We start from the raw sequence: 56,613 nt of genomic DNA on the forward strand, positions 1-56,613 counted from the left end.
CACGGCGGTGTTTTCCATCATCGAGGGGCGGCTGAACGTCGCCCTGATCGAACGGGCCGGCGAACCCTACAAGGGGCACTGGGCCTTGCCCGGCGGCTTTGTCCAGATGGACGAAGACCTTGAAACCGGCGCCCGGCGCGAGCTGGCCGAGGAGGCCGGGGTCACGCCCGCGCAGCTGGAAGGGCTGCCCTTCCTGCAGATCGGCGCCTATGGCCGGCCCGACCGTGACCCGCGCGAGCGGGTGATCACGGTGGTCTACCTGACGCTGGTGCCGATGGACCGGCTGAAGCTGGTGGCCTCGACCGACGCCGCCAAGGCCGAGTGGTTTTCCTTCGACAACCTGCCCGAGCTGGCGTTCGACCATGCGAAGATTCTCGACGATGCGCGGAACGCGCTGGCCAAGCTCGTGTCGACCGACCTGGGGGATGACGCCTCGGTGGTGTTTTCCTTCCTGCCCGAGGAATTCACCCTCTCACAGGCGCAGGTGGCCTTCGAGACGATCAAGGGCGAGCCCTTGGAGAAGCGGAATTTCCGCAAGTGGATCAATGCGCACTGGGATCTCGAAGACCTCGAGAAGAAGACCACCGGCGGGCGGCACCGGCCGGCGAGCCTGTACAAGCTGAAGGGGCCGAAGAAGGCGGCTTGAGAGGGGGCGGCGCCTCAGACCCCCAGCCAGCGGGCATGCGCTTGGTCGTCGGCCTTCAGCGCAGCCGCATCGCCGCGCCAGACGATCTGGCCGCGGCCCATCAGGCTGATATCGTCGGCCAGGCCAAGGGCGAAGTTCAGGTTCTGCTCGACCAGCAGGATGGTCAGACCCGATGCCTTCAGCTCCTTCAGCTTGCCGAAGATCTGCTGGATGATGATCGGGGCCAGCCCTTCTGTCGGCTCGTCGAGCATCAGGATGCGCGGCGAGGCCATCAGGGCGCGGCCCACCGCCAGCATCTGCTGCTCGCCGCCCGACAGCTCGTGCCCGCCATTGTTCAGCCGCTCGGCCAGGTTGGGGAAGAACGCCACGATCCTGTCGACCGTCCAGTCGGCCCCGGGCCCCGCCAGCCGGCCGGCGAGTTCGAGGTTCTCGCGCACCGTCAGGGCGCCGAAGATATCCCGCGTCTCGGGCACATAGGCCACGCCCAGCCGGGCGATGTCATGGGGCAACCGGCCGGAAATCTGCTGACCGGCCAGCCGCACGGTGCCGACCGTCACCGGCAACTGCCCGATTACCGATTTCAGCGTGGTCGACTTGCCCACCCCGTTGCGGCCCAGAAGCGCGTGCACCGTGCCCTCGCGCACCGTCAGGTCGAGCCCGTGCACCACGCGGGTCTCGCCATAGCCGGTCTCGATGCCTTCCAGCTCAAGCATTCTCTTGCCAGTCCCCCAGGTAAATGTCGCGCACGACCTTGTTGCCGCGGGTTTCCTCCGGCGTGCCCTCGAACACGACCTCGCCGAAATTCAGCACGGTGATCCGGTCGGCCACGTCGAAGGCAAGGTCCATGTCATGCTCGATGATCAGCACGGTCAGGTCTTCGGGCAGCGATTTGAGCAGGCGGTGAAAGCCCTCGATCATCGACGGGCCGACGCCCGAGGTGGGCTCGTCCATCAAGAGAAGCTTGGGCCGGGTCGCCAGGGCGATGCCGACCTCGAGCTGCCGCCGGTTGCCGTAGGAGGCGGCTTTCACGGGCGTATCCAGCAGGTCGGTGAGGGAGACCAGTTCGGCGGCTTCTTCGACCGCTTCCTTGACCCCTCGGTCGCGGAAGCTGTCCTTCACCAGCCAGGCGATCTTGCCCTGTGCGGCGGCGGCGGCCAGCGTCAGGTTTTCCCGCACGGTGAGGTCCTCGAAGAGGTTGTTCTTCTGGTAGCTGCGTGACAGCCCCATGCGCGAGCGCTGGCTGACGCTCAGCCCCGATACCGACACGCCGTCGATCAGGATATCGCCGCCACTCGGGGTCAGCTCGCCCACCAGCAGGTTGAAGAGCGTGGTCTTGCCCGCCCCGTTGGGCCCGAGGATCACCCGGCGTTCGCCCTTTGCCAGCTTGAACGAGACGTTCCGCGTGACCTGGATGCCGCCGAAGGCCTTGGAGAGGTTGTGCACGTCAAGCATTCCGCGCCGCCCCCTCGGGCCGCCGGCGGCCCATCCAGTGCTCGATCTGCCCGTAAAGGCCGCGTCCGCCCGCCAGCACCGTGGCAATGAGGACAAGGCCCACCACGATATGCCAGTGATCGGTGTAATCGCTCAGCTCGTGTTTCAGCAGGACAAAGGCGATGGCCCCGATCATCGGCCCGATCAGCGTGCCGAGCCCGCCGAGGATGACGACGATGAGCGCCTCGCCCGAGACGGTCCAGAACAGGAGTTCGGGCGAGATATACTGGATATGCTGCGCCGCCACGATGCCCGCCACGCCCGCCAGCAGACCGGAAAAGCCCATGGCGCGGGCGCGGTGCATGACGGTGCTGACGCCGATCGCGCGCATCCTCGGTTCGTTGGAATGGATGCCGCAGAGCGTGCGCCCGAAGGCCGAGCGCATGACCCAGGCGGCGGCCACGTAACAGGCGAAGATGGCGAGCACCGCGAAAAGCGCGAAGGGCAGCGACTTGTTCATCGCGATACCGGCCCAGTCGAGGTCGAACCGGGGCAGGCCGCCCATGCCGTCGTCGCCGCCCAGCCAGCGCGACTTGAAGATCACGGTATAGGCCATCTGCCCGAAGGCGAGGGTGGCCATGATGAAATAGATGCCGGTGGTGCGGGCGGTGATCCAGCCGACGACGGTGCCGAAGACCGCTGCCGCCGCGATGGCCGCCACGGCCGAGGGCAGGGCGGGATAGCCCAGCTTGGCCGTCAGGATGCCGTAGGTATAGGCCGAGACGCCGAGAATGGCGCCGTGGCACAGCGAGACCATGCCGCCGAAGCCCGCCACCACGTCGAGGCTGATGGCGAGGATGGCGAGGATGGCGATCTCGATCACGATCTCGCGGGCGAAATAGCCGCCGTATATGGCATAGAGCGCCAGCCCCACCAGCGCGGCGACCAGGAAGACGGAACGGGTCGGGGATTGGTGAAACATCTGCTCACGAGCCTCGCGCGGGGATCAGCCCTTGCGGGCGCAGAACAAGGACGGCGGCCAGCAGCAGGTAGCTTGCCACGGCGGCAAAGCTGGGCAGGAAGGCCGCGCCGACGGTTTCGATGAAGCCGATGATGAGCGAGCCGACGATGGCGCCCTGCAGGCTGCCGAGCCCGCCGATGACGACGACGATCAGGGTGGGGATCAGGATCGAGATGCCCATGCCGGTGGTCGCCGAAAAGACCGGTGCGGCCACGACCCCCGCCAGCCCCGCCAGCGCGCAGCCGACGCAGAAGACGGCGAAGAAGAGGCGGCCGACATTGATGCCCATCGCGGCGGCCATGTCGCCGTTTTCCACGCTGGCACGGATCATCGCGCCGATCTGGGTGCGCGACAGCATCAGCCACAGCGCCGCCATGACGATGGCCCCCAGCGCGATGATGAACAGCCGGTAGGTGGGGTAGGCCACGCCCAGAAGGTTGGACGTGCCCGACAGCCCCTCGGGCGCGCTGAGCCCCAGCGCCACGTCGCCCCAGCCGATGCGGGCGAGATCGAGAAAGACGAAGATCAACCCGAAGGTCACCAGCACCTGGTTCATCGGGCCGGCCCCGCGCAGCCGGTCGATCAGGGTGAAATAGAGGATGGCGCCGATCACCGTCACGCCCAGCGGCGCCAGGATGAAGGCACCCCAGAAGCTGCCGGTCAGCGCCGCGGCCGAGATGCCCAGATAGGCGCCCATCATGTAAAGCGCCCCGTGGGCGAGGTTGACGAAATGCAGCAGCCCGAAGATCACCGTCAGCCCGATCGACAGCAGGAACAGCAGCATCGAGTATTGCAGCGCATTCAGGAACTGAAGAACCCAGAAACCCGCATCCATGACCGGCCCCTTTTCATCCCGGCGTTGGAGACAACCGCGCCCCCGGCCTTGCGGACCGGGGGCGGGCAGGAAGGTTGCGTCAGTCGAGTTCGCAGCCGTTCGGCTCGTCGCGGACGGCCTTGATCGTGCCAAGGATCTTCTGGGTCAGGCCTTCGCCCTCTTTCACCGTCTCGTAGATATAGACGTCGTGGACGATGTTGTTGGTGGCGGCGTCGATCTCGACCGGGCCGCGCGGGCTGTCGAATTTCAGGCCCCGCAGCGCCTTGGCGATCGAGGCGCGGTCGCTGGCGCCCGAGTCGATGGCGGCCATCAGCGCCTTGGCGGCGTCATAGCCCTGGATGGTGAATTCCGACGGGGCCTTGCCCTGCGCTTCCTTGTAGGTCGCCACGAAAGCGTTGTTGGTCTCGTTGTCGACGGTCGGGACATAGTGCAATGCCGCGACCACGCCCACGGCGGCGTCACCCTCTGCGGCCACGTAAAGCGGCGAGGTCACGAAGCCCGAGCCGTAAAGCGGCAGGTCCTTCGCAAGGTCGAACGAGCCGTATTGCTTGACGAAGCTGATCGCCTCGCCGCCCGCGTAGAAGACGAACAGCGCCTCGGCGCCCGACGACTTGGCATTGGTCAGGTAGGGGCCGAAATCGCTGGTCTGGCCGAAGGGCGTGAACTCGCCGCCCAGAACCTCGCCACCGCCTTCGGTGAATTTCTCGGTGAAGGCCTCGACCATCTGGTGGCCGGCGGCATAGTCGGGGGCCAGGGTGTAGGCCGTCTTGACGCCCTGCTGGGCCAGCCATTCGCCCATGGGGCCCGAAACCTGCCGGTTCGAGAACGACACGCGCGAGATATAGGGCGAGCAGTTCGCGCCGGTGGCCTCGTCATTGCCGGCGTTTGCCACGATCAGCGGCACTTCCGCCCCGTCGACGAAATCGCGCACCGCGCCGAGCACGCCGGAGGACACGAGGCCCATGATCACGTCGACCTCGTCTTCCAGCACCAGCTTGCGGGCCTTGGCAAGGCCCACGGGCGGCTTCGCCTCCGTGTCTTCCTTGACCATCTCGAATTCGCCCGTGCGCCCGGCCTCCTCCAGCGCCATGTTGAACCCGAGGGTAATCTCGTTTCCAAGCGCTGCGTAGGTGCCCGAATAGGGCAGCAGCACGCCAACCTTGGTCTGTGCGCTCGCCCCGGTCACGGCAAGCAGTGACGCCGCCGCAGCGGCCATGAACAGTTTCTTCATTGGTATCCTCCCTAGCGATAACCTTCCCAAGGGTAAGGGCAGGTATCGATTCCAGTCTATGCACAAAAGTGCAGTCAGTAAAGGTGAATGTTGCAATATTGCGCAACAAGTGCAGTATAGGGCCAAATTGCTCAAATCGATTCTGTCGTGGCCAATTCGGGAGGAGGCTCACATGTCGCAGGAACGTTTCGAGGCGTTGGTCGGGGAGGTTGCGGAGGCCATCAGGGGCAAGCCGCTCGATTCCGGGCTTGCCGGGTATCTCAACCAGACATGGCCCAAGGAGGGGCCGGCCTTCACCGAACTGCGCGATCTTTGCGCGGAAGGCGAGCGCGACGGCTGGCTGATGTCGCGCGAGGCGGGTGGCATCCGCTTTGGCCGGGCGGTCAAGCCGGGCGGGGCCGCGGGCGATTTCAGCGTCGACGTGGTGCGCATGAAGGATGTGCGCGGGCCGCATCACATTCACCCCACGGGCGAGATCGGGGCGGTCATGGGCCTCGAGGGCCAGCCGCATTTCGATGGCTTCGCCGAGGGCTGGTATGTCTACGAGCCCGGCACCGACCATCACCCCACTGTCACCGGGGGCGATGCCTACGTGCTCTACCTGCTGCCGCAGGGCGCGATCGAGTTTACCGGCAGATAAGCCGGGCACGCCGGGCCGTGCGCCCGGTGACGGGAGGAGGACCCAACATGAACGATAATGCCGCAGTCTATTTCGTGGACCGCCATATCGCGGAAGGCCGCGCCGACAAGGTGGCCTTCCGCGAGGCCGACGGCGCGAAGCGCAGCCTGACCTACGGACAGCTCGCGAGGGAGGCCGCCCGCTTTGGCGGCGCGCTCGACCGGCACGGCGTGAGGCGCGAGGAGCGCATCGCCATGATCGTGCAGGACCAGATCGAATTCCCGGTGATCTTCTGGGGCGCGCTCAAGGCCGGCGCCATCCCGGTGCCGCTCAATACCCTGCTGTCGACGCAGGTCTATGACAGCATCCTCTCCGACAGCCGCGCCTCGATCCTGGTGGTGTCGGAATGCCTGTGGGAGACGGTCGCGCCCATCGTGCAGGACAACCGCTACCTTCGCGCCGTTCTGGTGATCGGCGACGCGCCCGAGGGCACCGAAAGCTACCAGGCCTTCTGCAAGGACGCCCCCGAGATCGAGACGGTCGAGGCCAGCGCCGACGAGCTGGCCTTCTGGCTCTATTCTTCCGGTTCCACCGGCGCGCCCAAGGGCGTGCGGCACGTGCATTCCAGCCTGCAGGCCACCGCCGAATGTTTCGGCCGCGACGTGCTGGGCATCACCGAAGACGATACCATTTATTCGGTGGCCAAGATGTTCTTCGCCTACGGGCTCGGCAACGCGATGTCCTTCCCGATGGCGGTGGGTGCGACCACGGTGATCGCCGCCGGGCGGCCGACGCCGGACCTGGTCTTCCACATCATGAAGGAGGAGCGGCCGACGATCTTCTGCGGCGTGCCGACGCTTTATGCCGCGCTGGTCTTCGAGCAGGAGAAGGCGGGCACGCCGCCCGAGCATTGCATCCGCCTCTGCACCTCGGCCGGCGAGGCGCTGCCGCGCGAGGTGGGCGAGCGGTGGCACCGGCTCTGGAACGCGCATATCGTCGATGGCGTCGGCTCGACCGAGATGCTGCACATCTTCCTGTCGAACCGGCCCGACGATATCGTCTACGGCACCTCGGGCACCGCGGTGCCCGGCTACGAGGTGCGGCTGGTCGACGAGCATGACGAGGACGTGGCCGAGGGCGAGGTGGGCGAGCTTCTGGTGCGCGGCCCGTCGAGCGCCGAGGGCTACTGGAACCGCCGCAACAAATCGATGTCGACCTTCGCCGGCCACTGGACCCGCACGGGCGACAAGTACGAACGCACCCCCGAGGGTCGCTATGTCTACTGCGGGCGCACCGACGACATGTTCAAGGTCTCGGGCATCTGGGTCAGCCCCTTCGAGGTGGAGCAGACGCTGGTCGAGCATCCTTCAATCCTGGAAGCGGCGGTGATCGGCCGGGCCGACGATCAGGACCTGATCAAGCCCGCGGCCTACGTCGTGTTGAAGGACGGGGCCGAAAAGGTCGATGCCGACACGCTCAAGGGCTACGTGAAGGACAAGATCGGCATGTGGAAATACCCCCGCTGGATCGAGGTGGTCGACGAGTTGCCGAAAACCGCCACCGGAAAGATCCAACGGTTCAAACTGAGGGAGAGCGCGTGATGAGCATCGACTGGACAACTGGCAAGGGCACGCTGACGGCGGGCGGCAAATCGTTGGAATGGGCCGCGTTCGGCGACGCGCCGGGCGAAAACCCCGTCATCGTCATGCTGCACGAGGGGCTGGGCTGTCTCGCCCTCTGGCGCGACTTCCCCGAGCGGGTGGCACAGGCCACGGGTTGCCCCGTCCTTGCGTATTCCCGCGCGGGTTATGGCCAGTCGGACCCCGCCGACCTGCCCCGGCCACTGGATTACATGACGCGCGAGGCGGTGGATGTTCTGCCCGATGTGCTGGATGCGCTGGGCGAGGGGCCGGTGATCCTGTTCGGCCATTCCGACGGCGCCACTATCGCCGCCGAATATGCCGGGCGGGTGGAGGATTACCGCGTGCGCGGCCTGATCCTGATGGCGCCGCATTTCTTCACCGAGGAGATGGGCCTGGCCGAGATCGCCAAGGCGCGGGAGGCGTTTGCCGAGGGGGACATGAAAACCCGCATGGCCAAGTACCACCGCGACCCCGAGGCCACCTTCCGCGGATGGAACGACGCCTGGCTCGACCCGGGCTTCGAGGCTTGGAACGTGGCCGAGGTGATCGATTACCTGCGCATCCCCGCGCTGGTGATCCAGGGGCGGGAAGACCAGTACGGCACGCTGGCGCAGGTCGAGGAGGTCGAGACGCGCAGCTATGCGCCGGTCGACGTGGCCGTGCTCGACGATTGCAGGCATTCGCCGCACATGGACCAGCCCGAGCGGGTGCTCGAAGCGGTGGCCGAGTTCACCGCCCGCCTGACTAGGATCGAAGCGGCCGAGGTCGAAATCGCGTGATGCGCGCGCCGTGACCCGTGCCCTGACCCTGCCGCCCCGGCCCTATCTTCCCGGCAAGACCGAGCGCCCCGACGAGGCGATTTTCGAGCCGCTGAAGGAAGGGTTGGCGCCGGGGATGGCGCCGGAGGATCTGGCGCAAAGTGCGGCCTTCCTCGGCGGGATGCAGGCGTTCGAGCAGGGCTATTTCTGGGAGGCCCACGAGCTGTGGGAGGCCGTCTGGATGGTCCTGCCCCCCGCCAGCGCCGAGCGCCACCTGCTGCGGGGCGTGATCCAGCTGGCCAATGGCGGGCTGAAGGCGCGGATGGGGCGCGAGAACGCCGCCCGCCGCATCGCCGGGCTGGCCGACACGGCCCTGCGCGAGGCCTTCCTGCAGGGCCAGGACAGGTTGATGGGGTTGGGCCCGGAAGACGTGGAGAAGATGAGGAATCGGGCGCGAAATTTTGCATCCTGAAGGGATATGCAAAATAATGCCAAATATGCCATGATTGGCAAGATCACGCCATATGTCTGATAAATAAGGCGCTTTATGGTGCATAATTCCGGGGTTTTTCCGTTTACACGACACGCCCTGAGCACTATGATGCATCTTAACGCAAGACAGGATTGGCCCAAGCCGGGAGGACGCCGCGGTGACCAAACTCATAGATTTCCGAACCGACCCGTCGAAATACCGCCACTGGCGGGTCGATTATGACGGCGACGTCGCCAACCTCTACATGGATGTCGACGAAGACGGCGGCCTGTTCGACGGTTACCAGCTGAAGCTCAATTCCTACGACCTCGGCGTCGATATCGAGCTGTCGGATATCGTGCAGCGCATGCGGTTCGAGCACCCCGAGGTGAAGGTCGTTGTCATGCAGTCGGGCAAGGACAAGGTGTTCTGCGCCGGCGCCAACATCCGCATGCTGGGCGGCGCGGCGCACAGCCACAAGGTCAACTTCTGCAAGTTCACCAACGAGACCCGCAATACGTATGAGGCGGCCGAGGCGGACTCGGGCCAGAAATACATCGCCGCCGTGAAGGGCTCCTGCGCGGGCGGCGGGTACGAGCTGGCGATTGCCTGCAATCACATCATGCTGACCGATGACAGCACGTCCTCGGTCGCGCTGCCCGAGGTGCCGCTGCTGGCCGTGCTGCCCGGCACCGGCGGCCTGACCCGCGTCACCGACAAGCGCAAGGTGCGCCGCGACCTCGCCGACGTGTTCTGCTCGATCGAGGAGGGCGTGCGCGGCAAGCGGGCGAAGGATTGGGATCTCGTCGACGAGGTGATCCCCAACTCGAAATTCGACGCGACCGTGCAGGAACGCGCCAAGGAGTTCGCCGCGGCCTCGAAGAAGGCCACCGGCACCGGCATCACGCTCGGCCTTATCGACCGCACCATCGGCGAGGACGGCTCGCTCAGCTATTCGCTGGTCGAGGTGGAGCTTGACCGAGAGCGCCGCCGCGCCACGATCACGATCAAGGGCCCCGAGGGCGAGCCGCCCGCCGACGCCGCCGCGCTGGAGGGGCAGGGCGATCAATCCTACCTGCTGAAGCTCGCCCGCGAGCTGGACGACGCCATCCTGCACCTGCGCCTCAACGAGGCCGAGCTGGGCCTGCTGATCTTCCGCACCCAGGGCGACCCCGAGGCGGTGCTGGCCCATGAAAAACTGCTGCTCGACAACAAGGACAACTGGCTCGCCAACGAGATCCTGCAATACTGGAAGCGCGTCCTGAAACGGATCGACGTGACCTCGCGCAGCCTTGTCGCGCTGGTCGAGCACGGCTCCTGCTTTGCCGGGGTTCTGGCCGAGCTGCTCTGGGCCGTCGACCGCTCCTACATGATGGAGGACGAGTTCGAGGGCGACAACCGCCCCGTCGCCACCGTCACGATGAGCGACGGCAATTTCGGCCAATACCCGATGGGCAACGACCTCACCCGCCTCGAAACCCGCTTCCTCGGCCAGCCCGGCCACGTGGCGGAGCTGAAGGCAAAGACCGGCGAGCCACTCGAGGCCGAGGACGCCAAGGAGGCGGGCCTCGTGACCTTCGCCTATGACGATATCGACTGGGAGGACGAAATCCGCATCTTCATGGAAGAGCGCGCCTCGTTCAGCCCGGATGCGATGACGGGGATGGAAGCCAACCTGCGCTTTGCCGGCCCCGAAACGATGGAAACTCGTATCTTCGGGCGACTCACCGCCTGGCAGAACTGGATTTTCAACCGTCCGAACGCCGTCGGCGAGGAGGGCGCATTGCAGCGCTACGGAAGCGGCGTTCGCGGCAAGTACAACATGGAACGCGTCTGACCGGCGCAACTGGGAGACTTACATCATGCTCGATCTCATCAATGTCAGTTACGACACGCAGATTCCCAACAACGTGAATCTGTCCTCGGACAAGCGCGTTCTGAAGGCGCTGGAAAAGTGGCACCCGGGCTATATCAACTGGTGGAACGACCTGATCCCCGACAATTTCCAGCAATCGCTGGTCTACCTGCGCACCGCCGTCAGCGTCGACCCGAAAGGCTGGGCCAAGTTTGACTACGTCAAGATGCCCGAATACCGCTGGGGCGTGCTGCTGGCCCCGCAGGTCGAAGACCGCAAGATCCCCTGCGGCGAACATGCCGGTCAGCCCGCGTGGCAGGAAGTGCCCGGCGAATACCGCAACATGATGAAGCGCCTGATCGTCATCCAGGGCGATACAGAGCCGGCTTCGGTCGAGCAACAGCGCTTCCTCGCGCTCACCGCGCCGTCGCTCTACGACATGCGCAATCTTTTCCAGGTGAACGTGGAAGAAGGCCGCCACCTGTGGGCGATGGTCTACCTGCTGCACAAGTATTTCGGCGCCGATGGCCGGGAAGAGGCCGACGACCTGCTGCGCCGGTCCTCGGGGTCCGAAGAGGCGCCGCGGATGCTCGGCGCGTTCAACGAGGAAACGCCCGACTGGCTGTCGTTCTTCATGTTCACCTACTTCACCGACCGCGACGGCAAGATGCAGCTGGAAAGCCTTGCGCAGTCGGGCTTCGACCCGCTGTCGCGCACCTGCCGCTTCATGCTGACCGAGGAAGCGCATCACATGTTCGTGGGTGAAACCGGCGTCGGCCGCACGATCGAGCGCACCTGCCAGGTGATGAAGGAAAACGGCATCGACGACCCCTATGACATCGACAAGATCCGCGCGCTGGGCGTGATCGACCTGCCGACCGTGCAGAAGAAGCTGAACCTGCACTACACGCTGTCGCTCGACCTCTTCGGTCAGGAAGTGTCGACCAACGCCGCCAATGCGTTCAACGCCGGCATCAAGGGTCGCTACCACGAGCACCGTATCGACGACGACCACAAGCTCGAGGGCGACACCTATACCGTGTGGGATTTCGAGAACGGGCAGGCGGTGCAGAAAGAGGTGCCGGCGCTGACCGCCATCAACATGCGCCTGCGCGACGACTACACCCGCGACGCTTCGGGCGGGATCGGCCGGTGGAACAAGATCATCGAGAAAGCCGGCGTCGATTTCAAGCTCAAGCTGCCGCATGAAAGCTTCAACCGCCAGATCGGCGTCTTCGCCGGGCACAACTTCAACCCCGAGGGCGAGATCGTGTCGGGCGCCGAGTATGACAAGGGCATGGCCGACTGGCTGCCGACCCATGCCGACGGCGACTTCATCCAGTCGCTGATGGAGCAGGTCACCGAGCCCGGCAAATACGCCGGCTGGATCGCCCCGCCGAAGGTCGGCATCGACAACAAGCCGGGCGACTTCGAATACGTCAAACTGCACATGGCGTAACCCGCCATAAGACCCCGGCCCCATTTGCGGGGCCGGGGCCCGCAACCCGAGGGAGGTCACCATGCAAATCAACCGTCATATCGGCCACAAGCCCAACATGAGCGTCCTGGGAGACGAACTGGCCTCCCTGCGCGGCAACTGCATCGGCTGTACGGGCTGCAAGGGGCCCTGCGCGGCGCTGCTCGAGGCGCTGGCCCTGCCGGGCTACGTGCTGAAAGGGGGAGAGGCGTGACCCAGCCGATCAAGCAACACCTGATCGACCCGGAAATCTGCATCCGCTGCTATACCTGCGAGATGACCTGCCCGATCGAGGCGATCACCCATGACGACAACAACGTCGTGGTCGACCCCGACAAGTGCGACTATTGCATGGCCTGCATCCCGGTCTGCCCCACCGGCAGCATCGACGAATGGCGCGTGGTCAAGGAGCCCTATTCGCTGGACGAGCAATTCTCGTGGGAGGAACTGCCCGAGCAGGAAGAGATCGAGGCGGCCGGCGCCGGCACCGGTGGTGATATCGAGGCGCTGGACGATGCGATGGCCGCCCTGCTGGCCGAGGCCCACAAGGGGGCCGGCGGCAAGTCGAAGGCGCCCGCCTCTGCGGCGAAGCCTACCGTCAACCTCTACAACCTCGCCAACCCGGTCGAGGCGACGGTGCAGGGCAATTACCAACTGACCCATGACGAAAGCGGCTCGGATGTCCGCCACATCATCCTGAATTTCGAGGGCAAGCCCTTCCCCGTGCTGGAGGGTCAGTCGATCGGCATCATCGCCCCCGGCGAGGACGCCGAGGGCAAGCCCCACCTGCCGCGGCTCTATTCCGTCTCGAGCCCGCGCGACGGCGAGCGGCCGAACTACAACAACGTCTCGCTCACCGTGAAGCGGGAGGAGCATGGCGTCTGTTCCAACTATGTCTGCGACCTCAAGACCGGCGACAAGGTCAAGGTCACCGGCCCCTTCGGCGCCACCTTCCTTCTGCCCGACGACCCCGAGGCGCGGCTTCTGCTGGTCTGCACCGGCACCGGCTCGGCGCCGATGCGGGCCTTCACCATGCGCCGCCAGCGCGCGGTGGGCGAGAAATCGGGCGGCATGACCATGTTCTTCGGTGCCCGCACGCCCGAAAGCCTTCCCTATTTCGGCCCCTTGCGGAAAGTGCCCGACACCCTTCTGCAAAAGCACCTCGTCTTCAGCCGCCTGCCCGACAAGCCGCTCGAATACGTGCAGGACAGGATGGCCAGGGAAGAAGAGGTCGTGGCCGACCTGCTGCAGGATCCGAAAACCCATATCTACATCTGCGGCCTGCGCGGGATGGAGGAAGGCGTCGAACACGCCTTCGCCAACATCGCCGAAAGCATCGGCCAGCCCTGGCACGACCTGCGCGACACCATGCGCGACGAAGGCCGCTATCACGTGGAGACCTATTAGCACGATGGAAGACCAGGGCGGGCCGGGCGACGCCGCTATCTACGAACACGAGATCCGCGTCACCTGGGCCGATTGCGACCCGGCGCGCATCGCCTATACCGGCCGCATCCCCAACTTCGCCCTCGACGCCATCAACGGCTGGTGGGAACATCACCTGGGCGATGGCTGGTTCCAGATGGAGATCGACCGCAACCTCGGCACGCCCTTCGTGTCGATGTCGCTTCAGTTCTCCTCGCCGATCACGCCCCGTCACCGGCTGATCTGCCGGGTCTGGCCCAACCGGCTGGGCGAAACCTCGATCGGTTTCCATGTCGAGGGGGTTCAGGACGGCACGCTCTGTTTCACCGGCGATTTCGTCAGTGTCTTCATAACCGCCGACGAATTCAGGAAATCTCCGCCGCCGCATGAAATTCGGGCACTTGTGCAGCGCCACCTTGTGCCTGCCTGACAGCCTCTGCTAACACCCTCTGATACGCGGCAGGCAGGTGGTCTGCGGGGCAACCTGCACCATATTGCCAACCTACAGGGTTGTTTTCGACCCGTTTTGCGGTAAAATTCTGCACTATATTTCTAAAAGGCGGGCAGCATGGCCGAGATCACCAATTTCCGGGGCGAAGTCGCGGCCAATGCGCCGAAGGACAGCCTCGACCTCGAGGTGGAAGACCTGATGCAGCGCGTCGGGATGCGTGTTCGCAAGGCGCGCGAGCTGAAGGGCGTGCCGCGGCGCGTGGTCTCGGAACGCTCTGGCGTCTCGCCTCGCTACCTGGCCCAGCTCGAGGCGGGCGAGGGGAACATCTCCATCGGGCTGTTGCAGCGCGTCGCCTCCGCCCTCGACCACCGGATCGAATGGTTCGTGGGCCAGGACGACCCCTGGACCTCCGACGCGCTGCGCATCGCCGATCTCTACCGCGCCGCCACCGCCGAGAAGCGGCAGGCCGCGATGGAGGCGCTCAGCACCCACAGCCCCGCCCAGCTGCGCGCCCGCCGCATCTGCCTGATCGGGCTGCGCGGCGCCGGCAAGTCGACGCTTGGCGCCATGGCGGGGCAGATGCTGCACACGCCCTTCCTCGAACTGAATATCGAGATCGAGGAACATGCCGGCATGCCCGTGGCCGAGGTCGTGGCGCTTTACGGCCAGGAAGGCTATCGCGAGCTTGAATCGCAGGCGCTCAGCCGCATCATCGCCACCCATGACACGGTGGTCCTTGCCGCCGCCGGCGGCATCGTCGCCGAGCCGGATACGTTCAAGACCCTTCTGGCCCATTTCCACACCATCTGGATCCAGGCCCGCCCCGAAGAGCACATGAGCCGTGTCCGCAACCAGGGTGACACGCGGCCCATGGCCGGCAACCCCGAGGCGATGGAACAGCTCCGCAGCATCCTGAAAAGCCGCGAAGCCCTTTATGAACAGGCCGAAGCGCAACTCGATACCACCGGCAAGGCGCTTCACGCCTCGGCCGAGGAACTGGTCGACCTGATCCGCGCCCGCGGCTTCCTCGACGAACCCCCGGCCTGAGGCCCGTGCCGCAGGGGGTTTGCCCCCGGCGGTCATCGTATTATGTCCTTTCCAGGCTGCTTGGAGGGGGCAGAAAGGGTCAGGCATGGTTGTCCATACGCGCCGGGAGGGGGCGACCGGGTATGTTGAGCTCGACACCCCGCCCGTCAACGCCATGGGGCACGAATTCCGGCAAGGTCTTCTGGACGCGGTCGACTGGGTCGAGGCAGAGGGATTGGAACGTGTCATCGTCTCCGGCCGGGGGCGGCTTTTCTCGGCCGGGGGTGATGCCCGCGAATTCGACGACATGCTGCCCGAGCCCAGCCTGCCCGACATCCTCAACCGAATCGAGCAGGGCCCGGTACCGTGGATCGCCGCGGCCCATGGCGCGGCGCTGGGCGGCGGGCTGGAGCTGATGCTCGCCTGCCGCTACCGCGTCGCCGCGCCGGGCACGCAGCTGGGCCTGCCCGAGGTGACGCTCGGCGTCGTGCCGGGCGCGGGCGGCACGCAGCGCCTGCCGCGTCTCGTCGGCCTCGAGCGGGCGCTCGCCCTGATCCCCACGGGCCGCGCCATTCCCGCCGAAGAGGCCCGCGCCATCGGCCTGATCGACGAGATCGACGCCGACCCGGTGGCGTTCGCCGAGCTGGCCAACCCCGAATGGCTGGCCATGAAGGTCCCGGTGAGCGAGCTCAACTCTGGCGAGCTTCCGGCCGAAACCTTCGAGGCCGCCCGCCGCGCCACCGCCGTAACCATGCCGGGCCAGACCGCCCCGCAGCGCGCCATCGACCTGATCGAGGCCTCGCAGCACATGCCCATCGAGGCCGGGCTGATCCAGGAACGCGCGGCCTTCCTCGAAACCCGCAGGTCGGCCCAGGCCAAGGCCCTGCGCCACGTCTTCTTTGCCGAACGCGCGGCCAGGCGGCCGGCGCGGATGACGCATGTCACCCCGCCCGGCGCCGGCCCCGTCGCCGTGATCGGCGGCGCCGCCACCGATACCGACATCGCCTATGCGCTCCTGCTGGCGGGGCTCGACGTGACGTTCATCGACCCCGATGCCGATGGCCTGGCCCGGGCCGCCGAAACCTTCGACCGCCATCTGGGCGGCGCCGTGTCCCGCGGGCTCATGTCCGAAGACAGGGCCGGCACGCTGCGCGCCGCGCTTACCCTCGGCACCGATCTTGCCACCGCCACCGCCCCCCTCGTGATCGAGGCGGTGCCCGAGCGGATGGAGGCGAAAACCGCCGTCTTCGCAGCGCTGCAAACCATCCTGCCGCCCGACGCCGTCCTCGCCACGACGACCGCCTGCCTCGACCTCGACGCCATGGCGCAGGCGCTCGACGACCCCACCCGCCTTGTCGGCCTGCATTTCAGCGCCCCGGCGCATGAAACGAAGCTGCTCGAGATCGTCCCGGGCGCCCGAACCTCCGACACCGCGCTGGCCATGGCGTTCCACCTCGCTGGGCGCCTGCGCAAGACGCCCGTCGTGTCGGGGCCGGGCGACGGCCTGATCTGCAACCGCCTCCTCGGCCGCTATGTCGAGGCGGCCGATACCGTGCTGATGGATGGCTCCACCCCGTGGGAGGTGGACGAGGCGATGGTCGAGTTCGGCTTCCCCACGGGCCCCTTCGAAGCGCAGGACCTCTCGGGCCTCGACCTGGCCCATGCCGCCCGCCGCCGTCAGGATGCCACCCGCGACCCGAACCGCCGCTACATCCCCGTGGCCGACCGCATGGTCGAGCTGGGTAAGCTCGGCCGCAAGACCGGGGCAGGGTGGTACCGTTACCCGGGCGGGGGCGGCAAGGTCGACGACCCGATCGTCGCCGACCTCGCGTTGGAGGAAGCGCGCTATGCCGGGGTCGAGCGCTGCGACTACAAACCGGAGGAGATCCGGCACAGGCTGCTGCTGGCCCTGATCAACGAAGCGGCCGATATCCTGTACGAGGGCATCGCCAGATCGGCCACCGATATCGACCTCGTCAGCATCTTCGGGCTCGGCTTTCCCCGCTGGCGCGGCGGGCTGATGTTCCACGCCGACACGCTGGGGCCGGGCAAGGTGCTGGAGGGGCTGAAAGAGCTGTCGAAGGAAGACCCGGTCGTGTGGAAACCCAGCCCGATGATCGAGGATTGTGCCGCCCGGGGGATTCGCTTCGGGAAATGGCGGCGGTGACAGCCCCCCGCGAGACAGTCCGAAAGGACTGGCGAGCCGCGCCGCCTAGCTTTTCCCCACCGCCTCGGCGATGGCCTGCAGGCACAGGATCGTCTCGGCCATGTAATCCTCGTCATAGCCCGACTCGTTCTCCAGAACGCTCAGGTAGGCGCAGGACAGCCCGCTTTCCGGATCGACCAGCAGGAACTGCCCGCCATAGCCGGCATGGCCGATCCAGCGGCCATTGCTCATCATCTGGTGGGCATAGCGCACGAAATCCCGCGGTACCGGCAGCGGTTTGCCCGCACCGCCGATCACCGCCTGCGTGAACCCGGCGTTCCACGCCATCCCCGGCGCCCCCGCCGCGACCCGCGCCAGCAGCAGCCCGACCCGCGCCAGGTCGGCCGCGCTCAGGCAGCCGCCCCCGGCAAAGGCCGGCAGCCCCTCGGGGCTGAGACTCATGTGCAGCGCACCCGCCACGCCCGCATCGTCGGCGATCTCTTCCACCAGCTTCGGCAGCGCGCCGGGCCGGCACCGGTCACAGATCAGCGTCAGCAGGTCGGTATTGGCCGAGCAGTAATTCACCGTGTCGGCATGGTTGCGCACGTCGTCGCCGGTCACCCCGGTCACGACATCCAGCATCGACACCTCCGGCGCGTCGCCCTCGGGCAGGCGCCAGCCAAGGGCGATCTCCTCGGTATAGCACTCGGCCTCGGGGTCATCGTAATCCTCGGAAAAGTCGTTCATGACATTCATGTCGAGCACGTCCTGCACCGTCGCGCCGCGATAGCCGCTGCCGATCTCGGGCAGGTAATGCTCGACCGGCCGGGCCGGGTCGAGCCAGCCCTCCGCCACCATCCGCCCCGCCACGAGATGCATCATCAGCTTCGTCACCGACTGGATCGAATGCGGCTGATCCTCGGGGAAATCCGCCGCATGACGGCTGAGCAACACCTCGCCCTGCCGCGCGCAGACCAGCCCGGAAAACGCTGGCCGACCGGTCAGCGTGGCCACCTCCGGCATCGCGGCAATCCCCGCATCCTCGGCGGGCGTCAGCACCACCGGCCGCCGCGCCCGCACCGTCAGCGCCCGGCGGAACAGCCGGTGCGCATTGTGAAACCCGTGCCGGCGATGCGCCGGCTGGTTCCACCTCTGCTTGTTGTCCGCCCCCACTGTCAGGTCGGGGTTCGGCACGCGGTCAGGTTCCCACATCATCCACCTGCATCAGAACATCCACCGCCAGCACGCCCTTTTCGTAGACGAAGAGCGGGTTGATCTCGATCTCCGCCACGGTCGCGCGATTGGTCACGGCATAATCGGCCAAACCCGACAGCGCCGCAACCAGCGCCGAGCGGTCGGCGGCGGGGCGCCCGCGGAACCCGTTCAGCAGCGCGGCCACCTTCAGCCGGTCGAGCGCCGCGGAAATCTCGGCATCCGTTGCGGGCAGCAGCAAGGACACCGTATCGCCCAGCAGCTCCACCAGAATGCCGCCGCTGCCCAGCGTCATCGCCAGCCCGAACTGCGCATCGCGCCTGATGCCCACCACCAGCTCGGCCAGCGGCGGCGGCGCCATGCTCTCGACAAGGAATGCATCGGTGACCACCGTCTCGCGGTAGGCGGCGACGGCCACCCGCATTTTCATCGCCGCTTCCAACAGCGTCTCGGCCGACCCGATCCCCAGCGCCACCGCCCCGGCTTCGGTCTTGTGCGCCAGCCCCGGCACCATCATCTTGAGCGCCACGGGAAAGCCGATCTCCTGCGCCGTCTCGGCCAGCGTGCCGGCCCGGGTGACCCGCCCCGTCGGCACCGGCAGCCCGGCATCCGCCAGCATCTCCTTGCCCTGCGCCTCGGTCACCAGCCTGACCGCGCCGCTGGCGCGCCCCGGCACAAGCGGCCCCGGCACCGCCGACAGGATCCGCGTTCGGGCCGCCTTCCACCAGGCCGCATCGCGGATCGCGTTCAGCGTCTCGTGCACCCCCTGCATCGGCGCGACCCCGCGCCTGATGAAGGCCTCGCGGATATGCGCCCCGATATTCTCGGGGATCGTCGCGCAGATCGCCGCAGGCAGCCCGGCCTCGCGCGCCGCCTCGGCAAAGGCCATCCCGTCGTTGAGATACAGCTCTTCCGTCTCGTCGAGCCCCGGCGCCGGGTAATCCTGCACCAGCAGCGTCGCCTGCGCCGGCACCCGCGCCAGCGCCTCGGCAAAGACCGGCTTTGTGTGATGCGCCTGCCCCCAGATCGGCGTGGTGTAATCGAGCGGGTTCGACACGGTGGCGATGGGCGGCAGCAGCTCGGTCAACGCCACGCGCGCCGCCGCGTCCGGCGCCGGATAGCGTAGCCCGATCGCCTCGCCATGATCGGCCAGCATCGTCGCCCCGCCGCCGGAGCAGGTGAAGCCCATCACCTCCGGCCCGTCGGGCGCGCCGGCCACGCAGAGGAACTTCACCGTCTCCAGCAATTGCGACGGGTTGGTCACGCTGATCACGCCCACCCGCTCGAACAGCGCCTCGTAAAGCTCCGCCGATCCGGCCAGAGAGCCGGTATGGCTGAGCGTCAGCGTCTCGCCGATGGCCGAGCGCCCGGTCTTCAGCGCCACGACAGGCGTGCCGGCCCGCAATGCCTTCAATGCCGCCTTCTCGAAGGCCGGAATGTCCGACAACCCCTCGATATGCAGCCCGATCGCCCGAACTTCCGGCCTGACGCACAGCAGGTCGACCAGTTCGGTCAGCCCCAGGTCGGCCTGGTTCCCGGCCGAGGCCATGTAGGCCAGCGGCAACGACCGCTGGCTCATCGTGATGTCCGAGGAAAACATCCCCGACTGCGTGATGATCGCCGCGCCATAGCCGGGGCAGAACCCGCCATGCGCAAAGGGCCACAGCGCCGAGTGGCCGACATAGTTGATCAGCCCGTAGCAATTCGGCCCGATCAGGACCATGTCGCCGATCGCCGCCTTCAACTGCTCTTCCAGCGCCCGCCCGGCCTCGTGCGCCTCTCCGAAGCCGGCGGTGTAGCAGACGATGCCGCCCGCCCCCATCCGGCCCAGCTCTGCCACCGTCTCGGGCACGAAGGGCGCGGGGATGGCCAGGAACACCGCATCCGGCGCCTCGGGCAGGTCGGCGATCGTGGCGACGCATGGAAGCCCCGCCAGCTTGTCGCGCCTGGGGTTCACCACCCACATTTCCCCGGCGAACCCGGCCCGCCGCGCCTCGCCGATGGCCACCGCCGCGTCGGCCCCGCCGACAAAGGCGATATGGCGCGGGTTCAGAAGCCGCTCAAAGTTCTGCCGCTTTCTCGGGGTCATGGGTCACGCACCCAGCGGCCGCAGGATCGACCGGGTGATGATGTGCCGCTGAATTTCGCTCGTGCCGTCCCAGATGCGCTCAAGCCGGCTGTCCCGCCACAGGCGCTGAATGGGCAGCTCTTCCATCAACCCCATGCCGCCGTGGATCTGCACCGCGTCATCGGCGATCCGGTTGAGCATCTCGGAACAATAGACCTTCACCATCGCCGCATCGGCATCCTCCATCGCGCCGCGCTCGGCCCGTTCCACCGCGTCCGCCACCATCAGGTCGGCCGCCCGCAGATTCATCGCGCCGTCGGCGAGGCGAAACCCCGTCGCCTGGAACCGCCCGATCGGCTGGCCGAACTGCTTCCGGCTGGCGGCCCATTCCGTCGCCATCTCCAGGATCCGCTCGGCCTTGCCGCAACAGCAGGCCCCGACCCAGATGCGCCCCATGCCAAGCCACTGGCCCGACAGCTCCAGCCCCTTGCCCTCTTCCCCGAGAATCTGCCCCGGCCCAAGCCGCACATCGTCGAAGGACAGCTGGTAGGTCTTGTAGCCGCGATAGCTGACGCATTTGTTTCCCTCGCGGCACTCGAAGCCCGGCGTGCCCACGTCGACAAGAAACGCCGTCACCCGCTTGCGCTTGCCGCGCTTCGTCTCGTCCTCGCCGGTGGCGGCAAAGACGATGGCGAAATCGGGCATGCAGGGGCCGGAGATGAAATGCTTCGAGCCGTTCAGGATCCAGTCGTCGCCGTCCTTGCGGGCATTCGTCTTCATCCCCATCACGTCCGACCCGGCCTCGGGCTCGGTCAGGCCGAACAGTTCGCGCTTCTCGCCGGTCACACAGGGCAGCAGGTATTTCTCGCGCTGGTCTCCTTCACAGGCCAGCAATATCTCTGTCGGCCGCGCCGCCCAGGCGTGCAGCGCGTGCGAGGTCTTGCCGTATTCCCGTTCGATCAGGTGCATCGCGTCATAGCCAAGGCCCCCGCCGCCCACCTCTTCCGGCAGGTTGCAGGCATAAAGCCCCAGCTCCTTGGCCTTCGCTTCGATCTGGCGGCCCAGCTCCTCGGGCACCTCGCCGGTGCTGTCGACCCTCTCTTCATGGGGGAACATCTCGGCTTCCATGAAGCTCTTCACGGTCTTCAATAGCAGCTCGTTTTCATGGCTCACGTGAAAGTTCATGGGTTCATTCCTCTGCAACAGCCATCTGTGCGCGGCGCCGCGCCATGAGGGCGTAAATGACGAAGGCCAGAAGCGTGACGCCGATCAGCACGACGGCTGCGGCCGCCACGGTCGGGTCGGTGTTCTCGCGGATGCCGTTCCACATCCGCCGGGGCAGGGTGTAGACGGTGAATTTCGAGATGAAGAGCGTGACGACGATCTCGTCCCAGCTCAGGATGAAGGCAAACAGCGCCCCGGCCACCACGCCGGGCTTGATCGACGGCAGGATCACCCGCCGCATCGTTACCCACGACGGCGCGCCAAGGCTGCGGCTGGCCTGTTCGAGCTTGGGGTCGAAATTGGCAAGGCTCGCGCTGACGGTGATCAGCACCAGCGGCGTCGCCAGAACCGTATGGGCGAGGATCAGGCCCGGGTAGCTGTCGATCAGCCCCATCGGCACCAGCAGACGATAGAACACCATGGCCGAGATGATCTGCGGGATGATGAGCGGCAGCAGCAGGAAGGCGCGCACCACTTCGGTGTAGCGCGACGTGACCCGCCACAGGCCGATGGCGCAGAGCGTGCCGAGCGTCGTGGCCAGAACGGCGGTACTCGCCGCAATGATCCCGCTTTGGGCAAAGCTCGACAGCCATTCCGGGCTGGTGAACAGGTTTTCGAAATGCCTTAGCGAATACTCGCCCCTGGGCATCGACAGGAACCGCTTCGGCGTCAGCGACACCGGAATGGCAATCAGCGCCGGCAGCACCAGGAACAACAGCGCCAGCCATGCGCCCACCCGGTTCAGCTTGGCAAACAGCCCCGGCCTCATCGCGTGGCCCCTCCGCCGAAGACGGCCGAAAGCTGCATGAAGCGCGACATCACCCACAGCAGCCCCAGCACCCCGATCAGCATCAGCGTGCCCAGCATTGCCGCGGTGCCCCATTTCAGCGTCACCAGAAGCTGCACGCTGATATATTCCGCCACCATCAGCACCTTGCCCCCGCCCAGGATCGCGGGCGTCACGTAAAACCCAAGGCTCAGGATGAAGACCAGCAGGGACGAGGCCACGAGGCCGGGAATGGTCAGCGGCAGGTAGATCCGCCGGAAGGTCTGGACCCCGTTGGCGCCAAGGTTGCGCGAGGCGGCCATGACGCGCGGGTCGAGCGTCTGCATGTTCGCCATCAGCGGCAGCACGGCATAGGGCACCATGTAATGCACCATCCCGATCAGCACGCCCAGCTCGTTGCGCATGAACCGCACGGGCCGGTCGATCAGGCCGATCGCCTCCATCCCGTTGTTCACTAGGCCATTATGACCCAGCAGCATCAGCCACGCGAAGGTGCGCACCAGCACCGAGATCCAGAAGCTGATCAGCAAGAGCGTCAGCATGATGTTCTGGTTCTTCTGGTGCGCATGCACCATCGCGTAGGCCAGGCAATAACCGATCGCCACGCTGAAGACGGTGGTGATCGCGCAGGTGCGGAAGGTCGTCCAAAGGATGCGCGCCATGGCATCCGACGTGACCAGCTCCTCGTAATTTCCAAGCCCCGGCTCGGGGTCGGTCACGCTCAGCCAGAGAATATTGGCAAGCGGTCCGAGGTAGAACGCCACCACCACGAGGAAGAAGGGCGCAACCAGAAGCCATCCGGGGCTGATATGTCGTGTCAGTGCCTGCATCCTGCGGTGTCCGGGCGTGTCCTGTGACCCCGGGGGCATCACCTGCCCCGAGCTTATGGAAAATTGGCCCGCCCGAAAGGGCCGGGCGGGCCGGTTCGGCCTAGCTGATCGCTTCGAGGAAGGCGTTCACCGCCTCGCTGCCATTCTCGCCCCACCAGACCGGATCGTTATAGACGATCTTGTCGATGTTCTGCTCGGACGTGATGGCATAGGGCTGCTGCTCTTCCGGGATCTCCGAGAACGCCTCGGGGTTCGAGGGCGTCATGCCGAGACAGTCGAGGATCATCAGCTGCGACGGCACTTCCTGCGCGGTGGCGATGAACTGCATCACCGCCTCGCGCCCCGCCGGGTTGCCCTTGGGCACGATATACGCGCCGGGCATCGCCATCGCCTGGTTGTTCACCAGCTTGTAGCGGCCCTCGGTATCCTCCTCGATGCTCTTGCCGCGGTTCTGCCAGATGATCGCCATCGACGCCTCGCCGCTGATGCACATCGAATGCACCTCGGACCCCGAGCCCCAATAGATGCTGTCATCCTTGATCGACTTCACCTTGTTGAGCGCCCGCTCCATGTCGAGCGGGTAAAGCTCGTCACCGGCCACCCCGTCGGCCATCAACGCCCCTTCCAGCGACCCGTTCGCCCACTTGTAAAGCGCCCGCGTGCCGGGGAAGTTTTCCGTGTCGAAGAAATCCGCCCAGTCCTTCGGCGGATTGTCCCCGTAAACCTCGGTGTCATAGACGAAGGCATAGCCGTAAAGGATGATCGACACCCCGTATTCCAGCGCATATTGCGGCAGGGTCCTGTCCTTGCTGACGATATCGTAATCGATCGGCTCAAGATGCCCCGTCGGCCCAAGCGACACGGCGTTGAACAGGTCGGCATCGCAGACATCCGCCGTCACGTTGCCGCTGTCGACCATCTCGCGGATCTTGCCTTCCAGCGGGCCCGACGTGTCGAACTTCATCCCCATCCCGGTCTTTTCCTCGAAGGGCTCACCGATGGCCGAGCCGTGGCATTCCTCGGAAATCCCGCCCCAGTTCCACATCACGATATGATCGGCGGCGGCCTTGGCATCGCCGGCCATCACCGCCGACATCGCCACGCCCGACGCGCCGCAGAGCGCGAGGAAGGTGCGCCGGTCCAACCGGCCGTCCTTGTAGGCATGGGCGCTCTGAAGAAGCGTCTCCTTCATGAATTGCTTGTCTTGCATCTCAAGTCTCTCCTTGTTGGTGGCGGGCCTCTCCGGCCCTTATGTTGCGGCGCTTTCCCCTTGCGCCGTTTCGGGTCTTCAACTCTCGTCCAGCCGCACGGCGGCATGATCGGCCCAGCCCAGGTCGACAGCCTGCCCTTCGCGCAGCTCATGCGGATTGCGCCAGGCATCGACATCCACCTCGATGGCGTCGCGGCCCTCGACCGCGACCATGTATTTTCGCATCGCGCCGAAATAGGTGATGTCGCGGATCGTGCCCGTCAGCCGTGCCGCGCCGTTGATCTGGCCGGCGGGCGCAAGGTCGATCTTCTCGGGGCGCAGCGCATAGGTGCCATCATCCAGCGTCAGGAAATTGCTCTTCCCAAGGAACCCGGCGGCGAACCGCGTTCGCGGCTTCTCGTACAACTCCGTCGGCGTGCCCAGCTGCTCGATCCGTCCGTTCTGCATGATCACGATCCGGTCGGACATCGACAGCGCTTCTTCCTGGTCATGCGTCACGTAGATGAAGGTGGTGCCGACCCGCTTGTGGATGTCCTTCAGCTGGTCCTGCACCTCGATCCGCAGCTTCTTGTCGAGCGCGCCCAACGGCTCGTCCAGCAGCAGTACCGGCGGTGCGAAACACAAGGCGCGCGCCAGCGCCACCCGCTGTTGCTGCCCGCCCGACAATTGCCCGGGCTTGCGGTGGCCGAACTCCTGCAACTGCACCAGCTCCAGCATCTCGTCGACCCGCGCCTCGATCTCCGCCTTGGGTCGCCCGCGCACATCCAGCGCATAGCCCACGTTCTGCCGCACGGTCATATGCGGAAACAAGGCATAGCCCTGGAACACCATCCCGAAATTGCGCTTCTCTGCCGGGACCGACTTGATCGACGCGCCATCCAGAAGGATGTCCCCCGCCGAGATATCCAGGAATCCCGCGATCATCATCAGAAGCGTCGTCTTGCCCGACCCCGACGGCCCCAGCAGCGTCAGGAACTCGCCGCGCTGTATCTCAAGGTCGATATCGTCCACCGCCACGAACCCGCCGAAACGCTTGGTCAGCCCGGTCAGGCTCAGCCCACCTTTGGCGGCCTCGGCCATCAATCGGCCCCTCTCAGCTTGAGCTTGTTGCGCGCCTCCTGCGGGGTGACCACGCGGCCGCCCATCCGCTCGATGATCTCGACCGCGCGGCTCACAAGCTGCCCGTTCGTGGCCAGCACGCCGCGATCGAGATAGATGTTGTCTTCCAGCCCCACGCGCACGTTGCCGCCCATCGCCACGGCGGCGGCCAGCATCGGCATCTGCATCCGGGATATCCCGAAACTGGCCCAGCTTGCCCCCGCCGGAAGCTGCGCCTTCATCGCCGCCATCGTCTCGACCGTCGCATCGGCGCCCCACGGAATGCCAAGGCAAAGCTGGAACATCGGCGGATCGGCGATCAGCCCCTCGGCCACCATCTGCTTGGCGAACCGGATATGGCCAAGGTCGAACACCTCGAGCTCGGGCTTCACGCCCCACTCCTGCACCAGCCCGGCCATGCGCCGCAGGGTGGGCGGTGTCGAAATATAGATATCGTCGGTGTCGGAAAAATTCAGCGTCCCGCAATCGAGCGAGCAGATCTCGGGCATACAGGCCTTCACATGCGCCAGCCGCTCCTCGGGCCCGATCATGTCGGTGCCGGGGCCGGGCATCGCCGGGTCGTCGGCCGAGGGCGACCAGTCGCCCCCCATCCCGGCGGTCAGGTTGATCACCACGTCGGTCTCGCTGTCGCGCACCAGCGCGACGGCTTCCTCGAAAAGCGCCACATCGCGCGAGCCCTTGCCTGTCTCCGGGTCACGGACATGCAGGTGCGCGATGGCCGCCCCGGCCTTCGCGGCCTCGATCGCGGCATCGGCCACCTGGCGCGGCGTGACCGGCACGTGGGGGCTCTTGCCCGTGGTATCTCCGGCGCCCGTGACAGCGCAGGTAAGGACGACTTCGAAATTCATGTGCGCTCCCTGTTTTTTCCAAGTTTGCGGCCGGGCAGCGCAAATAGTGTCGATTATTCGCCGGATTCGCGGTATGCGTGGCGAAATTCTTCACCTTGCGCGACGCGGAGCGCGCCATGTCATCCGACCCAGACCCGAAGGAATCCGCCTCCAGCCCGGGGCGAATCGCGTGCGTGCTGCTGCCGCGCTTCAACATGATGGGATTGGTCAGCCTGCTCGAGCCGGCGCGAATCGCCAACTACCTGTCCACCGCGCCGCTCTACGGCCACGACTTCCACGCCGTACACCCAGGCGAGGTGACCGCCAGCAACGGGATGACCCTCACCTGCGGCCCCCTGCCCGAGAAACTCACCCGCGACGATCTCGTCATCGTCGCCGGAAGCTGGGGCGCCGAGCACTACGCCGATGCCGCGCTCATCTCGTGGCTCAGGCGGCAGGCGCGGATGGGTATCCGCCTCTGCGCCGTCGAGATGGCGCCCTACGTCTTCGCCCGTGCCGGCCTTCTCGCCGGGCGGCAGGCGACGACCCACTGGTCCTACCTCGCCGGGTTTCAGGAGAAGTTTCCCGACGTCCTCGCCGCCGAACAGCTTTTCACCATCGACGGCAAGATCATGACCTGCGCCGGCTCCAGCTCGGCCACCGACCTGATGCTGCACCTCATCCGCGCCGATCACGGCGCCGGGCTGGTGGGCGAGATTTCCGACAACATCATGCATCACCCGGTGCGCCCCGCAAACGCCCCCCAGCGCAAGACGCTGGGCCGGGGCACCGAAAGCCTGCCGCCCGGCGTGGCGGCGGCCATCGACCTGATCGAGGCCAATATCTCCGAACCGCTGGCGGTGCCGGATATCGCCCGGCAGGTCGGCATCTCCCAGCGTCAGCTGGAACGCCAGTTCAACCAGGCGATGGGCTGTTCGGTGGTGCAGTTCGGCCTGCTCTTGCGGCTCCAGCACGCCCGCGTGCTGCTCATCTCCACCGATCTGGGCGTGCGCGAAATCTCCGCGGCCTCGGGCTTCAACTCGCTCTCGCATTTCGCCTACGCGTTCCGGAAGTGCTTCGGCCGCCGCCCCAGCGAATACCGCCAGGCCTGGCCCGAGCAGGAAGACGCGCCAACCTGGCCCGGCACGCTGTCGAAATACCTCGACACGTTCCAGGTGAACCGCCGAATGCGCACCTGAAACCGGCGAGGCCGTCCGCTAGGACGGACGAGCGCACCGACGCAATACCGACAAAATACCGACGTTATACCGACGTTGGGTTCCGGCCCCGTCAGCCGTCCCTTACCGCCTTCAGAACCGCCACGATCTTGCGGTCCCGTTCGGCTGCCATATCGCGGAAATGCCGATCCCCGGCCATGGCGTTGCACCCGTCAACCATCTGATCTCTCAACTCTTTCGTCAGCTCCGGCGCCTCCAGCCTTGTCCACGGCCACTTCAGCGCCGGCCCGAACTGATCCAGGTTCGTGGCCATCCCGCCTTCACCACAAGCCACGTGAAACGCCATGCACTGCCCCTGCACCGCCATCCGCGGCGCCGGCCCGTTTTTCAAAGCGATATCAATGTCTTCCGGCGTGGCCTCGCCATTCGCAACCATGTGCAGCGCCTCCCGCCACAGGGCCTCCTGCAACCGCGTCGCCACGAACCCCGGCACCTCCTTCTTCATCACCAAGGGCGCCTTCCCGGCCACCTCGTAAAACGCCGCGGCCCAGTCGACCGCCGCCTTATCCGTCTGTTTTCCACCGATAATCTCGACCAGCGGCAACAGGTAAGGCGGGTTGAACGGATGCCCGATCACGCAGCGCCCCGGCGTCTCACACTCCGCGGCAATCTCCGTCATCGTCAGGCCGGAGGTCGACGACCCGATCACCACATCCGCCGGCACGATCTCTCCCAACCGCTTGTAAAGCGCCTGCTTGATCTCCAATCGTTCTGGCCCGCTTTCCTGAATGAATCCAACACCTTCGACGGCCTCGGCCAAATCGCTTGTCACCGTCAGCCGATCCATCGACGCCCCCAGCGCCAGCCCCAGGCCGGTCAGGCTCACCCACCCGGTCTCGACCACCGCCATCAGCGCGTCCCGCTCCGCCGGGTCGTGGATATAGGCGTTCACGTCATACCCGCGCGCCAGGAAATGCGCGGTCCAGCCGCCGCCAATGGGTCCGGCCCCAAGGCTCGCCACGCGGTTTACGTCAGACGGATCCCGATACATGCGTCATTCCCCTTTGAAATCAGGTTCGCGCTTCTCGACAAAGGCCGCCACTCCCTCCTTGGCGTCCTCCGATTTCAGCATCTTCCGATAGACCGGCAGCCCGTCGCCCCGCATCTTGGCAAAGGCCTCTTCCAGCGGCACGCATTCGATGGCGCGCTGCACCTCCTTCACGCTCTGCATGGCCAGCGGGGCCGACCACGCGATGCTCGCGGCCCATTCCCGCGCAGCATCCATAAGCTCTTCTTTCGGAACGACTTTGTTGACCAGCCCGTACTGCGCCGCCTCCGCCGCCGTCATCCGCCGGCCCAGCAGGAACATCTCCATCGCGATGTTATGCGGAATGCGCCGCGGCAGGCGTTGCAGCGCCCCGGCATCCGGCACGATCCCCAGCGGCATTTCCGGCAACCCGAACTCCACGTGATCGGCCGCGATCAGCAGATCGCACGCCATCGCCATCTCGAACCCGCCGCCGATGGCCAGCCCGTTGATCGCCGCGATCACCGGTTTGTTCAGCACCCAATTCTCGGTCAGCCCGGTGAAGCCGCCAAAGCCGTAATCATCGGTCTCCCACCAGTTGTCGAGCTGCATCTCGCCCGCGTTCAGCGCCTTCAGATCCCACCCGGCGGAAAAGATCTTCTCGCCGCCCCCGGTCAGGATCGCACAGCGCAATTCCTTGTCCTCGTGCAATTCCCGGAACGCCTCCGCCAGCGCCTGTGACGTCGCGACGTCGATGGCATTCACCTTCCCACGCTCCAGCGTGACCTCAAGCACATGGCCGTCGCGAACGACCTTAACCCCTTCAGACATAACAATTTCTCCCTAGTTGAAGGCTGGCATGACCTCGTCGCGGAAAAGCTTCATCGAGCGTTTCTGCGCATCGAGGTCCAGCCCCATCGAGGCGTAGTAGACAAAGGCGTCGACGCCCAAGGCCTCGTAGCGTTTCAGTTTTTCGATCACGGTATCGGGCGAACCGAAGAGCAGGTTTTCCTCCAGCATCGCGGGGTCGTATTGCTCCCGGCCCGCCAGTTCCTCCAGCGGGATCTGCTTCGGAAAGCCGTTCACCACGTCGCCCGCGTTGCGGAACAGGTTCTCGAACTGCCCCAGAACCAGCCGGATGGCATCGAGCGCGTTCTGCCGGTCGGCGTCATTGTCGTAAACGGCGGCATGGCGCATCATCGCGAAGGTCGGGCGAAAGCCGTTATCGGCCTTGGCAATCGCCTCGTCGAGCCGCTGTTTGTAAAGCTCGGCCTCCGCGAAGGGCCGGGTCAGCGGCCAGCACAGGATATGGCACTTTTCTCGCATCGCGTAGTCGTAGGTGATGGGCGAGCGCGCGGCGACCCAGACGGGCACCTCCTCCTGCAGCGGTTTGGGGCAGGAGGTCGAGGCGGGGAACTTCCAGAACTCGCCGTCATGTTCGTAATCGCCCTGCCACAACGCCCGGACGGCGGGCAGCATCTCCTGCATGTGCTGCCACGCATCCGACTGCTTGAGGCCCGGCTGCATCCGGTCGAATTCCCGCTGGTATGCGCCCGAACCGATGCCGAATTCGAGCCGCCCGTTGCTGATCAGGTCGAGAAACGCCGCCTCGCCCGCCAGCTTGATCGGGTGCCAGTAGGCGGCCGTGGCCACGGCGGTGCCAAGGCGGATTTTATCCGTATGCTCGGCCCACCAGGTAAGGATCTGGAAAGGGTTTGGCGCTATGGTCATCTCCAGAGCGTGGTGCTCGGCGGCCCAGACAATCTCGAACCCGCCTTGTTCGGCCATCTGCACCATCTCGAGCGTGTGGTTGCGCACCACCCGCATGTCCGCGCTGTCGTTCATCCGCTCGAGGTTGATCGCCAGTTGAAATTTCATCGCCGTGCCTCCCCTCAGCGCATCACGAACGGGTTGGCCATCGGCGCATCCGACGTGTTCATCCACACGGTCTTGGGCCGTGTATAATCGTACATCGCCTGGAACCCGCTTTCCCGGCCATAGCCCGACCCCTTGATCCCGCCGAACTCGGCTATCGGAGAGACGACCCGATACGTGTTGACCCAGACGATGCCGGCACGCACCGCATCGGCCATGCGCAACGACCGGGCGCTGTCGCGGGTAAAGATCCCGGCCGCCAACCCATGTTCGGTATCGTTGGCAAGCGCGACGACCTCGTCCTCGGTCCTGAAGGTCTGCACGCACAGGACCGGGCCGAACAGCTCGGTGTCGACGATGCGTAGGCCCTGGCTGGGGCAGGAGACGATGGTGGGCTCAAAATAGAGCCCGTCGAATCCGTCCGGCCGTTTACCACCTGTTAAGATTTTCGCGCCTTCCTCGACCGCGAAGGCCAGCTCGCTCTCGATCCGGTCGCGCTGTCCGGTGGTGCAAAGCGGGCCCATCTGGGTCTCGTCGGCCAGCGGGTCGCCGATCTTGATCTCCTTCGCCTGCGCCACCATCCGGTCGAGGAATTCGTCCGCGATATCCTCATGCAGGTAGAGCCGCGAGCCCGCCACACAGCTTTGCCCCGTCGCCCCGAAAATCCCGGCTATCGAGGCGTTGACCGCGCTTTCGATATTGGCGTCCTCGAAGACGATGAAGGGCGACTTGCCCCCCAGCTCGAGGCTCACCTCGGCGAAGTTGTTCTTCGTGTTTTCAAGCACATGCCTTGCCGCCCCCGGGCCGCCGGTAAAGCTCACCCGCGCCACCAGCTTGTGCCCGGTCAGCGCCCGGCCGCACGGCTCGCCATGACCGGTGACGATGTTGACCACGCCGGGCGGAAAGCCCGCCTCCTCGATCAGTTTGCCGAACTCCAGCATCGCCGCCGAGGCATGTTCCGACGCCTTCAGCACCACGGTGTTCCCCGCCGCCAGCGCCGGACCGATCTTCACCGCCACGAGGAAAAGCTGCGAGTTCCACGGCACCACCGCCGCCACCACGCCCAGCGGCTCGCGCTTGGTGAAGACGAAGAGGTCCGGCTTGTCGATGGGCAGCGTCTCGCCGCTGATCTTGTCGGCGCAGCCGGCGAAGAACTGGAAGAACTCGGCGATATACGTTGCCTGCCACTTTGTTTCCTTGAGCATCTTGCCGGTGTCGATTGTCTCGGTCCGGCCCAGTTCCTCCGACCGGTCGGCCAGCAATTCCGCCAGCTTGCGCAGGCATTTGCCCCGCTGCGTCGGCGTCATCTTCGACCACGGGCCATTCAGGAACGCCTCATGCGCCGCCCGCACCGCGCGGTCGACATCGGCCTCCGTCGCCTCGGGAACGCGCGACCAAACCTCGCCCGTCGCCGGGTTCGTGCTGTCGAACGTGCCCCCGTCGGAGGCATCCACCCATTCCCCGTCAATTAGCATCTGGTACGCCCGGATATCCGCCATCTGTCGTCCTCCGTGTTGGATTTGATTCCCATTGTTGGGCGATGCGCGGCCGAGATATGCGAATTATCGACACCGCGTGGCGAAAATTGCCGAGTACCCTCGGGGTATCGCGGCCTAGGCTCCCGAAAACGGAGGGACGCATGCCGAAATTGCCGGACGGGACAGCATGGGAACGCCATGGCAAACAGGGCGCGCCGACGGTCGTTCTGATCCACGGATTCGGCCTGAACCGGGCGGTGTGGCAGTGGATGATCCCGGCGCTGGCAGACGCCTATGACGTGATCGCCTATGACCTTTACGGGCATGGCGAAACTGCCCCGCCGCCTGAGAAACCGTCGCTTTCGTTGTTCTCGCGGCAACTGAACGATGTGCTCGATGCCAGCGGGCTGGAGAGCGCCGCCGTGGCCGGGTTTTCGCTGGGTGGCATGGTTTCCCGTCGCTTCGCGATGGATCATCCCGAACGGTGTCGCGCGCTGGTGATCCTGCATTCCCAGCACCTGCGCAGCCCCGAGGCCCAGACCGCCATCGAGGCCCGCGTCGTTCAGGCCGAAAAGGAAGGGCCGGAGGCGACGGTCGACGCCGCGCTGGAGCGGTGGTTCACGGATGCCTACCGAGCGCGAAACCCGGAAATGATGGCGCTGGTGCGCGGCTGGGTCGTGTCGAACGACAAGGCCGTCTATCCCGCCATCTACAGCGTGCTCGCGAAGGGCGTCACCGAGATCGCCAACCCGGAACCGCCCCTGCGCCTGCCCGCGCTGGTCCTCACCGCCGACGAGGATTTCGGCAACGGCCCCGACATGACTCGCGCCATCGCCGCCGAGATCGACGGCGGCGAGGCGCTGATCCTTCCCGGCCTGCGCCACATGGCGCTTGCAGAAGACCCCGACGCCGTCAACGCCCCCGTGCGCGCCTTCCTCGACCGCGTCCTGACCCCATGAATGGAGCCCCTGACATGATCCCCGAACTCAGAAAAGTCGTCACCTTCGACGAGGATATCCACACCGAGGGCGGCCGCCCGGTCGACCCGGTGCTGCGCCTGATCGGGGTTGCGGCGGTGGTCAGGAACCCCTGGGCCGGGCAGGGCTATGTCGAGGATCTCAAGCCCGAAATCCGCCGCATCGCCCCGCCGCTGGGCAAGCTGCTGACCGACCGGCTGATCGCGCTGGCGGGTTCGGGCGACGCGATCGAGGCCTATGGCAAAGCCTGCATCGCCGGCACCGATTGCGAGTGGGAACATGCGTCTGCGCTGATCCATACGCTGCATTACGGCAATTTCTACCGCGAGGCGGTGGGCGCGAAAAGCTATCTCGGCTTCACCAACACGCGCGGCCCGGCGAACACGCAGATCCAGATCCCGCTGATGGACAAGCACGACACCGGCCGCCGTTCGCATTACCTGACGGTGCAGTTCTCGATCTACGATGCGCCCGCCGATGACGAGGTGGTCGTGGCGCTGGGTGCCGCCACCGGCGGGCGGCCGCATCACCGCATCGGCGACCGCTATTCCGACCTGGCCGAGCTGGGCCGCGACGTGGATAACCCCACCGGAACCTGAGCCCCGTTCTTGACGGTTACAATTTGGGCGAAGTACCAGTTTGGACGCACAAAGGCACATCGCTTTCGTGCATCTGAAAGGTTGGTTCCCGATGACATCCGCCAAGACGCGCCCCGCCCCCGAAACAGGCTGCCCGGCCATGTCGGGCCCGCCAAGCGGCATGGTCTCGCCCACCGGTTGCCCGGTGTCGGAACGGGCGGCGGCCTTCACGCCCTTCGAGGGCGATTACCAGCTTGACCCCGCCGAGGCGCTGCGCTGGGCCCGCGCGCAGGAGCCTGTCTTCTACAGCCCGCAGCTGGGCTACTGGGTGGTGACGCGTTACGAGGACGTGAAGGCCGTCTTCCGCGACAACATCCTGTTTTCCCCCGCCAACGCACTGGAAAAGGTCACGCCGCTGACGCCCGAGGCGGCGAAGGTGCTGGAGCGCTACAACTACAAGCTCGAACGCACCATGGTGAACGAGGACGAGCCCCAGCACATGGAGCGGCGGCGCCTTCTGATGGATGCCTTCATCCCCGAGAAGCTGGAAAAGCACGAGCCGATGGTGCGAGAGCTGACGCGGGCCTATGTCGACCGGATCGTCGACCGGGGCCATGCCGACCTGGTGAAGGATATCTTCTACGAAATCCCGCTGACCGTGGCGCTGCATTTCCTTGGCGTGCCCGAGGAGGGGGTCGAGAAACTCCGCCGCTTCGCCGTCGCCCACACGCTCAACACCTGGGGCCGGCCCACACCCGAGGAACAGCTCGAGATCGTCGAGAACGTGGGTCAGTTCTGGCAGACCGCGAACGAGATCCTCGACACGATGATCGCCGACCCGACCGGCGAGGGCTGGATGTACGACACGGTGCGCGAGCACAGGAAGCACCCCGATATCGTCACCGAAAGCTACATGCGGTCGATGATGATGGCCATTCTGGCCGCCGCGCACGAGACCACGTCGAACGCCACCGCGAATGCCTTCTGGATCCTGCTCAACAACCGAAACGCGTGGGACGAGATCTGCGAAAACCCCGCGCTCATCCCCAGCGCGGTCGAGGAATGTTTGCGCATGGGCGGCTCCATCGTGGCATGGCGACGGGTGGCGACGGACGAGGCGCAGGTGGGCGGCGTGACCATCCCCAAGGGCGGCAAGCTTTTCATCGTGCAGGCCAGTGCCAACCAGGACGCCGCGCATTGGGAGAACCCCGACGAGGTGGATATCTACCGCGACAATGCGGCCGAGCACATGTCCTTCGGCTATGGCGCGCATCAGTGCATGGGCAAGAATATCGCGCGAATGGAAATGCGCGTCTTCCTCGAGGAATTCACCCGGCGCCTGCCGCATATGAAGCTGGCCGGGGGGCAGCGGTTCGAGAACCTGCCGAACATCTCGTTCCGGGGGCCAAGCCATATTCACGTGGAATGGGACCCGGCGGAGAACCCTGAACGTCGTGATCCGGCGTTGCGCGAGGGCGGCGTGGTCTTCCCCATCGGCGCCCCGGTGCGCGACGATATCCTGCGGCGGGTACGGGTGCAGGAGATCGTCGAGGAGGCGGAGGGCGTGAAGCGCTTCGTGCTGGCCGACCTGTCCGGCCGCGACCTGCCGCGCTGGTCGCCGGGGTCGCATATCGACGTGGTGGCGGGCGACGTGCGGCGGAAATACTCGCTTTGCGGCCCGCCCGACACGCCGGGCACGTTGGAGATTTCGATCCTGCGCGAGGAAGACGGGCAGGGCGGTTCGAAACACCTGCACGACACGCTGAAACCCGGCGACACGCTCTCCATTGCCGGGCCCAAGAACCACTTCCGGCTGGACGAGACGGCCGAGCGCTACGTGCTCATCGCCGGCGGCATCGGCATCACCCCGATCCTTGCCATGGCCGACCGGCTGAAGGCGCGGGGCTTACCTTACGTGCTGCATTACTGCGGACGGTCGCGCGGCACGATGGCGCTCGTCTCCCGCGTGCTGCGCGACCACGGCGGGGCGGTGCGGTTGCACGTGGCCGACGAAGGCACACGGCTCGACCTCGCCGAGGCGGTGGCCGACGTCGCCCCAGGCACGCAGGTCTATTGCTGCGGGCCGGAACGGATGCTCGACGCGTTGCAGGACATGGCCGAGCACTGGCCCGATGGCGCGCTGCATTTCGAGTATTTCAGCACCGGCGCCTCCGGCCTCGACCCGGCGAAGGAACATGCCTTCACGGTGGAACTGCGCGACTCCGATCTCACCGTCGAGGTGCCGGCAGATCGAACCCTTTACGATGTCCTCAAATCCACCGGCATCGACATTCCGATGGAATGCGGCGAAGGGCTCTGTGGCACATGCGAGGCAAGGGTTGTCGAAGGCGAGGTCGACCACCGCGACAGGGTGCTGTCCAAGGCCGAACGGGCCAAGGGCGAGCGCATCATGAGCTGCTGTTCGCGGGCCAAGGGCAAGAAGCTGGTGCTGGGCCTCTGACCCGCTACCGCGCCACGTTCAGGATCAAATCTGCCGCCTGACGCCGCCCATCGGCCGCGATCATGTCGGCGGAAATGCCCCCCAGCCGTGTCTTCATCCCCTTGTCCGAGGTCAGCCCCGACAGCGCGTCGATCATCTCCTGATCGCGCCATGCATAGCGGTCGAGATGCACGCCCAACCCGGTGTCATGCAGCCGCCGGGCATTGTCGTGCCCGTCCCAGCAATAGGGCATGACGATCGACGGCTTGCCGAAATAAAGCGCCTCGTGCACCGAGTTGTTGCCGCCGTGATGGATCACCAGATCGGCCTTCTCGATCACGCTGGGCTGGGGGTACCAGTAATCGAGATGCACGTTGTCGGGCACGTCTCGAAAGGAATCCTTGTAGCCCCCCACGTTGATCAGGAAGCGATAGGGCAGCTCGGCGAAGAGGCGGATCATCCGCTCGAACAGCGCCACATCGGCGGCGCCGAGGCTGCCGAAGGAGACATAGACCACGGGCGTGTTCGAGGCCGCCGGGATGTCGGGCATCTCGAACGGGTCTTCCTCGCGCACGCAGCCTTCGAGATAGTGAAAGCGGGGAGGTGTCAGAGGCTCGGCTCGGTCGAAGCGGAGAGGCTCGGCATAGAGCAAAAGGTTCAGGTCGGGCGACGTCTCCATGAACTCGCCCGCCGGCAAAGCGGGTAGGCCGCGCCTGTCGCGGAAGCTGTTGTAGCGGTCATGCACCGGCCCCAGCGCGTCTTCATACCGCGCCCGGAAGACGGGGAAAATGGCCACATCCTCCGCCCCCAGCCCCGACATCACCGGCGGCACCTGTGCATCCGGTATCTCCGTCTCGGCGCAGGACACCATGCGGACCCAAGGCACCCCGGCCTGCATCAGCGCCGGGAAACCGATGACATTGTCGACCACGATGGCGTCCGGGTCGATCCGGCCCAGCGCCGCCTGCAAGGGCGCTTCCGCAATCTCGGCGCTGTCGACGATGGCTTCCCAGCAGTCGCGCACATAGGTCGGCAACTGGTCCTCGGGGCTCAGCCGGAAATGCGGCAGGTGGCGGGTGATGAAGCCCGACCAGAATTTCTCCAGCTCCTCGTCCGACATGTCGGGCGCCATCGGTACGGGATGCTCGGCGAACCCGTAATTCTCGAACACCCCGGCAAAGCCCGGATCGCACAAAAAAACCGCCTCGTGCCCGCGTTCCCGCAGCGCCTGCGCAATGCCCACGCAGTTGAGCGCGGCCCCGAACGAGGCTTCGGGAAAGAAGGCGATGGTCTTGCGCGTCACGGGCGAGTGGTCCTGTTATCGGCGGGGGCGGTCAACGGCCCCATCTGTCAGACCCGCGAAGGCGAGGTCAATTGCATTAGCGCCGGATCGGCCGGGCAATCGGCGGCACGCCCCGGTTCGACACCCGCGGCCGTTGATCCTGTGCCGCGCGGATATGACGAAGCATGAGATCGGCTGCATGGTCGGTATCGCCCGCCTCGACCGCGTCGAGAATGGCGAGATGTTCATGGAAAGCGTCGCGCATCCGGCGGCGGTTGGCCCCACCGTGATAGGTGGACAGGCGCCGCAGCCGGGTCTGCTGCCGGATGGCGCGGGCGAGGAAGCGGTTGGCACAGCAGGCCGCAAGCGCATCGTGGAAATCGGCCCCCGCATCGATCCAGGCGCGCATCTCGGTCTGCAGAACGTCATCGGTCAGCAAAGCCTGGTGGCGGCGGCGGATATCCGAGAAGAGTGCGGCATCCGGCACGAACCCCGGCTCACGTAGCGCGGCGGGCTCGATCAACTCCCGGAACCGCGCGCTTTCCTCCATCGCCGACAGCGAATCCGGTGCCGGGCCGAACCGCCAGTGCTGCCCGTGCCCGCGTTCCAGCAAGCCGTCCTCGCTCATCCTTGCCACCACGTGCATCACCGTGGTGCGCGCGGTGCCGTAACGCTGCATCAGGTCATTGACCGATAACGTGTCGCCCAGCCGGTTGGCGAAACGGTCGCGCAGAATGGCCTGGAACAGCCGATCCTCTTCCGAGGCCGGCAATCCGGGCGCATCGGCGCTGGCGGTATCGAGCGGGCGGGCCAGAGAATAGCCCTGCCGGGGCGCATAGCTCAGAATCCCCGTCTCGGTAAGCAATCGTAAAGCCGCCCGGATCGGCGTGCGCGACACGCCGAAACTGTCGGCAAGCCGCTGTTCGGCCACCTTTGTGCCCGGCTCCGCGCCCTCGACGCGCAGAAGTTCGACGATGCGCCGGGCCAGCTCGGTATGGCTTTTGCGTCGCCGTTCCATCTTCATTCCGCCGAGATTTTCACCATGTCCCGCCCCATGGCAGGGGCGCGGCCCCAAGCCTGAGTCGATTTTCATTGACGTACTAATTTAGAAAAAAATACAATTTTGTCTATACCCGCGGATTCGGACGACAGATCCGGAAGCAAAAGCAGGCGGGACAGGGCCGTTTCGCGCCACTGGCGCGGGTCGAGCCCGGGACGACAAGAAACGACCACAGGGAGAAATGGACCAATGAAAAAGACGGCATTTGCCAAGAAACTGCTGGCCGGTGCGCCCGCCGCAGTGCTGGCGCTGGGCCTTGGCCCGGCGGCGGCGCAATCGCTCGTGATTTCCAACTGGGATGGCTACATGCCCGCCGACATGGCGGAACAGTTCGAGGCCGACACCGGCATCTCGATCGACGTGGCCAACCACGCCACCAACGAGGAAATCATGGGCAAGGTCACCGCCTCGGGCGGCAAGGGCTACGACGTGATCTTCGTCTCCTCGCCCTTTGCCGAGGCGCTCGACAAGCTGGGCATCGCGGCCAAGCTCGACCACTCGATGCTCCCCAACATGGAGAACCTCTACCCCGAGGCGCGGGAGCTCTCCTATGACGAGGGGCTGACTTTCTCCATGCCCTACGCCTGGGGCACGACCGGCCTCTGCTACCGCTCCGACCTCGTGTCGGAAGAGCCGGATAGCTGGATGGACCTGCTCGACCCCTCCGACGACCTGGCGGGCAAGGTCACGATGCTGTCGACCGACCGCTGGATGATCGGCGCCGCGGCGCTGGCCAAGGGCTACTCGGTCAACGTGACGGAAGAGGACAAGCTGGCCGAGGTGAAGGATCTGCTGATCTCGGCCAAGCAGGACCTGCTGGCCTATGACGACACGACCTTCTATTCCAAGCTGGTCTCGGGCGAGGCGAGCCTCGTGCACGCATGGGATGGCTGGTGCAACTACGGCATCGCCGAGAATGCCGACATCAAGTACACCATCCCCTCCGAGGGCACAGACCTCTGGGTCGACACGATGGTGGTGATGGCCAGCTCCGAGAACAAGGAAGCGGCGCACGAGTTCATCAACTACGTCCTCGGCGCCGACACCCACAAATGGGTGGTCGAGAACATCCTCTACAAGGTGCCGAACAAGGCCTCGATGGAGGCGCTCGATGCCTCGATGGTCGAGACCTATCCGAACCTCGGCATGGATCCCGCCGCGATGCTCGAATACGAGATGCTGCGCGACGTGGGCAATGCCCAAAAGGATTACAGCCGTCTCAAGACGGAAGTGATGTCGGCCCAGTAAGCCATCCGCAACGCATGACGGCACGTGCATCTCCTCGAGGTCGTCTGCCACGCCGCCCCGTCTGACGGGGCGGCGTACCTGAAGCCGCCTGCCCGAGAAAGGCCAAGGATACGTGTACCAGAGATTGCGAACCTTCCTGTTCGTGGGGCCGGGGCTGGCCTGGCTGACCTTCTTCATGGTCGTGCCCTGCCTCTTGGTCTTCGTGTACTCGTTCTTCGAGCGGGGCGTGTATGGCGGGATCGTCTACGACTTCACCTTCGAGAATTTCGACCGGGCCTTCGACCCGCTCTACCTCGCCATCCTGTTGAAATCGGCCAAGATCGCGGGGTTGGCGACGCTGATCGCGCTGCTCATCGCCTACCCGGCCGCCTATGCCATCGCCCGCGCCCCGGCGCAGCGCCAGCCGGTCTACCTGTTCCTCGTGATGCTGCCCTTCTGGAGCAACTACCTGATCCGCACCTATGCCTGGATCGTGATGCTGAACCGCGAGGGGCTGATCAACCGGGCGCTCTTGGATTTCGGGCTGGTGGGCGAGGCGCTGCCGCTCCTCTACAACGAGGCGTCGGTGGTCACCGGGCTGGTCTACAACTACGTGCCCTTCGTGATCCTTGCGATCTATTCCTCGATCAGTCGCCTGAACCCCGAGATTGCCGAGGCGTCGGAAGACCTCGGCGCGCCGTCCTACAAGACGTTCCTGCGGGTGATCCTGCCGCTGACCCTGCCGGGCATCGCGGCGGGCGCGGTCTTCGTCTTCGTGCTGTCCATCGGCAACTTCATCACGCCCGACCTGCTTGGCGGGGGCCGCGTGCAGATGGTCGGCAACCTGATCTATGACCAGTTCCTCGAGGCGCGCGACTGGCCCTTCGGCTCGGCCCTGTCGCTGATCCTGATCGGGGTGATGATGTGCCTGCTGTTTGCACAGGCCGTCGCCGTCAACCGCTCGGCGGAGGGTACCCGATGAGCGCCCGCATCCCCCGCCGCCGCGACCCGGCCAAGCTGTTCCTCGGCGGGCATCTGTGGCTGGTCTACACCTTCCTTTACGTGCCGATCCTCGTGCTGATGGCGCTGTCGTTCAACGATCTCGGCCTGCCGACGGCATGGGGCGGCTTCTCGCTCAAGTGGTACGGGGCGCTGGCCGAGAACGACGCGGTCCTGCGGGCGGCGCTCAACACGGTGATCGTGGCTGTGGTCTCGACCATCCTCGCCACGCTCCTCGGCACGCTGCTGGCCTTCGGGGTCGAACGGCGGCAGCGGCGCAACAACACGATGGAGGCGCTTTTGTTCGCGCCGATGATTATTCCCGACATCGTGCTGGCCATCGCGCTCCTGTCGTTCTTCACGGCGCTCAACTTCACCCTTGGCCTGCATTCGATCATCATGAGCCACGTGGTCTTCAACATCGCCTTCGTCTGCGCCGTGGTGCGCACAAGGCTGCGGAATTTCGACTTCTCGATCGTCGAGGCCAGCATCGACCTTGGCGCGGGCGAGGTGACCACCTTCCGCCGGGTGACATTGCCGGCGATCTTCCCCGGCGTGCTGGCCGGTGGCCTCTTGGCCTTCACCCTGTCGGTGGACGAGTTCATCATCGCCTATTTCACCGCCGGGGCCGGGCAGGGCTCCACCACCTTGCCGATGCAGATCTATTCCATGATCCGCTTCGGCGTGACCCCCGAAATCAACGCGATGGCGACCATCGTGATGCTGGTCAGCTTCACGCTCGTCTTCATCTCGCAGCGCATCGACAGGAAAGCGATCAGTCAATGAGCACGGACGGCGCAACCATGCTGACCGAAGCCGGGGAAGACGCCGCAACGGTGATCCGGCTGGAGAACATCACCAAGCGTTTCGGCGCGATCACGGCGGTGAAGGATATCTCGCTGAACCTGAAGGAGAACGAGTTCTTCGCGCTGCTGGGCCCGTCGGGCTGTGGCAAGACCACGCTTCTGCGGATGATCGCCGGGTTCGAGTCGTTGAACAAAGGGCGTATCCTGCTCGACGGCAAGGACATCGCCCCGCTGCGCCCCAATCGGCGGCCGATCAACCTGATGTTCCAGTCCTTCGCGCTCTTCCCGCATATGAGCGTGCGGGCGAACGTCTCCTACGGGCTGGAGATGGAGGGCGTGCGCGGGGAAGAGTTGAAGGCCCGGGTCGACCGTATCCTCGAGACGACGCAATTGACCGAGTATGCCAGCCGCAAGCCCGACCAACTGTCGGGCGGGCAAAGGCAGCGCGTGGCGCTGGCCCGCGCCTTGGTGAAAGAACCGCGCGTCCTGTTGCTCGACGAACCGCTGGCGGCGCTCGACAAGAAGCTGCGCGAGCATATGCAGCTGGAGTTGAAGCGCCTGCAGCACGAGGTGGGCATCACCTTCGTCGTCGTCACCCACGACCAGGAAGAGGCGCTGGTGATGGCCGACCGCATCGCCCTGATGCGCGACGGGGAGGTCAAGCAATGCGCCAGCCCCGCCGAGTTGTACGAGCACCCCAACAGCCGGTTCGTGGCGGACTTCATCGGCGTGATGAACTTCCTCGACGGCGAGGTGAGCGTCGAGGGCGTGGCCGTGCAGGGCCTCGGCGTTCTCACCGGCCGCTCGAACGGCGACACCCGCACGGGTGACCGCGCCTGCCTTGCCGTCCGCCCCGAGCGCCTCACCGTGGCACCGTCCTCGGCGGAACGCCTGACCCACGACAACGTGCTCGACGGCACCCTCACCGACATCGCCTATCACGGGCAGGATATCGGCCTGCACATCGCCGTGGGCGACGCCGGCCAGGTTCTCATCGCCCGCCTCTCGGCCGCGGCCGAAGGCGCGGCGGATTTCAAGGTGGGCGACACCGTCCAGGTCGGCTGGCAAACGCAGAACGCCCTGATCCTGCCCGACGACAGCAAGACATAAAACCAACACGACAGAGGAGGTCATTCCATGACAGACCAGAAAACCATCGTCTTCTTCCCCGAGGCCGCCTTCGGCCCGGCGCTCAACTCGGTGGGCATTGCGCAGGCCTGCCGCGACATGGGCCATCGCTGTGTGTTCGTCACCGACCCGGGGTTCACCGGGGTCTTTGCCGATTACGGCTTCGAAGAGCACCACGTGAACATGTCCGAGCCCATGCCGCCCGAGCAGATGGCGAAATACTGGTCGGATTTCATCAACGGCCACATTCCCAACTTCAACCTCACGCCGTATGAGCAGATCGACAACTACGTGAAGGAATGCTGGGAGGCGATCGTCGATACCTCCAAGTGGGCCGAGAAGGAGCTTCCGGGTATCCTGAAGGAGATCAAGCCGGACCTGATCTGCATCGACAACGTGGTGCTCTACCCCGCCACCAAGCAGTATGGCGTGCCGTGGGTGCGCATCATCTCCTGTTCGGAGAACGAGATCCCCGATCCGGCGATCCCGCCCCACCTGTCCGGCTGCGGCGAGAACGACACCGCCTGTCACGAGGCGTTCAACAAGAAGTTCAACGAGGTCATCAAGCCGGTGCATGACGACTTCAACGAATTCCTCAAGACCTGCGGCGAAGACCCGTACCCGACCGGCGAGTTCTTCGAGGAGAGCCCTTACCTCAACCTGCTTCTCTATCCCGCGCCGGTGAAGTTCAACCGCGAGAAACCCCTCGACCCGGACCGCTTCAAGTATCTCGAAGGCTGCGTGCGGACCGAGAAGCCCTATGACGTGCCGGATTTCGGCGAATACAACGACAAGCCGCTGCTCTACGTCTCGTTCGGCAGCCTTGGCGCGGGGGATACCGACCAGATCAAGAAGATCATCGATTTCCTCGGCAAGCAGCCCTATCGCGCGCTGGTCAACGTGGGCGAGTACGAGGCCGAGTACGACAAGGAGACGATGCCCAAGAACGTGCATGTCGCAAGCTGGTATCCGCAGCCTTCGGTCATCCCGCTGGTCGATGCGGTGGTGCACCACGGCGGCAACAACAGCTTCACCGAGTGCCTCTATTTCGGCAAGCCGGCGATCATCATGCCCTATGTCTGGGACGGGCACGACAACGCCACGCGGGTGCAGGAAACCGGGCATGGTTTCAAGATGCACCGGATGAACTGGACCGACGAGGAGTTCGCCGCGAACATCGAGAAGTGCCTCAACGATGCCGAGGTAAAGGCGCGTTGCGCGGCGACCAGCAAGCACATGCAGAACAATGGCGGGCCGAAGGTGGCGGCCAAGTACCTCAATGACTTGCTTGAGAAAACCTACGGCTGAAACCGGCCGTCCGGGCGCGGTGCCCCCGCGCCCGGATCCGTTCAAGGAGCGAAACGTTTGACCACACCGAAACTTCAGAACCCCGAAGAGATCACCGATACCGTCGACTGGGGAGAAATCCCCACGATGATCGAGGGGCATTCCCACACCTCTGGCGTGCTGCTGCACAAGGGCCCCGAGGGGCAAAGCGAATGCGGCATCTGGATCTGCACGCCGGGCTACTGGGATTGCCACGTGACCCGGGACGAGTTCTGCCACTTCCTGCAGGGGCGGGCGACCTATACGCGCGACGATGGCGAGGTGATCGAGATCACCCCCGGCACGGTGGCCTTCTTCGAGCAGGACTGGAAAGGCACCTGCCGCGTGCACGAGACCGTGCGCAAGGTCTACATGATCCGCTGAGCCGACAGTCCGAAAGGATGACGATGACCGATTTCGACCCGTTTGGGCGCCAGTTCTTCTTTGGCAACGACTACCACCCGGCCGGGCAGGGGGGCGGCACGCATGACGTGATCAACCCCGCCACGCTGGCCCGCGAGGGTGCCATCGCGATGGGCACACCGGAGGAGGCAGAAGACATCCTGCGCCGGGCGCGGGAGGCACAGAGGGAATGGGGCAAGCTCGATGAGTTGACCCGCGCCGGCTATCTGCACAAGGTCGCCGACAGCATCGCCGCCAACCATGAAGAGGCGGCGCGGTTGATGGTGCTGGAGCAGGGCAAGCCCTACCCCGAGGCCACGGGCGAGATTGCCAATGTGGGCGGCTGCTTCCGCTACTTCGCCGAGATGGCCAGGGATTCTGGCGGCATGCTGCCCGGTACGACGCAGGCGGGATCGTTTCAGTTTGCCCGGCATTTCCCCTATGGCGTCAGCGTCCACATCGTGCCCTACAACTTCCCCATCCTGCTGATGTGCTGGACGGTGGCGGCGTCGCTCGCCTCGGGCAATGCCTGCGTGGTCAAGCCGTCGGAGCTGACCTCGCTTTCCACGCTGAAATTCATGGAGAATTTCCGGCACCTGCCCGCGGGCCTCGTTTCCTGCATCACCGGCGGGGGTGAGACGGCGCAGGCGCTGATCCGGTCAAGGCAGAGCGACGTGGTGGCCTTCACCGGCAGCGTGGCGACGGCGAAGAAGGTCAACGTGGCCTGTGCCGAACAGCTCAAGCCCTGCATCATCGAGGCGGGCGGCAGCGACCCGATGATCGTCTCGTCCGAGGCACCGCTCGACGTGGCGGTGGCCGGGGCGACCACGGCGGCGTTTCACCTGTCGGGGCAAATCTGCACCTCGACCGAGCGGTTCTACGTGCATGACGCGGTGCACGATCAATTCGTCGAAGGCCTGGCCGACATGGCGCGCAAGCTGCGGGTCGGCAACGGCATGGAGGTGTCCGAGATCGGTCCGCTGGTGACAGAGGCCGCGCGCGACAAGGTGGTGCGGCTGGTCGACGGGGCGGTGGCCGATGGGGCGACGCTGGTGTGTGGCGGCCGGGTGCCGCCGGGGCGCAACACCGGCTGGTTCTATGAGCCGACGGTGCTGACCGACGTCACGCCGGATATGGATATCATGCGGGAAGAGCTGTTCGGCCCCGTGGCCGCGATCTGCCGGGTGAAGAGCTTCGAAGAGGCGCTGAATAATGCCAATGACAGCGAGTTCGGCCTCGGCGCCAGCCTCTTCACCACCAGCCTCGAGGAGGCGATGGAGGCCTATGAGCGGCTCGAGGCCGGGATGGTCTGGGTCAACAATCCGCTGATCGACAACGATGCGCTGCCCTTCGGCGGATGGAAGAACTCCGGGCTGGGGCGCGAGCTGTCGCGGCTGGGGCTCGATGCGTTCCGGCAGAGCAAGATGGGCGTGATCGACTGGAAGCCGAAGGTGCAGGACTGGTGGTACCCCTATCCCGACGAATGGTTCGGAAATACAGAAGGCTCGCGGTTCTGACGCTCAGGCCCCGTCCGGCCTGGCGCCAGTCAGGTCGAAATGGTCGGGGAAGAGCGCCGACAGGAAACGGAAGATGATGCGGCAGGCCTCGTCCCGGTCGAAGGCATCCGGGTGAATGAGGTAGTCGGCCCACATGCCTTCGAGAAAGGCCAGCGTGCCATGGGCGGCATCGCGCGCCGTCTGCGCCGGGTCATCCACGCCGGAGGCCTCCGCGATCGTCGTGAAGGCCTCGAACAGCAGGCCGCGCAACCTGCTGTCGCGGGTGTCGCTGAAGGTCCGGATCGACTTGCGCTCGCGCGCCTCGCCGCGGAAGCCGTACCAGATACGGACGTTGTACTGATTCAGGATCGTCTCGCTCAGGTCGGAGCGTATCACCGCCTCGATCCGCTCCTGCGGCCAGGCCGAGGGGCGGACCTTGTCGAGCAGCTTGTAGAGGTTCTGGTAGTAGAGATCGCTCGCGTGCTGAACGGCGGCGTCCATCAGCCCGTCCTTGCCGTTGAAATGCAGGTGGATCATCCCCCGCGACAGGCCGGCCTTGTCGATGATCGTGCTGACCGAGGTGCGCGCGTAGCCGATCTCGGCCACGCAATCCAACGTCGCTTCGATCAGGGCCAGACGATTCCTTTCTCGCAACTGGGCCCTTCTGCCATGCGATTCCTCGGTTTCATTGTCCGCACTGTCCGGCAACTCATGATCCTTTCCAGCCCATATCCTGCAGGCTGACCGAAGCTTAGGTCAACGCCCGCTCAACCAAGTCTATTGACAGGATCACATAATACCAGCAATTTAAATGGACGATCGTCCATTTTGTAATTCGGCTTGTCGGAGAACGCATGATCAGGCTCAGGTCAGAGGCTTCGCAGGGGGTGGCGCTCAGCGCGCCGGCGACGGTCTACGTCGGCCTTCTGGTTGCGGCGCCGCTGGGCATTCTCGTGGTCTACAGTTTCTGGACGCAGACCTATGTGAGCATCGATCGGACCTTTACCTGGGAGAATTACCGCTTCGCCCTTGAGGACCCGCTGGTGCGGCATCTGCTGGTCCGTTCCGTGTGGATCGCGGGCCTGGTGACGGCTGCAACGGTGGCGTTGGCCTATCCGATCGCCTATTTCATTGCCTTCCGGACGCAGCACAAGACGCTGTGGCTTTTGCTGATCACGATCCCGTTCTGGACGAGCTACCTGCTGCGTGTCTTTTCATGGAAGCTGATCCTTGGCTTCAACGGTGTGTTGAACAGCGCGCTGATGACGGTCGGGCTGATCGATGAGCCGCTGACGTTTCTGCTCTATAACGAGATCGCCGTCGTTCTTACGCTGGCCCATGCCTGGGCTCCATTCGCGATCATGCCGATCTATGTCTCCTTGCAGAAGATCGACCGCAGTCTACTTGAGGCCGCGACCGATCTAGGGTGTTCCAGGCTGGAGCGGTTTCTTCGGGTGACGCTGCCGTTGACGGTGCCGGGTATCATTGCGGCATGCCTGATCATCTTCATTCCGACGGTGGGGGATTACGTGACGCCCGCACTGGTGGGCGGGTCGGATGGCAAGATGATCGCCAACCTGATCCAGGTCCAGTTCGGGGCGGCGAACAACTGGCCCCTGGGCGCCACCCTGTCACTGATGGCGATGGTCTCGGTGGGGCTCGTTGCTGGCGGCTTCGTGGTGTTGTCGAACCTCATGGCGCGGAGGATCCGATGACACGTCTGTTGCGATCCTTCCCTGGCCTTTCGGTCTATGCCGTGCTGTACCTCGTGTTCCTGTACACGCCGGTGCTTCTGCTTCCGCTTTTCTCCTTCAACGACGGCACCATCGTGGCGTTTCCGATCAAGGGGTTCACGCTCAGGTGGTATGTCGAACTGGCCGGGCAGGAGGCGCTTCTCCGCTCGCTCTTGAACAGTGTCATCGTGGGCGGGGTAAGTGCGTTACTGGCAACCTCGCTCGGCATTTTCGCGGCGCGGGCCTATGTGCGGTATCGCTTCATCGGGCGGGACATGTCGGAGGCGCTGGTGATGCTGCCGCTGGTCGTGCCGGGCATCATTGTAGCGTCGTCCTTCCTGGTGCTGTTCCTGTCGATCGGGCTGAAGCCGTCGCTGACGGCGGTGATTCTAGGGCATACGTTTCTGACCGTGCCATTTGCAGTGGCGATCATGAAATCGGCCTTCGACGAGTTCGATCCCTCGCTGGAGGAAGCGGCGTATGACCTTGGCGAAACCGTAATCGGCACGTTCCGCCGGGTGACGCTGCCGATCGTGGCGCCGGGTATCGTGGCAAGCCTTCTGGTGACCTTCACGGTCTCTTTCGACGAGTTCATCCTCGCCTTCTTCCTGGCCGGAGACCAGCCGACGCTGCCCGTCTATATCTGGAGCCAGATCCGCTTTCCGGCGAAGCTGCCCAACACGCTTGCGCTGGGCTCCTGCCTGCTGGCCTTCTCCGTCCTGCTGCTCGTTACCGCCGAATATTTCCGCCGCCGGTCGGCCAAGCGGACATGAGGGGATATCATTCATGACCGATCAACCGATCATCGAGCTTTCCGGCGTCGAAAAGGCCTTTGGCAGCTTCAAGGCGGTGACCGACCTCGACCTCAGCCTGAAGCAGGGGGAGTTCTTTTCACTGCTGGGGCCGTCGGGTTGTGGCAAGACCACGGCTTTGCGGATGATCGCGGGGTTCCAGGAGCCGACGGCGGGCACCGTGCGGATCGACGGACAGGACATGGCCGATATTCCTGCCAACAAGCGCCCCACCAACATGGTGTTTCAAAGCTATGCGATCTTTCCGCACCTGAACGTGGGCGACAACGTGGGGTTCGGGCTGGTCAAGCAGGGCCTTTCGCGTGCCGACCGCAAGGCCCGGATCGCCGAGGCGCTGGAGTTGGTCGAGCTGGGCGGATTGCAGGGGCGCAAGGCCGACGAGTTGTCGGGCGGCCAGCGGCAGCGCGTGGCGCTGGCGCGGGCGCTGGTGATGCGGCCCAAGGTTCTCTTGCTCGACGAGCCGCTGTCGGCGCTCGACAAGAACCTGCGCGAGGCCATGCAACTGGAGTTGCGGCGCCTGCAGCAATCCATCGGGATTACGTTCGTGATGGTCACCCATGATCAGTACGAGGCGATGACGATGTCCGACCGGATCGGGGTGATGTTCAACGGACGGCTTGAGCAGGTGGATGCGCCCGCAATACTTTATGCCCGGCCGGCAAACCGAGAGGTGGCGGCCTTTATCGGTGGGATGAATTTCCTGCCGGCGCAGAGCGCCGACCAATCGGGGAACGAAATCAGCGCCGACGTTCCGGGGTTCGGCAAGCTTTCCATCCAGCGCAATCCCAATGTTACCGCGCGAGGGCGTGACCTGATGCTGGGGATCCGGCCCGAGCAGCTGGAAATCGCAAGAGAAGTGCCGGAAGGCTATGATGCCACCCTGAAGGCGGAGGTCGAGAACGTCGCCTTCTACGGTGAGAGCGTGCACTATCATGTGCGCGCGCCGGGCGTCGAGAGAACGCTCGCCGTTGCCGTGCCCAACCATTTCCACACCGTCGATTTTGCTCGCGGAGACGCAGTTTTCATCGGTGTGCAAAATGCCTCGGTCATCGACCTTGGCAGCGACACCAACCCAGAAAGAAACTGATCCAGGGAGAATTTGAAATGACATACAAGGCACTCACCCTAAGCGCCGCCGCCTGCCTTGCGGCAGGCATGGCCCATGCGGATGGCTCTGACCTGACGGTCTTCGATTGGTCGGGCTATGAAGACCCGGGTTTCTTTGGCGATTACGTCGAGAAACACGGCAGCGCGCCGACCTATTCCTATTTCGGCAGTCAGGAAGAAGCATTTACCAAGCTTCAATCAGGGTTCGAGGCCGATCTTGCCCATCCCTGTACCGACGCCACACGCAAGTGGGCGGCGGCCGGTCTGATCCAGCCGATCGACACCTCGAAGCTCGACAACTGGGATGCGATGCTGCCGACGATCAAGGAGGTCGACGGGATCACTTTCGACGGTGAGACATGGATGGTGCCGTTCGAATGGGGCAATACCGGTCTGATCTATCGCACCGACGAAGTGTCGGAGGACGAGATTTCGTTGCAGGCGCTGACCAAGCCAGAGTTTCAGGGCAAGGTGGCGATCCCTGATGCGGCCTCTTCGGCTTATGCGATGGCCGCGCTGGGCGCCGGCGTTGCCGACAACTACACCAACATGAGCGACGAGCAGTTCAAAAAGGCATCGGACTACCTGCGTGCCGTGCATCCCAACGTGCGGTTCTACTGGTCGGATGCCGGTCAGCTTGACCAGGCGTTGGCATCGGGCGAGGTGTTGGCAGGCTGGGCGTGGAACCAGACCGAACTCAACCTGATCTGGAACGAAGTGCCCGCGCAAATGATGCGTGGTGCCGGCAAGGGCATTGCCACCTGGGTCTGCGGATACGTGCATCTTTCGAGCGCCGATGCACCGGAAGAGCAGATCTACGACATGCTGAACGCACTGACCCAGTCGGGCAGCGGCAAGTACATCATCGAGAACTGGGGGTATCCACACTCAAACTCCGAAGCGTTCGAGATCTCGGATCAGGAGTTGATCAAGACCTATGGCTTCGACGACCCGAAGGCGCTGTTCGACAACAGCCTGTTCTTCGACGCGGTGGAGCCCGAGCTTGAAGCCAAGATGCTTCAGGAATTCGAGCGTATCAAATCGGGCTTCTGATCCTGTAGACCCGACACAGGGGCGGCACGGCCGCCCCTTATTACCCCTTGGCAAGGAATACCGGCGCCCATGACCCGCGCAAATCCCTACGACATCCTTTTTGAGCCGGTCCGCATCGGACCCGTCACCGCGCGAAATCGCTTCTACCAGGTGCCGCATTGCAACGGCATGGGCTATCAGCGCCCGCGGGCCGAAGCGGCAATGCGCGGCATGAAGGCCGAGGGCGGCTGGGCCGTGGTCTGCAACCAGGAAACGGAGATACACCCGACATCCGACCTGTCGCCGTTTGCCGAGGGGCGGTTGTGGGATGATCGCGATATTCCCGGCCTGCGCCTGATGACCGACGCCATTCACGAGCACGGCTCTCTTGCCGGTATCGAGCTGGCCCATAACGGCAGCCACGCACCGAACCTGTTGACCCGTGCCCCGGCTCTGGCGCCGAGCGACTCGATCATCGACGCGGGCTTCGCGCCCCAGGCGCGGGCCATGGACAAGGAGGATATCCGCAACCTTCGACGCTGGCACCGCGACGCGGCGCGCAGGTCAATCGAGGCGGGGTTCGACATCATCTATGTGTATGCGGGCCATCACATGACGATCCCGCATCACTTCCTGTTGCCGCAGCATAATGACCGGATGGATGAGTATGGCGGCAGTCTCGAAAATCGCGTGCGCCTGACGCGGGAGCTGCTCGAGGACACGCTGGAACTGGCAGAGGGCAAATGCGGCGTGGCCTTCCGGTTTGCCATCGATGAGGTGCAGGGCGCCGACGGGATGCAGGCGGAGGAAGAGGGGCGCGGCGTCGTCGAACTGCTGGCAGAGCTGCCAGACCTATGGGACGTCAACGTCGCCGACTGGCCAAACGATTCACAGACCACGCGGTTTCAGCCCGAAGACGGGTATCAGACGAAATACCTCGAGATGGTGAAACAGATCACGAGCAAGCCGGTCGTGGGGGTCGGCCGTTTCACGTCCCCCGATATGATGGCGTCTCTCGTCCGCAAAGGGGTGCTCGACATGATCGGCGCGGCACGGCCTTCGATCTCCGACCCGTTCCTGCCGAAGAAGATCGAAGACGGGCGAGTCGATGAAATCCGGGAATGCATCGGCTGTAATATCTGCGTCTCGGCAGATTCGCAGGGGGTCCCGATCCGTTGCACCCAGAACCCGACGATGGGGGAGGAATGGCGCCGGGGTTGGCACCCGGAGAAGATTGCCGCGAAGGGAACGGAAGAGGCAGCGCTCGTTGTCGGCTCTGGGCCTGCGGGCCTCGAATGCGCCATGCAACTGGCGCGTCGCGGGTATCACGTGACGCTGGCCGAAGCCGGCAAGGAGCTGGGCGGCCGGGTGCGGCGCGAAGCTGGGCTCACCGGATTGGCCGCATGGTCGCGGGTGATGGACTATCGGCTGGGTGACCTGCAGCAACGCGGCAACGTGGATATCTTCACGGACAGCCCGCTTGGCCGGGACGAGGTGCTTGAACTTGGCGTGCCGAATGTTTTTCTCGCCACCGGCGCCCGCTGGCGGCGTGACGGGCAGGGGCGGACGGCGCGGTTCGGGATCGAAATTGCCGACGATGCCATGGTGCTGACACCGGATGACGTGATGGACGGTATCCGGCCCGGAAATGGCCCGCTGGTGATCTATGATGACGACCACGGCTACCTTGGCGGCGTTCTGGCCACCCATCTGGCGGACCTTGGCCACGACGTGACGTTCGTTACTTCGGCCAACATGGTGTCACCCTTCACGGAGCTGACATTGGAACAAGGCAGGGTGCAGAAAAGCCTGCTGGAACGCGACGTGCAGATCATCACCGCGCAGGCCGTGGACCGGATCGAGACGGAGGTTTGCCAGCTGTCCTGCATGTACACCGGGCGGGCATCGCGGCTGGACTGCGGGTCTGCGCTTCTGGTGACCCGGCGTGACCGGGTAACGCGCCTTTTCGATGATCTTCGCGGCCATGCCGACCTGAACAAGGTCGAGTTGATCGGCGATGCCGCGGCGCCGGGCCTGATCGCAGATGCGGTCTATTCCGGCCACCGGGCGGCGCGGAACTTCGAACGCCTGCCGGAAGAGGTCGAGCAGGACTACTACCGTCGTGAAATCACAGCTTTGGAAGGATGAGGTCAGTCCCATGTTGCAGCACACCGACGAAATCGCCCGCCTGATCCAGTCGCATGAGGAAGGGTTCGCACTGCCGCGTGGATTCTATACCTCTGCCGAAATCTATGATCGTGACATCGAGACGTATTGGAACCGAAGCTGGCTTTGGGTCGGTCATGTGAGCCAGATACCTGAACCCGGCGACTACTTCCTTTTCGACTACGGGCCGGAATCGATCATCGTCGTCCGAGACCGGGACGGGGAAGTGCGGGCGCATCTGAACGTCTGCCGTCACCGGGGGTCGCGCGTCTGCGTCGAGCCGGAAGGAAATGCGCGTCTTTTCGTGTGCCCCTACCACGCCTGGACATTCGAATTGTCCGGCAAGCTGCGTTCGGGCCGTGCCATGGGGAAGGATTTCGATCCGGGCCAGTACGGGCTGTTCCCGGCTCATGTTATCGTGTTCCAGGGTCTGATCCTGGTCTGTACCGCGGACACTCCGCCGCCAATTCAGGATGGGCTCAGGAAACTGGCGCCCCTGTGTGAACCCTTCGGATTGGAAAACCTCAAGATCGCACACAAGCAGGTTTATCCTGTGCCGGCCAACTGGAAGCTGGCGCTGGAAAACTACCTCGAGTGCTATCACTGCGCGCCATCGCACCAGGAATACGCCAAGTCCCATACGCTCAAGGCGCCGCAGGACATGGAGAAACTTGTAGAGCCCCTGCAACGGCGCTCTGAAGGCATCGGTTTGCCGACAGTCACATTGGATCAAACCGGACCGAACGCGCCGGACCTGGCAGCGGATGTCTATTACCGTCGATACCCGCTTTACGAAGGGTACCAGACGGGCAGTCGGGACGGGACGCCTCTTGCGCCATTGCTCGGCAGCCTGAGCGGGTTCGACGGCGGGGCGACGGATGTGCAGTTGGGTCCGCTCAACAACTTCCTGATCTATTCCGATCACGCCGTTGGCTATCGCTTCGTGCCTCGCGGATTGCAGGAAACCGATATCGAGGTTCTTTGGCTCGTGCGGGCGGATGCCGAAGAGCCGAAGGACTACTCGACGCCAGACCTCACCTGGCTGTGGCATGTTACTTCGCTCGATGACGAGCGGATCATCCGACACAACCAGGAGGGCGTGAACTCGTACCATTTCAGGCCTGGTCCGCTGGCCGACATGGAATGGGGCATCAACGGGTTCTACGAGACATATCTCAAGATGATCCGTGTCTGACCTGATGGGCTGGATCAGAATGGAAAAGGCCGGGCCCATCGGGACCCGGCCTTGAAAATCAGGCAATGCTGCTGAGGCTTAGCCTTCCCAGCTGTCCATGCCTTCGAGATCTTCGCTGCTGTAGCCGGTGGTGGCACGCAGGCCGCCAGTCATCGAGTCGTCGGACCGGCGCAGTTCGAGATCTTCGAAGGGCAGCGCGACGGGTTTTTCACCGAGGCCCAGAAATCCGCCGACGTCGACGATGACTTCGGAAATCTTGCCATCGTCAGTCAGCACGAGGTTGGAGATTTCACCAAGCCGGTCGTCTTCGGCGCCATAGACCGACACGCCTTCCAGTTCTTCGGCGGTCAGTTGGCCGCGCGCGTCGCTGTCCAGTTGCGCGGTTTCCTGGTTCGCATCCGTGGCGCTCTCGCCGTCCGACATCTGCTGCGCGGTCAGGTCGGTTTCGCCCGACTCGGCGTTTTCGGCATCGGTTTCGGCCATCTGATCATCGGTCATGTCAGCAGCTTCGGCGTCGGCTGTCTCGCCTTCCGCCATTGCTTCGGCGTCCTGTTCGGTCTCGGCCGCGTCGTTTTCAGCCATCTGCTCGGCGCTCAGGTCGGTGCTTTCGGCGTTTGCCGTGTCTTCACCTGCCGCATCTTCGACGTCGTCACTGGCCATCTGTTCGTTGCCGTCGTCGTTGAAGAAGCTGCTGCCGGCTTCGCGCACGGCGGTCTGGTCGAGCTCTTCGCGGTCTTCAAGTGCGGTCTTGTCGCCGGTGAACACGACAAAGTAGCTGTCGCCGTCATTTTCGTCGCTCTGCTCACTGGAGTCGGCGACGAATTTCATCTCGTCCATGGACGCGCTGATATGTTTCTCGTTGATGCCGAGGAAGCCGCCCGCGTCGAGAGTGACCGAGTCGATCTTGCCGTCTTTCGAGATGATCACGTCACCGATTTCGCCGACGCGCTCCCAGTCATCGGCCGGTTCGCTTGCTTCATCACCGATCTCGGCGTCGGCGGTGTCTTCGCCGCGGATGTAGACGGGCTTGCCGATCAGGTCAGAGGCGCTGATCTGCATACCTTGCATGTCGGAAACAACGTCGGCATTTGCGTTTGCGCCTGTCGTGTCCTGCGACATGCTGGCCGATTCAGACGCCTTCGCAGCGTTTTCGTCGGCTGTTTCCGATGCTGCCAGAACAGGCGATGCCGCCAGGGCTGCGATCGCCGTCGTCATAAGAATGCGTTTCATTAATTCGCTCCTCTGAGTTGAATTCTGTGGTGGCGAGATCATTCCCTCCACCGCATTCATCCAACACAGGACGGTTCGGTTTGGTTTCAACTCTGCACAAAAATATACCAGAAATATTTGCGGAACTTTATCGGCCTACCTGGCGTTTCAGGGCAGCGAGGGCGCGCTTTCGCGGTTGGTGAAATCAGGACCGCCAATAGTGCCCGGCAAACGACAAATTCAGGAGGCAGCATGATGGAAATCGGTGGCCTATTCGGCTTAATTCTTTTGGTTCTAGATGTTTGGGCCATCATCTCGATCGTTGGATCCGGGGCGTCGACCGGCAAAAAGGTACTTTGGGTGCTACTCGTTCTCATCTTCCCGCTGGTCGGATTCATCATCTGGCTAATCGCCGGCCCGCGTTCGCCACGTGTGTGAAGCGAAGGTGAGGCCTGCCAACTATTGCTCGTTTTGGCGGAGCAGCGCGAAAGGGTGCCTGCCGAGAGCGATGAACAACTTCAGATTGAAAATCGGTCTTGGCGAAATTAGTTTGACCGGCTTTGGAACAAAACCAATGGCCGGGCGTTTTTAATTCAGTCATGGCGCAAACGCGCCCCTCTGCCCAGGTCTCTCCCGTCCCCAAGCCGATAGACCTGGCCCGCCCGTTGTCCCGCGGGTGTCAGCCCCCGTCTGAAATATGACGGGGGCAATTTTTAGGGTGAAGGGGTGGGGCTTGCGTCTCGACATTCGAAGTTGGCGCAACAACTATTGGCATCGAGATGGACGCATCACGCGAGGTGAACCAAGCCGTGACCCAAGACCGCGAAAGCGAAGGGCCAATCGGTGATCTTGAGGTGTTCGTAACGGCCGGAGAAGCATACCCGGCGTTCGAGCGGGCCTTTATGAATGCGAAAGAGCAGATATCTGCCAGCTTCAGGCTTTTCGATCTTACGACCAAACTGCATTCGCCAGAAGCTCGCAAGCTTGGTGATACGTGGTTCGACCTCATGGTCGACACGCTCAATCGCGGGGTTTCGGTGCGGATCGTGGTCACCGACTTCGACCCGGTCGCAGCCCCCGACCTGCACCAGCTTGCATGGCAAACGAAGCGACAGATTGCAGCCGTTCGGGAACTGGCGAAAGATGATGCAAAGCTGGAATTCGACGTGGCGCTGCATGACGCGCGGGCCGGATGGGTGCCGAAAATGGTGTTCTTCCCGTTCGTGCGGCAGAAAATGGGTGAGCTCAACGAAAGCTGGTCGAAGATGAATGAGGACGAGCGGGCGCGCTTTCGTTCGGAAACGCCTCGCCTCAGGAATATCTGTTACGAGAACGATAAAGGTCGGCTGTGTTTTCCGATCAAGCTGGTCGATCTTTATCCGGCGACGCACCATCAAAAAATGGCGGTGTTCGACCGACGCCTTCTCTACATCGGCGGCCTGGATCTGAACGATCGTCGCTATGACACCAAGCGCCATCGTAAAGCCCCGGAACGGACCTGGCATGATGTACAGGTCATGACCACCGGGCCGATTGTCGACGTGGCCCAGAAGCATCTCGACACTTTCCTTGATACGGTAGCGGCAAAGGCCCCGGCGGCACCTTCATCACCGAGCTTTCTGCGGACGCTGTCGCGTCGCCGGCACAGGGCCTCGTTTCGCGTCTCCCCCAAGACAGTCGTTCGGGAAATAGAACAAAGCCATCTCGATTCCGTTTCGAGGGCCAGCAAGTTCATTTACCTGGAGACGCAGTTCTTTCGGCATCGAC

52 protein-coding genes (2 of these 52 only partly in view) are annotated in these 56,613 nt (G+C 64.6%); 31 read left to right on the forward strand and 21 right to left on the reverse strand.

The window, feature by feature from the left end:
• A protein-coding gene (locus RIdsm_RS03050; protein WP_057820689.1) for an NUDIX hydrolase crosses the window boundary here: on the forward strand, window positions 1–646 show its 3' portion. Its footprint begins 44 nt before the window's first position; 646 of the gene's 690 nt are visible here — the last part of the coding sequence; the start codon falls outside the window, past its left edge; it ends in the stop codon at window positions 644–646.
• A 14-nt stretch (window positions 647–660) separates the two neighbouring features.
• Here the strand turns inward: RIdsm_RS03050 and RIdsm_RS03055 are convergent, their stop codons facing one another.
• The 5 genes from RIdsm_RS03055 to RIdsm_RS03075 all read right to left on the reverse strand — a co-directional run bounded on the left by RIdsm_RS03055 (window position 661) and on the right by RIdsm_RS03075 (window position 5,164).
• Entirely contained in the window at window positions 661–1,359 is a 699-nt protein-coding gene (locus RIdsm_RS03055; RefSeq protein ID WP_057820691.1) for an ABC transporter ATP-binding protein, read from the reverse strand.
• Complete coding sequence (locus RIdsm_RS03060) at window positions 1,352–2,098, reverse strand: ABC transporter ATP-binding protein (protein ID WP_057820693.1); 747 nt, start codon at window positions 2,096–2,098, stop codon at window positions 1,352–1,354. Before RIdsm_RS03060 ends, RIdsm_RS03055 begins: the two co-directional genes overlap by 8 nt.
• The gene (locus RIdsm_RS03065; protein WP_057820695.1) at window positions 2,091–3,059 is read right to left on the reverse strand and encodes a branched-chain amino acid ABC transporter permease; all 969 of its coding nucleotides are present in this window, start codon (window positions 3,057–3,059) and stop codon (window positions 2,091–2,093) included. The genes RIdsm_RS03060 and RIdsm_RS03065 overlap by 8 nt, the downstream gene beginning before the upstream one ends.
• Before the next feature lie 4 nt (window positions 3,060–3,063).
• The gene (locus RIdsm_RS03070; RefSeq protein ID WP_057820698.1) at window positions 3,064–3,933 is read right to left on the reverse strand and encodes a branched-chain amino acid ABC transporter permease; all 870 of its coding nucleotides are present in this window, start codon (window positions 3,931–3,933) and stop codon (window positions 3,064–3,066) included.
• A gap of 79 nt (window positions 3,934–4,012) precedes the next feature.
• Window positions 4,013–5,164, reverse strand: a complete 1,152-nt coding sequence (locus RIdsm_RS03075) for an ABC transporter substrate-binding protein (protein ID WP_057820700.1) — start codon at window positions 5,162–5,164, stop codon at window positions 4,013–4,015.
• Between the two features lie 172 nt (window positions 5,165–5,336).
• Here RIdsm_RS03075 and RIdsm_RS03080 point away from each other — a divergent pair, with 172 nt between their 5' ends.
• The 11 genes from RIdsm_RS03080 to RIdsm_RS03125 all read left to right on the forward strand — a co-directional run bounded on the left by RIdsm_RS03080 (window position 5,337) and on the right by RIdsm_RS03125 (window position 17,057).
• Window positions 5,337–5,804 (forward strand): 4-hydroxylaminobenzoate lyase, encoded by a 468-nt coding sequence (locus RIdsm_RS03080; protein ID WP_057820701.1) that lies wholly within the window; start codon window positions 5,337–5,339, stop codon window positions 5,802–5,804.
• 47 nt (window positions 5,805–5,851) lie between these two features.
• Window positions 5,852–7,384 (forward strand): benzoate-CoA ligase family protein, encoded by a 1,533-nt coding sequence (locus RIdsm_RS03085; RefSeq protein WP_057820703.1) that lies wholly within the window; start codon window positions 5,852–5,854, stop codon window positions 7,382–7,384.
• Window positions 7,384–8,205: an alpha/beta fold hydrolase gene (locus RIdsm_RS03090; protein WP_057820705.1), complete on the forward strand. Its 822-nt coding sequence runs from the start codon at window positions 7,384–7,386 to the stop codon at window positions 8,203–8,205. The genes RIdsm_RS03085 and RIdsm_RS03090 overlap by 1 nt, the downstream gene beginning before the upstream one ends.
• Before the next feature lie 10 nt (window positions 8,206–8,215).
• The gene (locus RIdsm_RS03095) at window positions 8,216–8,656 is read left to right on the forward strand and encodes a DUF309 domain-containing protein (RefSeq protein ID WP_057820707.1); all 441 of its coding nucleotides are present in this window, start codon (window positions 8,216–8,218) and stop codon (window positions 8,654–8,656) included.
• A 178-nt stretch (window positions 8,657–8,834) separates the two neighbouring features.
• Window positions 8,835–10,493: a 2,3-epoxybenzoyl-CoA dihydrolase gene (gene boxC / locus RIdsm_RS03100; protein ID WP_074940553.1), complete on the forward strand. Its 1,659-nt coding sequence runs from the start codon at window positions 8,835–8,837 to the stop codon at window positions 10,491–10,493.
• Between the two features lie 25 nt (window positions 10,494–10,518).
• Window positions 10,519–11,970, forward strand: coding sequence for a benzoyl-CoA 2,3-epoxidase subunit BoxB (gene boxB / locus RIdsm_RS03105; RefSeq protein WP_057820711.1), 1,452 nt, complete (start codon window positions 10,519–10,521; stop codon window positions 11,968–11,970).
• 61 nt (window positions 11,971–12,031) lie between these two features.
• Window positions 12,032–12,202 carry a hypothetical protein gene (locus RIdsm_RS30015; protein WP_160325897.1) on the forward strand — a complete coding sequence of 57 codons (171 nt, stop codon included), beginning with the start codon at window positions 12,032–12,034 and terminating at the stop codon, window positions 12,200–12,202.
• Window positions 12,199–13,395, forward strand: a complete 1,197-nt coding sequence (boxA, locus tag RIdsm_RS03110) for a benzoyl-CoA 2,3-epoxidase subunit BoxA (RefSeq protein WP_057820713.1) — start codon at window positions 12,199–12,201, stop codon at window positions 13,393–13,395. The genes RIdsm_RS30015 and boxA overlap by 4 nt, the downstream gene beginning before the upstream one ends.
• Before the next feature lie 4 nt (window positions 13,396–13,399).
• Window positions 13,400–13,843, forward strand: coding sequence for an acyl-CoA thioesterase (locus RIdsm_RS03115; RefSeq protein ID WP_057820714.1), 444 nt, complete (start codon window positions 13,400–13,402; stop codon window positions 13,841–13,843).
• Between the two features lie 138 nt (window positions 13,844–13,981).
• Complete coding sequence (locus RIdsm_RS03120; RefSeq protein WP_057820716.1) at window positions 13,982–14,911, forward strand: helix-turn-helix transcriptional regulator; 930 nt, start codon at window positions 13,982–13,984, stop codon at window positions 14,909–14,911.
• 85 nt (window positions 14,912–14,996) lie between these two features.
• Window positions 14,997–17,057, forward strand: a complete 2,061-nt coding sequence (locus RIdsm_RS03125; protein WP_057820718.1) for a 3-hydroxyacyl-CoA dehydrogenase NAD-binding domain-containing protein — start codon at window positions 14,997–14,999, stop codon at window positions 17,055–17,057.
• Between the two features lie 45 nt (window positions 17,058–17,102).
• On the opposite strand, the gene RIdsm_RS03130 is transcribed toward RIdsm_RS03125, so the two are convergent.
• The 8 genes from RIdsm_RS03130 to RIdsm_RS03165 all read right to left on the reverse strand — a co-directional run bounded on the left by RIdsm_RS03130 (window position 17,103) and on the right by RIdsm_RS03165 (window position 26,334).
• Complete coding sequence (locus tag RIdsm_RS03130) at window positions 17,103–18,248, reverse strand: serine hydrolase (RefSeq protein ID WP_057820720.1); 1,146 nt, start codon at window positions 18,246–18,248, stop codon at window positions 17,103–17,105.
• Window positions 18,235–20,337 (reverse strand): acetate--CoA ligase family protein, encoded by a 2,103-nt coding sequence (locus RIdsm_RS03135; RefSeq protein WP_057820722.1) that lies wholly within the window; start codon window positions 20,335–20,337, stop codon window positions 18,235–18,237. The genes RIdsm_RS03130 and RIdsm_RS03135 overlap by 14 nt, the downstream gene beginning before the upstream one ends.
• Before the next feature lie 3 nt (window positions 20,338–20,340).
• On the reverse strand, window positions 20,341–21,501 hold the full coding sequence (locus RIdsm_RS03140; protein WP_057820724.1) for an acyl-CoA dehydrogenase family protein: 1,161 nt from the start codon (window positions 21,499–21,501) through the stop codon (window positions 20,341–20,343).
• A gap of 4 nt (window positions 21,502–21,505) precedes the next feature.
• The gene (locus RIdsm_RS03145; protein WP_057820726.1) at window positions 21,506–22,309 is read right to left on the reverse strand and encodes an ABC transporter permease; all 804 of its coding nucleotides are present in this window, start codon (window positions 22,307–22,309) and stop codon (window positions 21,506–21,508) included.
• Window positions 22,306–23,157 carry an ABC transporter permease gene (locus RIdsm_RS03150; protein WP_057820728.1) on the reverse strand — a complete coding sequence of 284 codons (852 nt, stop codon included), beginning with the start codon at window positions 23,155–23,157 and terminating at the stop codon, window positions 22,306–22,308. The genes RIdsm_RS03145 and RIdsm_RS03150 overlap by 4 nt, the downstream gene beginning before the upstream one ends.
• A gap of 100 nt (window positions 23,158–23,257) precedes the next feature.
• Window positions 23,258–24,367 carry an extracellular solute-binding protein gene (locus RIdsm_RS03155; RefSeq protein WP_057820730.1) on the reverse strand — a complete coding sequence of 370 codons (1,110 nt, stop codon included), beginning with the start codon at window positions 24,365–24,367 and terminating at the stop codon, window positions 23,258–23,260.
• 78 nt (window positions 24,368–24,445) lie between these two features.
• Window positions 24,446–25,447 carry an ABC transporter ATP-binding protein gene (locus tag RIdsm_RS03160; RefSeq protein WP_057820732.1) on the reverse strand — a complete coding sequence of 334 codons (1,002 nt, stop codon included), beginning with the start codon at window positions 25,445–25,447 and terminating at the stop codon, window positions 24,446–24,448.
• Window positions 25,447–26,334, reverse strand: coding sequence for a beta-keto acid cleavage family enzyme (locus tag RIdsm_RS03165; protein ID WP_057820734.1), 888 nt, complete (start codon window positions 26,332–26,334; stop codon window positions 25,447–25,449). The genes RIdsm_RS03160 and RIdsm_RS03165 overlap by 1 nt, the downstream gene beginning before the upstream one ends.
• A gap of 116 nt (window positions 26,335–26,450) precedes the next feature.
• Between RIdsm_RS03165 and RIdsm_RS03170 the strand changes: the two genes are divergently transcribed.
• Window positions 26,451–27,512, forward strand: coding sequence for a GlxA family transcriptional regulator (locus RIdsm_RS03170; RefSeq protein WP_057820810.1), 1,062 nt, complete (start codon window positions 26,451–26,453; stop codon window positions 27,510–27,512).
• A 91-nt stretch (window positions 27,513–27,603) separates the two neighbouring features.
• Here the strand turns inward: RIdsm_RS03170 and RIdsm_RS03175 are convergent, their stop codons facing one another.
• The 4 genes from RIdsm_RS03175 to RIdsm_RS03190 are packed head-to-tail and all read right to left on the reverse strand — an operon-like array spanning window position 27,604 to window position 31,892.
• Window positions 27,604–28,542, reverse strand: a complete 939-nt coding sequence (locus RIdsm_RS03175) for a 3-hydroxyacyl-CoA dehydrogenase NAD-binding domain-containing protein (RefSeq protein WP_057820736.1) — start codon at window positions 28,540–28,542, stop codon at window positions 27,604–27,606.
• Between the two features lie 3 nt (window positions 28,543–28,545).
• Window positions 28,546–29,349 (reverse strand): carnitinyl-CoA dehydratase, encoded by an 804-nt coding sequence (locus tag RIdsm_RS03180; RefSeq protein WP_057820738.1) that lies wholly within the window; start codon window positions 29,347–29,349, stop codon window positions 28,546–28,548.
• Window positions 29,350–29,361: 12 nt separating this feature from the next.
• Entirely contained in the window at window positions 29,362–30,396 is a 1,035-nt protein-coding gene (locus tag RIdsm_RS03185; protein WP_057820741.1) for an LLM class flavin-dependent oxidoreductase, read from the reverse strand.
• Window positions 30,397–30,410: 14 nt separating this feature from the next.
• Window positions 30,411–31,892, reverse strand: a complete 1,482-nt coding sequence (locus RIdsm_RS03190) for an aldehyde dehydrogenase (protein ID WP_057820743.1) — start codon at window positions 31,890–31,892, stop codon at window positions 30,411–30,413.
• A 140-nt stretch (window positions 31,893–32,032) separates the two neighbouring features.
• Here RIdsm_RS03190 and RIdsm_RS03195 point away from each other — a divergent pair, with 140 nt between their 5' ends.
• From RIdsm_RS03195 to RIdsm_RS03205, 3 genes are all read left to right on the forward strand, one after another.
• A complete protein-coding gene (locus RIdsm_RS03195) occupies window positions 32,033–32,830 on the forward strand; it encodes an alpha/beta fold hydrolase (RefSeq protein ID WP_057820745.1) in 798 nt (265 codons plus the stop codon).
• A 14-nt stretch (window positions 32,831–32,844) separates the two neighbouring features.
• On the forward strand, window positions 32,845–33,447 hold the full coding sequence (locus tag RIdsm_RS03200; RefSeq protein ID WP_057820747.1) for an amino acid synthesis family protein: 603 nt from the start codon (window positions 32,845–32,847) through the stop codon (window positions 33,445–33,447).
• Between the two features lie 91 nt (window positions 33,448–33,538).
• A complete protein-coding gene (locus tag RIdsm_RS03205; protein WP_201455602.1) occupies window positions 33,539–35,887 on the forward strand; it encodes a cytochrome P450/oxidoreductase in 2,349 nt (782 codons plus the stop codon).
• 4 nt (window positions 35,888–35,891) lie between these two features.
• Here the strand turns inward: RIdsm_RS03205 and RIdsm_RS03210 are convergent, their stop codons facing one another.
• A complete protein-coding gene (locus tag RIdsm_RS03210; RefSeq protein ID WP_057820749.1) occupies window positions 35,892–37,169 on the reverse strand; it encodes a glycosyltransferase in 1,278 nt (425 codons plus the stop codon).
• 76 nt (window positions 37,170–37,245) lie between these two features.
• The gene (locus RIdsm_RS03215) at window positions 37,246–38,166 is read right to left on the reverse strand and encodes a GntR family transcriptional regulator (protein WP_160325898.1); all 921 of its coding nucleotides are present in this window, start codon (window positions 38,164–38,166) and stop codon (window positions 37,246–37,248) included.
• Between the two features lie 231 nt (window positions 38,167–38,397).
• Between RIdsm_RS03215 and RIdsm_RS03220 the strand changes: the two genes are divergently transcribed.
• From RIdsm_RS03220 to RIdsm_RS03250, 7 genes are all read left to right on the forward strand, one after another.
• Window positions 38,398–39,456, forward strand: a complete 1,059-nt coding sequence (locus RIdsm_RS03220; RefSeq protein ID WP_057820753.1) for a polyamine ABC transporter substrate-binding protein — start codon at window positions 38,398–38,400, stop codon at window positions 39,454–39,456.
• A 112-nt stretch (window positions 39,457–39,568) separates the two neighbouring features.
• Window positions 39,569–40,417, forward strand: coding sequence for an ABC transporter permease (locus RIdsm_RS03225; RefSeq protein ID WP_201455603.1), 849 nt, complete (start codon window positions 39,569–39,571; stop codon window positions 40,415–40,417).
• Window positions 40,414–41,220 (forward strand): ABC transporter permease, encoded by an 807-nt coding sequence (locus RIdsm_RS03230; RefSeq protein ID WP_057820755.1) that lies wholly within the window; start codon window positions 40,414–40,416, stop codon window positions 41,218–41,220. The genes RIdsm_RS03225 and RIdsm_RS03230 overlap by 4 nt, the downstream gene beginning before the upstream one ends.
• Window positions 41,217–42,350, forward strand: coding sequence for an ABC transporter ATP-binding protein (locus RIdsm_RS03235; protein ID WP_236553392.1), 1,134 nt, complete (start codon window positions 41,217–41,219; stop codon window positions 42,348–42,350). The genes RIdsm_RS03230 and RIdsm_RS03235 overlap by 4 nt, the downstream gene beginning before the upstream one ends.
• A 27-nt stretch (window positions 42,351–42,377) precedes the next feature.
• The gene (locus tag RIdsm_RS03240; RefSeq protein WP_057820757.1) at window positions 42,378–43,676 is read left to right on the forward strand and encodes a glycosyltransferase; all 1,299 of its coding nucleotides are present in this window, start codon (window positions 42,378–42,380) and stop codon (window positions 43,674–43,676) included.
• 57 nt (window positions 43,677–43,733) lie between these two features.
• Entirely contained in the window at window positions 43,734–44,078 is a 345-nt protein-coding gene (locus RIdsm_RS03245) for a cupin domain-containing protein (RefSeq protein ID WP_057820759.1), read from the forward strand.
• A gap of 17 nt (window positions 44,079–44,095) precedes the next feature.
• Window positions 44,096–45,613 (forward strand): aldehyde dehydrogenase family protein, encoded by a 1,518-nt coding sequence (locus RIdsm_RS03250; RefSeq protein ID WP_236553393.1) that lies wholly within the window; start codon window positions 44,096–44,098, stop codon window positions 45,611–45,613.
• Between the two features lie 3 nt (window positions 45,614–45,616).
• Here the strand turns inward: RIdsm_RS03250 and RIdsm_RS03255 are convergent, their stop codons facing one another.
• On the reverse strand, window positions 45,617–46,246 hold the full coding sequence (locus RIdsm_RS03255; RefSeq protein ID WP_236553394.1) for a TetR family transcriptional regulator C-terminal domain-containing protein: 630 nt from the start codon (window positions 46,244–46,246) through the stop codon (window positions 45,617–45,619).
• 200 nt (window positions 46,247–46,446) lie between these two features.
• Here RIdsm_RS03255 and RIdsm_RS03260 point away from each other — a divergent pair, with 200 nt between their 5' ends.
• The 6 genes from RIdsm_RS03260 (at window position 46,447) to RIdsm_RS03285 (ending at window position 53,637) form a co-directional block, all read left to right on the forward strand.
• The gene (locus RIdsm_RS03260) at window positions 46,447–47,307 is read left to right on the forward strand and encodes an ABC transporter permease (RefSeq protein WP_057820763.1); all 861 of its coding nucleotides are present in this window, start codon (window positions 46,447–46,449) and stop codon (window positions 47,305–47,307) included.
• Window positions 47,304–48,098 (forward strand): ABC transporter permease, encoded by a 795-nt coding sequence (locus RIdsm_RS03265; RefSeq protein WP_057820765.1) that lies wholly within the window; start codon window positions 47,304–47,306, stop codon window positions 48,096–48,098. The genes RIdsm_RS03260 and RIdsm_RS03265 overlap by 4 nt, the downstream gene beginning before the upstream one ends.
• 13 nt (window positions 48,099–48,111) lie before the next feature.
• The gene (locus tag RIdsm_RS03270; protein ID WP_057820767.1) at window positions 48,112–49,224 is read left to right on the forward strand and encodes an ABC transporter ATP-binding protein; all 1,113 of its coding nucleotides are present in this window, start codon (window positions 48,112–48,114) and stop codon (window positions 49,222–49,224) included.
• A gap of 17 nt (window positions 49,225–49,241) precedes the next feature.
• Window positions 49,242–50,297, forward strand: a complete 1,056-nt coding sequence (locus RIdsm_RS03275; protein WP_057820770.1) for an ABC transporter substrate-binding protein — start codon at window positions 49,242–49,244, stop codon at window positions 50,295–50,297.
• Window positions 50,298–50,366: 69 nt separating this feature from the next.
• Window positions 50,367–52,424: an oxidoreductase gene (locus tag RIdsm_RS03280; protein ID WP_074940548.1), complete on the forward strand. Its 2,058-nt coding sequence runs from the start codon at window positions 50,367–50,369 to the stop codon at window positions 52,422–52,424.
• Window positions 52,425–52,434: 10 nt separating this feature from the next.
• A complete protein-coding gene (locus RIdsm_RS03285) occupies window positions 52,435–53,637 on the forward strand; it encodes an aromatic ring-hydroxylating oxygenase subunit alpha (protein WP_057820772.1) in 1,203 nt (400 codons plus the stop codon).
• A gap of 78 nt (window positions 53,638–53,715) precedes the next feature.
• Here RIdsm_RS03285 and RIdsm_RS03290 read toward each other — a convergent pair whose 3' ends face one another.
• On the reverse strand, window positions 53,716–54,927 hold the full coding sequence (locus tag RIdsm_RS03290) for a PRC-barrel domain-containing protein (RefSeq protein ID WP_082647537.1): 1,212 nt from the start codon (window positions 54,925–54,927) through the stop codon (window positions 53,716–53,718).
• A 171-nt stretch (window positions 54,928–55,098) separates the two neighbouring features.
• Here RIdsm_RS03290 and RIdsm_RS03295 point away from each other — a divergent pair, with 171 nt between their 5' ends.
• Both RIdsm_RS03295 and RIdsm_RS03300 read left to right on the forward strand, forming a co-directional pair.
• On the forward strand, window positions 55,099–55,284 hold the full coding sequence (locus RIdsm_RS03295; RefSeq protein ID WP_057820776.1) for a PLD nuclease N-terminal domain-containing protein: 186 nt from the start codon (window positions 55,099–55,101) through the stop codon (window positions 55,282–55,284).
• 341 nt (window positions 55,285–55,625) lie between these two features.
• Window positions 55,626–56,613 carry the 5' portion of a phospholipase D family protein gene (locus RIdsm_RS03300; protein WP_082647538.1) on the forward strand. The gene runs 605 nt beyond the window's last position, so 988 of the gene's 1,593 nt are visible here — the first part of the coding sequence; it begins with the start codon at window positions 55,626–55,628; its stop codon lies beyond the right edge, outside the window.

The sequence above is a fragment of the Roseovarius indicus genome (assembly GCF_008728195.1).
GTDB classification, from domain to species: Bacteria; Pseudomonadota; Alphaproteobacteria; order Rhodobacterales; family Rhodobacteraceae; genus Roseovarius; species Roseovarius indicus.

What these genes read in the sequence shown, in the direction of transcription:
- RIdsm_RS03055 (WP_057820691.1), bottom strand. Translation starts at nt 1,359, where the DNA reads ATGCTTGAGCTGGAAGGCATCGAGACCGGCTATGGCGAGACCCGCGTG.
- RIdsm_RS03060 (WP_057820693.1), bottom strand. Translation starts at nt 2,098, where the DNA reads ATGCTTGACGTGCACAACCTCTCCAAGGCCTTCGGCGGCATCCAGGTC.
- RIdsm_RS03065 (WP_057820695.1), bottom strand. Translation starts at nt 3,059, where the DNA reads ATGTTTCACCAATCCCCGACCCGTTCCGTCTTCCTGGTCGCCGCGCTG.
- RIdsm_RS03070 (WP_057820698.1), bottom strand. Translation starts at nt 3,933, where the DNA reads ATGGATGCGGGTTTCTGGGTTCTTCAGTTCCTGAATGCGCTGCAATAC.
- RIdsm_RS03075 (WP_057820700.1), bottom strand. Translation starts at nt 5,164, where the DNA reads ATGAAGAAACTGTTCATGGCCGCTGCGGCGGCGTCACTGCTTGCCGTG.
- RIdsm_RS03080 (WP_057820701.1), top strand. Translation starts at nt 5,337, where the DNA reads ATGTCGCAGGAACGTTTCGAGGCGTTGGTCGGGGAGGTTGCGGAGGCC.
- RIdsm_RS03085 (WP_057820703.1), top strand. Translation starts at nt 5,852, where the DNA reads ATGAACGATAATGCCGCAGTCTATTTCGTGGACCGCCATATCGCGGAA.
- RIdsm_RS03090 (WP_057820705.1), top strand. Translation starts at nt 7,384, where the DNA reads ATGAGCATCGACTGGACAACTGGCAAGGGCACGCTGACGGCGGGCGGC.
- boxB (WP_057820711.1), top strand. Translation starts at nt 10,519, where the DNA reads ATGCTCGATCTCATCAATGTCAGTTACGACACGCAGATTCCCAACAAC.
- RIdsm_RS30015 (WP_160325897.1), top strand. Translation starts at nt 12,032, where the DNA reads ATGCAAATCAACCGTCATATCGGCCACAAGCCCAACATGAGCGTCCTG.
- RIdsm_RS03115 (WP_057820714.1), top strand. Translation starts at nt 13,400, where the DNA reads ATGGAAGACCAGGGCGGGCCGGGCGACGCCGCTATCTACGAACACGAG.
- RIdsm_RS03120 (WP_057820716.1), top strand. Translation starts at nt 13,982, where the DNA reads ATGGCCGAGATCACCAATTTCCGGGGCGAAGTCGCGGCCAATGCGCCG.
- RIdsm_RS03125 (WP_057820718.1), top strand. Translation starts at nt 14,997, where the DNA reads ATGGTTGTCCATACGCGCCGGGAGGGGGCGACCGGGTATGTTGAGCTC.
- RIdsm_RS03130 (WP_057820720.1), bottom strand. Translation starts at nt 18,248, where the DNA reads ATGTGGGAACCTGACCGCGTGCCGAACCCCGACCTGACAGTGGGGGCG.
- RIdsm_RS03135 (WP_057820722.1), bottom strand. Translation starts at nt 20,337, where the DNA reads ATGACCCCGAGAAAGCGGCAGAACTTTGAGCGGCTTCTGAACCCGCGC.
- RIdsm_RS03140 (WP_057820724.1), bottom strand. Translation starts at nt 21,501, where the DNA reads ATGAACTTTCACGTGAGCCATGAAAACGAGCTGCTATTGAAGACCGTG.
- RIdsm_RS03145 (WP_057820726.1), bottom strand. Translation starts at nt 22,309, where the DNA reads ATGAGGCCGGGGCTGTTTGCCAAGCTGAACCGGGTGGGCGCATGGCTG.
- RIdsm_RS03150 (WP_057820728.1), bottom strand. Translation starts at nt 23,157, where the DNA reads ATGCAGGCACTGACACGACATATCAGCCCCGGATGGCTTCTGGTTGCG.
- RIdsm_RS03155 (WP_057820730.1), bottom strand. Translation starts at nt 24,367, where the DNA reads ATGCAAGACAAGCAATTCATGAAGGAGACGCTTCTTCAGAGCGCCCAT.
- RIdsm_RS03160 (WP_057820732.1), bottom strand. Translation starts at nt 25,447, where the DNA reads ATGGCCGAGGCCGCCAAAGGTGGGCTGAGCCTGACCGGGCTGACCAAG.
- RIdsm_RS03165 (WP_057820734.1), bottom strand. Translation starts at nt 26,334, where the DNA reads ATGAATTTCGAAGTCGTCCTTACCTGCGCTGTCACGGGCGCCGGAGAT.
- RIdsm_RS03170 (WP_057820810.1), top strand. Translation starts at nt 26,451, where the DNA reads ATGTCATCCGACCCAGACCCGAAGGAATCCGCCTCCAGCCCGGGGCGA.
- RIdsm_RS03175 (WP_057820736.1), bottom strand. Translation starts at nt 28,542, where the DNA reads ATGTATCGGGATCCGTCTGACGTAAACCGCGTGGCGAGCCTTGGGGCC.
- RIdsm_RS03180 (WP_057820738.1), bottom strand. Translation starts at nt 29,349, where the DNA reads ATGTCTGAAGGGGTTAAGGTCGTTCGCGACGGCCATGTGCTTGAGGTC.
- RIdsm_RS03185 (WP_057820741.1), bottom strand. Translation starts at nt 30,396, where the DNA reads ATGAAATTTCAACTGGCGATCAACCTCGAGCGGATGAACGACAGCGCG.
- RIdsm_RS03190 (WP_057820743.1), bottom strand. Translation starts at nt 31,892, where the DNA reads ATGGCGGATATCCGGGCGTACCAGATGCTAATTGACGGGGAATGGGTG.
- RIdsm_RS03195 (WP_057820745.1), top strand. Translation starts at nt 32,033, where the DNA reads ATGCCGAAATTGCCGGACGGGACAGCATGGGAACGCCATGGCAAACAG.
- RIdsm_RS03200 (WP_057820747.1), top strand. Translation starts at nt 32,845, where the DNA reads ATGATCCCCGAACTCAGAAAAGTCGTCACCTTCGACGAGGATATCCAC.
- RIdsm_RS03205 (WP_201455602.1), top strand. Translation starts at nt 33,539, where the DNA reads ATGACATCCGCCAAGACGCGCCCCGCCCCCGAAACAGGCTGCCCGGCC.
- RIdsm_RS03215 (WP_160325898.1), bottom strand. Translation starts at nt 38,166, where the DNA reads ATGGAACGGCGACGCAAAAGCCATACCGAGCTGGCCCGGCGCATCGTC.
- RIdsm_RS03220 (WP_057820753.1), top strand. Translation starts at nt 38,398, where the DNA reads ATGAAAAAGACGGCATTTGCCAAGAAACTGCTGGCCGGTGCGCCCGCC.
- RIdsm_RS03230 (WP_057820755.1), top strand. Translation starts at nt 40,414, where the DNA reads ATGAGCGCCCGCATCCCCCGCCGCCGCGACCCGGCCAAGCTGTTCCTC.
- RIdsm_RS03235 (WP_236553392.1), top strand. Translation starts at nt 41,217, where the DNA reads ATGAGCACGGACGGCGCAACCATGCTGACCGAAGCCGGGGAAGACGCC.
- RIdsm_RS03240 (WP_057820757.1), top strand. Translation starts at nt 42,378, where the DNA reads ATGACAGACCAGAAAACCATCGTCTTCTTCCCCGAGGCCGCCTTCGGC.
- RIdsm_RS03250 (WP_236553393.1), top strand. Translation starts at nt 44,096, where the DNA reads ATGACGATGACCGATTTCGACCCGTTTGGGCGCCAGTTCTTCTTTGGC.
- RIdsm_RS03260 (WP_057820763.1), top strand. Translation starts at nt 46,447, where the DNA reads ATGATCAGGCTCAGGTCAGAGGCTTCGCAGGGGGTGGCGCTCAGCGCG.
- RIdsm_RS03265 (WP_057820765.1), top strand. Translation starts at nt 47,304, where the DNA reads ATGACACGTCTGTTGCGATCCTTCCCTGGCCTTTCGGTCTATGCCGTG.
- RIdsm_RS03270 (WP_057820767.1), top strand. Translation starts at nt 48,112, where the DNA reads ATGACCGATCAACCGATCATCGAGCTTTCCGGCGTCGAAAAGGCCTTT.
- RIdsm_RS03275 (WP_057820770.1), top strand. Translation starts at nt 49,242, where the DNA reads ATGACATACAAGGCACTCACCCTAAGCGCCGCCGCCTGCCTTGCGGCA.
- RIdsm_RS03280 (WP_074940548.1), top strand. Translation starts at nt 50,367, where the DNA reads ATGACCCGCGCAAATCCCTACGACATCCTTTTTGAGCCGGTCCGCATC.
- RIdsm_RS03285 (WP_057820772.1), top strand. Translation starts at nt 52,435, where the DNA reads ATGTTGCAGCACACCGACGAAATCGCCCGCCTGATCCAGTCGCATGAG.
- RIdsm_RS03290 (WP_082647537.1), bottom strand. Translation starts at nt 54,927, where the DNA reads ATGAATGCGGTGGAGGGAATGATCTCGCCACCACAGAATTCAACTCAG.
- RIdsm_RS03295 (WP_057820776.1), top strand. Translation starts at nt 55,099, where the DNA reads ATGATGGAAATCGGTGGCCTATTCGGCTTAATTCTTTTGGTTCTAGAT.